This window comes from Mucilaginibacter sp. P4_E8 (genome assembly GCF_056401495.1).
On sequence record NZ_JBFUJG010000004.1, the window covers coordinates 115,344 to 161,350 of the forward strand.

34 protein-coding genes and 2 pseudogenes (1 of these 36 only partly in view) are annotated in these 46,007 nt (G+C 42.4%); 8 read left to right on the plus strand and 28 right to left on the minus strand.

From position 1 onward, the window contains the following. The 3 genes from AC1DRQ_RS03290 to AC1DRQ_RS03300 form a co-directional block, all read right to left on the minus strand. Window positions 1-354, minus strand: the 5' portion of a protein-coding gene (locus tag AC1DRQ_RS03290; protein ID WP_477422187.1) for a site-specific integrase. 144 nt of this gene lie to the left of the window's left edge; the window shows 354 of its 498 coding nt (coding positions 1-354); it begins with the start codon at window positions 352-354; its stop codon lies beyond the left edge, outside the window. Window positions 355-419: 65 nt separating this feature from the next. Further along, window positions 420-668 (minus strand): phage integrase SAM-like domain-containing protein, encoded by a 249-nt coding sequence (locus tag AC1DRQ_RS03295; RefSeq protein WP_477422188.1) that lies wholly within the window; start codon window positions 666-668, stop codon window positions 420-422. A gap of 329 nt (window positions 669-997) precedes the next feature. Beyond that, window positions 998-1,567 (minus strand): helix-turn-helix domain-containing protein, encoded by a 570-nt coding sequence (locus AC1DRQ_RS03300; protein ID WP_477422189.1) that lies wholly within the window; start codon window positions 1,565-1,567, stop codon window positions 998-1,000. A gap of 1,135 nt (window positions 1,568-2,702) precedes the next feature. Between AC1DRQ_RS03300 and AC1DRQ_RS03305 the strand changes: the two genes are divergently transcribed. Next, window positions 2,703-4,271, plus strand: a complete 1,569-nt coding sequence (locus AC1DRQ_RS03305) for a PAS domain-containing protein (RefSeq protein ID WP_477422190.1) — start codon at window positions 2,703-2,705, stop codon at window positions 4,269-4,271. 112 nt (window positions 4,272-4,383) lie between these two features. Here AC1DRQ_RS03305 and AC1DRQ_RS03310 read toward each other — a convergent pair whose 3' ends face one another. Beyond that, entirely contained in the window at window positions 4,384-7,590 is a 3,207-nt protein-coding gene (locus AC1DRQ_RS03310; RefSeq protein ID WP_477422191.1) for a chemotaxis protein CheB, read from the minus strand. A gap of 879 nt (window positions 7,591-8,469) precedes the next feature. Between AC1DRQ_RS03310 and AC1DRQ_RS03315 the strand changes: the two genes are divergently transcribed. Beyond that, window positions 8,470-8,739, plus strand: coding sequence for a hypothetical protein (locus AC1DRQ_RS03315; protein WP_429397925.1), 270 nt, complete (start codon window positions 8,470-8,472; stop codon window positions 8,737-8,739). Window positions 8,740-8,970: 231 nt separating this feature from the next. Here AC1DRQ_RS03315 and AC1DRQ_RS03320 read toward each other — a convergent pair whose 3' ends face one another. The 8 genes from AC1DRQ_RS03320 to AC1DRQ_RS03355 form a co-directional block, all read right to left on the minus strand. Next, window positions 8,971-9,237, minus strand: a complete 267-nt coding sequence (locus AC1DRQ_RS03320; protein ID WP_477422192.1) for a hypothetical protein — start codon at window positions 9,235-9,237, stop codon at window positions 8,971-8,973. Window positions 9,238-9,284: 47 nt separating this feature from the next. Next, window positions 9,285-13,043, minus strand: coding sequence for an ice-binding family protein (locus AC1DRQ_RS03325; protein WP_477422193.1), 3,759 nt, complete (start codon window positions 13,041-13,043; stop codon window positions 9,285-9,287). Between the two features lie 357 nt (window positions 13,044-13,400). Next, window positions 13,401-13,808, minus strand: a complete 408-nt coding sequence (locus AC1DRQ_RS03330) for a hypothetical protein (protein WP_477422194.1) — start codon at window positions 13,806-13,808, stop codon at window positions 13,401-13,403. A 46-nt stretch (window positions 13,809-13,854) separates the two neighbouring features. Further along, on the minus strand, window positions 13,855-14,682 hold the full coding sequence (locus AC1DRQ_RS03335) for a hypothetical protein (RefSeq protein WP_477422195.1): 828 nt from the start codon (window positions 14,680-14,682) through the stop codon (window positions 13,855-13,857). A 113-nt stretch (window positions 14,683-14,795) separates the two neighbouring features. Next, the gene (gene glgP, locus AC1DRQ_RS03340) at window positions 14,796-16,460 is read right to left on the minus strand and encodes an alpha-glucan family phosphorylase (protein WP_477422196.1); all 1,665 of its coding nucleotides are present in this window, start codon (window positions 16,458-16,460) and stop codon (window positions 14,796-14,798) included. Between the two features lie 2 nt (window positions 16,461-16,462). After that, window positions 16,463-16,882 (minus strand): hypothetical protein, encoded by a 420-nt coding sequence (locus AC1DRQ_RS03345; protein WP_429397937.1) that lies wholly within the window; start codon window positions 16,880-16,882, stop codon window positions 16,463-16,465. After that, window positions 16,870-19,254 (minus strand): phosphoketolase family protein, encoded by a 2,385-nt coding sequence (locus AC1DRQ_RS03350; protein ID WP_477422197.1) that lies wholly within the window; start codon window positions 19,252-19,254, stop codon window positions 16,870-16,872. The genes AC1DRQ_RS03345 and AC1DRQ_RS03350 overlap by 13 nt, the downstream gene beginning before the upstream one ends. Window positions 19,255-19,262: 8 nt before the next feature. Then, window positions 19,263-20,564 carry an acetate/propionate family kinase gene (locus AC1DRQ_RS03355; RefSeq protein WP_477422198.1) on the minus strand — a complete coding sequence of 434 codons (1,302 nt, stop codon included), beginning with the start codon at window positions 20,562-20,564 and terminating at the stop codon, window positions 19,263-19,265. A 212-nt stretch (window positions 20,565-20,776) separates the two neighbouring features. On the opposite strand from AC1DRQ_RS03355, the gene AC1DRQ_RS03360 reads away from it, so the two are divergent. The 4 genes from AC1DRQ_RS03360 to hemN all read left to right on the plus strand — a co-directional run bounded on the left by AC1DRQ_RS03360 (window position 20,777) and on the right by hemN (window position 25,497). Then, window positions 20,777-21,964 carry a PAS domain-containing sensor histidine kinase gene (locus AC1DRQ_RS03360; RefSeq protein ID WP_477422199.1) on the plus strand — a complete coding sequence of 396 codons (1,188 nt, stop codon included), beginning with the start codon at window positions 20,777-20,779 and terminating at the stop codon, window positions 21,962-21,964. Continuing rightward, window positions 21,961-23,013 carry a response regulator gene (locus tag AC1DRQ_RS03365; protein ID WP_477422200.1) on the plus strand — a complete coding sequence of 351 codons (1,053 nt, stop codon included), beginning with the start codon at window positions 21,961-21,963 and terminating at the stop codon, window positions 23,011-23,013. The genes AC1DRQ_RS03360 and AC1DRQ_RS03365 overlap by 4 nt, the downstream gene beginning before the upstream one ends. 81 nt (window positions 23,014-23,094) lie before the next feature. Next, complete coding sequence (locus AC1DRQ_RS03370; RefSeq protein ID WP_477422201.1) at window positions 23,095-24,117, plus strand: 2-hydroxyacid dehydrogenase; 1,023 nt, start codon at window positions 23,095-23,097, stop codon at window positions 24,115-24,117. A 6-nt stretch (window positions 24,118-24,123) separates the two neighbouring features. Continuing rightward, complete coding sequence (gene hemN / locus AC1DRQ_RS03375) at window positions 24,124-25,497, plus strand: oxygen-independent coproporphyrinogen III oxidase (protein WP_477422202.1); 1,374 nt, start codon at window positions 24,124-24,126, stop codon at window positions 25,495-25,497. Window positions 25,498-25,532: 35 nt separating this feature from the next. Here the strand turns inward: hemN and adhP are convergent, their stop codons facing one another. From adhP to AC1DRQ_RS03430, 11 genes and pseudogenes are all read right to left on the minus strand, one after another. Next, on the minus strand, window positions 25,533-26,594 hold the full coding sequence (adhP, locus tag AC1DRQ_RS03380; RefSeq protein ID WP_477422203.1) for an alcohol dehydrogenase AdhP: 1,062 nt from the start codon (window positions 26,592-26,594) through the stop codon (window positions 25,533-25,535). Between the two features lie 25 nt (window positions 26,595-26,619). After that, entirely contained in the window at window positions 26,620-26,967 is a 348-nt protein-coding gene (locus AC1DRQ_RS03385) for a hypothetical protein (protein ID WP_477422204.1), read from the minus strand. 83 nt (window positions 26,968-27,050) lie between these two features. Further along, window positions 27,051-27,791: pseudogene (locus AC1DRQ_RS03390) on the minus strand (YoaK family protein). A 15-nt stretch (window positions 27,792-27,806) separates the two neighbouring features. Next, window positions 27,807-28,496, minus strand: coding sequence for a sulfite exporter TauE/SafE family protein (locus AC1DRQ_RS03395; protein ID WP_477422205.1), 690 nt, complete (start codon window positions 28,494-28,496; stop codon window positions 27,807-27,809). Then, on the minus strand, window positions 28,493-28,918 hold the full coding sequence (locus AC1DRQ_RS03400) for a FixH family protein (RefSeq protein WP_477422206.1): 426 nt from the start codon (window positions 28,916-28,918) through the stop codon (window positions 28,493-28,495). Before AC1DRQ_RS03400 ends, AC1DRQ_RS03395 begins: the two co-directional genes overlap by 4 nt. A gap of 1 nt (window position 28,919) precedes the next feature. Next, window positions 28,920-30,293: a cytochrome c oxidase accessory protein CcoG gene (ccoG, locus tag AC1DRQ_RS03405; protein WP_477422207.1), complete on the minus strand. Its 1,374-nt coding sequence runs from the start codon at window positions 30,291-30,293 to the stop codon at window positions 28,920-28,922. Between the two features lie 2 nt (window positions 30,294-30,295). Beyond that, window positions 30,296-31,189, minus strand: a complete 894-nt coding sequence (locus AC1DRQ_RS03410; RefSeq protein WP_477422208.1) for a cbb3-type cytochrome c oxidase N-terminal domain-containing protein — start codon at window positions 31,187-31,189, stop codon at window positions 30,296-30,298. Further along, window positions 31,186-31,377, minus strand: a complete 192-nt coding sequence (locus AC1DRQ_RS03415; RefSeq protein WP_429397962.1) for a hypothetical protein — start codon at window positions 31,375-31,377, stop codon at window positions 31,186-31,188. Before AC1DRQ_RS03415 ends, AC1DRQ_RS03410 begins: the two co-directional genes overlap by 4 nt. A gap of 7 nt (window positions 31,378-31,384) precedes the next feature. After that, window positions 31,385-33,511, minus strand: coding sequence for a cytochrome-c oxidase, cbb3-type subunit I (gene ccoN, locus AC1DRQ_RS03420; protein ID WP_477422209.1), 2,127 nt, complete (start codon window positions 33,509-33,511; stop codon window positions 31,385-31,387). Window positions 33,512-33,592: 81 nt separating this feature from the next. Beyond that, a complete protein-coding gene (gene ccoS, locus AC1DRQ_RS03425; RefSeq protein ID WP_477422210.1) occupies window positions 33,593-33,754 on the minus strand; it encodes a cbb3-type cytochrome oxidase assembly protein CcoS in 162 nt (53 codons plus the stop codon). Further along, window positions 33,751-36,141 (minus strand): heavy metal translocating P-type ATPase, encoded by a 2,391-nt coding sequence (locus AC1DRQ_RS03430; protein WP_477422211.1) that lies wholly within the window; start codon window positions 36,139-36,141, stop codon window positions 33,751-33,753. The genes ccoS and AC1DRQ_RS03430 overlap by 4 nt, the downstream gene beginning before the upstream one ends. 164 nt (window positions 36,142-36,305) lie before the next feature. Here AC1DRQ_RS03430 and AC1DRQ_RS03435 point away from each other — a divergent pair, with 164 nt between their 5' ends. Next, window positions 36,306-38,087: a hypothetical protein gene (locus AC1DRQ_RS03435; RefSeq protein WP_477422212.1), complete on the plus strand. Its 1,782-nt coding sequence runs from the start codon at window positions 36,306-36,308 to the stop codon at window positions 38,085-38,087. Window positions 38,088-38,165: 78 nt separating this feature from the next. On the opposite strand, the gene AC1DRQ_RS03440 is transcribed toward AC1DRQ_RS03435, so the two are convergent. The 3 genes from AC1DRQ_RS03440 to mnmE all read right to left on the minus strand — a co-directional run bounded on the left by AC1DRQ_RS03440 (window position 38,166) and on the right by mnmE (window position 42,038). After that, the gene (locus AC1DRQ_RS03440) at window positions 38,166-39,026 is read right to left on the minus strand and encodes a universal stress protein (RefSeq protein WP_477422213.1); all 861 of its coding nucleotides are present in this window, start codon (window positions 39,024-39,026) and stop codon (window positions 38,166-38,168) included. Between the two features lie 263 nt (window positions 39,027-39,289). After that, window positions 39,290-40,693, minus strand: coding sequence for a sensor histidine kinase (locus tag AC1DRQ_RS03445; protein ID WP_477422214.1), 1,404 nt, complete (start codon window positions 40,691-40,693; stop codon window positions 39,290-39,292). Then, entirely contained in the window at window positions 40,647-42,038 is a 1,392-nt protein-coding gene (mnmE, locus tag AC1DRQ_RS03450) for a tRNA uridine-5-carboxymethylaminomethyl(34) synthesis GTPase MnmE (RefSeq protein ID WP_477422215.1), read from the minus strand. The genes AC1DRQ_RS03445 and mnmE overlap by 47 nt, the downstream gene beginning before the upstream one ends. A 212-nt stretch (window positions 42,039-42,250) precedes the next feature. On the opposite strand from mnmE, the gene AC1DRQ_RS03455 reads away from it, so the two are divergent. After that, the gene (locus AC1DRQ_RS03455; RefSeq protein ID WP_477422216.1) at window positions 42,251-43,309 is read left to right on the plus strand and encodes a nucleoid-associated protein; all 1,059 of its coding nucleotides are present in this window, start codon (window positions 42,251-42,253) and stop codon (window positions 43,307-43,309) included. A gap of 67 nt (window positions 43,310-43,376) precedes the next feature. Here the strand turns inward: AC1DRQ_RS03455 and AC1DRQ_RS03460 are convergent, their stop codons facing one another. Further along, window positions 43,377-45,377 (minus strand): KUP/HAK/KT family potassium transporter, encoded by a 2,001-nt coding sequence (locus AC1DRQ_RS03460; protein ID WP_477422217.1) that lies wholly within the window; start codon window positions 45,375-45,377, stop codon window positions 43,377-43,379. Between the two features lie 409 nt (window positions 45,378-45,786). Continuing rightward, window positions 45,787-46,007: pseudogene (locus AC1DRQ_RS03465) on the minus strand (hypothetical protein); the annotation flags it as partial.

Consider the following 46,007-nt stretch of genomic DNA (forward strand, 5'->3'; position numbering starts at 1 on the left):
GTCTGTTCCAAATTCAAGCTGTAAAGTTGCATAAGTGTGTCTGAAACAATGGAACGTTATATTCTTTTTAATACCAGCCTTTGCGAGCCACCTTATTAAGAAAACTCTGATCGAGGAATAAGTTAAATTTTTGAAAACTGACTCATGAAGCTTTCTTTTGTTTGCCATTAATTTAACAGCATCGTCAGAAATCGGCATGTATTCAGCAACCAACGTTTTTTGTTGGCGATACTGTAAGTAGTACTTGCCAGGCTGACCTCGTAGCTCAGACCATTTTAAAGCTTTAACATCTGAAAACCTAAGACCTGTTAAAGCAGAAAATATTGCTGCACGCTTAATTACATCAGGTTCCATTGGCGTCGATATTAACGTTTGGAGTTCTGTCAACTCCAAACGTTCGCGATGTGTTTCGTTTGCTTTTAGGGCTTGACCAACGAGTAGAGATCTTCTGCCAGCAACCCCTTACTAAACGCTTCTTTTAAAGCAGATCGAAATTTCGCAAAATAGCTAACAGCCGTATTTCTTGAAATTGGCTTTTCTCTAAGGCTGATTCCCAGACCACTCAAAAGATAAGATCTAAAACCCTCACATATTGACTCATTCAAGTCATAAGCTTTCAGGTTATTGCTGGTTATAAAATCTTCAAAATACCGAAAAGCCATCGCCATGTTATCAGAATCTGTTTTCTGGCGCTTTGCGGTGTATTTTTTAAAGTAATTGATAAAATCACCTCTCCTATTAGATTCAGATAAAAATCCAAACCTGTTACTCTGTACGTCAAGATGTCGATTGAGCCTAACCCACTCAGCTAACTTTGTTGTCTCCTTATTATGCTTCCGCTCAATATTACTATTAGGTTTATCATAAATAAACAGTTTTAAATATTCATATCGCTAAAGCTTATTTTTAGATGGGTTGAATAAGGCTGGTGAATAGTCTAGGTAAAGTGACTGGCGGCTTTTTGATAGCGATTTTCTTCTTATAGTTATGTTTGCCATCAGATTTGATTAAGTAAAATTGAATCAATATTTTTCTTGGAAACATACGTGAATCGGCCCACCTGAAACTTATCTATGTTATTTCTTTTGATTAAATTATATATCGCTGCGTCTGAGATTTTAAACTTCTCGTGTAGCTCACTCATATTATAACAGTCGCCCATTGGCGGCATTTTGGATACCTTCTTTTTGGGAAGAGGTGCCATAAGTGTCCTCAATTGAAATAACTGTTTGATGTCATTTTTTAGAATGATTGTCCGGCGAATAGAAAGATTGTAGGCGACGAGTTTACCCGTGTTTATTAAATGATAAATGAAACTGCGCGATACGCCAAGCAGTAGTGCAGCTTTTTGAGTATCTAAAAACTCTATGTTTTTAACGGATTGGATTGCTTGAGCGGAAAAAATAATAGGCTGTTGGTTTTCCGCTTCAATCTTTTCATTTCTCTGTTTTGCAGCGTTAAACCGTTTATTACACAGCTTGCCGCAAAATCGGGTGACAGTGGTTTTGGCATTGAATATTTGTTTACAATGCACACATTTTCTTTGGATCGTGAAATTTGAACTCATGGATTTTAAATTTCCACAATTTAGTTATCCAGATTAACACCCGCCCCAACAAATCATCGCAAAGATATTGGTCGTTGTATCTCCCTAAAATTGTAGTGTTTTGTAACATTTAGTGTCATTTAATGCTATTTAGTTATCGATAGTTACAACGATTTACATGACACTGAAAAATGAGGAACAAAAGATACTTTGGGAACCAAAAAAGCAACGAAATTACTTTCTAATAGTAACAAAAAGCAAAAATATACCGATTGGTTTTATTTATAACCTCTTGATAACATGGTATTTAAGAAATTAAAATGGCGATTTCTATTTTTTGTTTTTATTTTATAACTAATTGATTTTCAATTAGTTATATCAACTACTTGCGCGATACAGAAAGTACTTAAACTATGACTATCAGTAAGTTATAAGTTTTGAGTTACAAATCAGTTACAAGAAATTTGAGTGTTTTTTGCCCCATTTTTTAACGGGATTAATGTGGATAACTTAACGCTAAGTAAGAAAATTTTAAACAAATTCCAAAGTAAAAGAAAATAAATGGGCTTGGTGTTAATCTCTCTCTTATCGTCAATTTTTTAAGATTCCCAAATTCGTGATATGTATATTGGGAATCTGTTCTCAGAGGTTGTCAACTGCAATTCCCCAAAGACTGGCAGAATTCGAATCACTTACTTAAAGGAGCAACCTAAAACTTTAACCAAACCAAAAGTATCTTAATAGGGGTTCGATCCCCCTGCAAACCGTCAAGATATTGGCACTTACTCTTTTCATAATTGGAGTTCCAATAATTATCATCTCCCTTTCAAGAGCGGTATGGTTAGAGGCATTCGCCGGTGTTCTATTGGTAATTAAAACGCGGTCCGAATTCTTTAGCGCATCCTCAAAAGCGTATTGAATGATAAAGCAACTGGTAGTTTTAACAGTTATTATAGCGATATGCGTAGGTTTCAGCTTCCTTTATAACCTGAAAAAAGATTCAGCAGCTATGCCATTTAGCAGAGCAAATAAGTGCTGATAAATACGGTAAGGCCATTATTAATGTTTAATTTCGGATTCTACCTCCGTTCGTCCACTTTCCCATGGACTGATGCCTGTAGCTTTTTCTGCAAAGCCCACTCAAAGCAAAAGCGTTATGAAGAATCATCCGCCAACTTTACCCGTGCAATTGGCCCAAGACCTCCATTTTGGGGTGACCGAGCGTTCTAACAGGCTGATCAATTATTTTCTCGGCGGTTATTTTTTGCTTGGGCTTTTCCTGGCCCCCTTCTATGGCACCTGGCTGATCGCTGTTGGTGTCGGTGGACTTTCGCTTATTGCTTATTATTTGGTCAAGGTCGCTTTGCCCGACTCCTGTTGGTATCAATATGTGCTGAGTGTGGTACTGGGTATTTTTATGGCGCAGTTCATCTACCAGATGCATGGGATGTTTGAAATGCACTTCTTTGCCTTTATCGGCAGCGCCCTGCTGATCACTTATCAAAACTGGAAGCTACAACTTCCTTTACTGCTGTTTGTTTTACTGCATTACACACTGTTCAACTACCTGCAGGATATGGACATGCTCAGCCAGCCGAGTAATCTTCACTTGCAGACATTTACTGCACACATCCTGCTGACCGGTGTGATCTGTTTCATCTGTGGTTTATGTGCCTTTCAACTGAATAAATATCACCAGATCCAGCTCATTCAAACCGAGCAAATGACCCGGCTCCAAGATGCTGCCCGACTGACCATCGTCCGCGAAAAGAATGCCGAGGCGCTCGAAGAACGAAACATGATCCTGGAAAGTATCGGTGATGCCTTCTTTGCCCTGGACAAGGACTGGGCGGTATCTTATTGGAACAGGACGGCAGAAAAGATACTGCAAAAAACGAAACAGGAAATGCTGGGCCGGAATTTATGGGACGCGTTCCCGACTGCAGTGAACTCGGTATCTTACCGCCAATACCACCAGGCAACGGACACCGGCCGGGCGGTTCATTTTGAAGACTATTTTGCCCTGCTGGATTGCTGGTATGAGGTCAGCGCCTTTCCGTCGCCGGCCGGGCTATCGGTTTATTTTAAAGATATTTCGGAGCGAAAACAAAGCATCAGCGATCTGAAGGAATCCGAGCAACGCTACAGCGATGTATTCCATTTCAGCCCGCTGCCTATGTGGGTGGTGAACTTAGAATCCCTGGCATTCATGGATGTGAACGAGGCCACGATCGAACATTATGGCTACACGCGAGAAGAGTTTTTAACCATGAACCTAAGGGATATCCGTCCGGAGAGCGGACTTGCGAGTATGCAGCGCGCGCTGGACCAAGGTGACAGCGAGCCAGATGCTATCGCGCACCGGCAAATGGTCCACCGGAAAAAGAACGGTGAGCTGATGAACATGGAAATCCAGCTCGCGCCTTTCCGGTTCAAAGGCGTCAAGACCAGCATCGTGATTGCCACTGATATGACCGAGCGGCTACGCTATACTAAAGCCATCGAGCAACAGAATGAAAAGCTACTGGCCATTTCCTGGATGCAGTCGCACGTTATCCGTGCACCACTGGCCAGGATCATGGGGCTGATACCGATGTTTATTGATCCAAAGACCACCATTAAGGAAAAGCAGGACATCGGGGAATACCTGGTCTTATCCACTAACGAGATGAACAACGTGATCCAGCAGATCACCGATGCCACCGGATCGGTTCCTGAGTCCTGAACATATCAGTTTACTTTATTTAAAAAATCCTTTTAATTCTTGTTATGTTCTTTGCCGCCCCTATGCTCGCCCTGGAACCCGCTGCTTCGCTGGCCCCGTTGAAAACCGCGCTTTAATTTAAAATGGGTGTGACCGCTGAGTTCTCGGCTTCGAGCCTTAAATAGATACTGAAAGTAGTGCCAATACCCAGCTCACTCTCCACAACGATGTTGCCACCCGTTGCGTTTACTATTTTTTTAGCCAGGTACAAACCGATACCTTGTCCGTCCACCTCATGATTTAGCCGGCCATACATCTCAAATATTTTGTCAATCCCGCCTTTACGGATGCCCCTGCCATTGTCCCTTACGGATAAGACAATATGATCATTATCCGTTTGGGTGGAAATATGAATAACCGGGCTTTCTTCCCGTTTAAATTTGACAGCGTTCGAGATCAGGTTATAAACAATGCTCCGCAGGTTCTTTTTTGAAAAAAGGACCTGTTTAACTTCCAGGTTCCTGATAATAACCGCCCCGGATGTCTGGATGATATTTTCTAAACTCCACTCTATATTATCTATGGTTTCATCCAGATCAACCTTTTCCAAGGTAATCATCTCACCCTCTACCTTGGCGATCGTGGCGAGCTCGGTGATCAGTTCGCGAAACTTTTTAACGGAGACATCGATCACGTGTAAAAAATCATGCAGTTTGGCATCACTTAAGGCTATTTTATTCATGAAACCAATGCTTGATTCAATATTGCCCAGCGGTCCTAAGAGATCATGTGAGGCCGCATGAATAAAATGATCCAGGTCCGCATTGATCCGCAACAGGCTTTTGTTTTTCTGGGCCAATTCCTGTTGGGCCTTTTTAAGGACGGTAATCTCGTTGAAGGTAATAATAGCCCCGTTGTTCCTGTTATCCGTCTGTTGTACATAGGGCATAGTCATAATCTGGTACCAAAGGCCGTTGTCCGTTTCAACTTCCTTGGTAATGATAACGCCTTCGGTTAGCACCCGTTTAATATCCTGGATGATGGTTTCCAGCTTGATATTGGTAGAGATATTGCTGAGGGGACGGCCAATATCTGTTTCCAGCAGGTTAATCTGCTTAACGGCTCCAGGTGAAAACTTCATCAGCTCCAGTTCATTGTTAATAAACAGCTGCCCATTAATATTGCTTCGGAAATAATTATTCAGGTCGTCATTGATCTCCAACAGCTCTTTGTTTTTTAACTGGTAGTCCGCATTAATAGTATGCAGTTCTTCATTCACCGACTGCATTTCTTCGTTCGTACTCTGCATTTCCTCGTTGGCGGAGATCAGCTCCTCGTTAAATGATTGCATATTTTCGTTGGAAGCATCGAGCCTTTCGTAAGAAGAATGCAGCTTCTCCTTTGATTCCTTTAATTCCTCTTCCAGGTTCCTGATATATTGATCAAGGTATATTTTTTCGTCGAACACGATATGGTCAGCAGCGGGCGCAGCGCTTTCATTTTCCCTAAAAGTAACCATGAATAGTTTTTGTTCACCCCTGACCTCCAACGGACTGACGGACAGATTAACTTTAAAAACAGAGCTGCCCTGCTTGATAGTGATACCGCTGACATGCACTTTCTGATTTGTTTTGATAGCGCGCTTGCTCAGGGTATTAAAAACCACAGCCAGTGGTTTGGGTAATAACTCGGTCAGGTCAGAGGTGAAATACTTTTGAAGTAAAAACTTACTGGCATCCCCGTAGGATTTAATGACCTGGTTATTTTCATTAATGCAAATGTTCAGGCAATCCAGGTTAACAGCCAGGCCTTGATTCATGGCTTCGGTTATCGCGGGGTTCGTATTTTTAACCTCATCATGCGGCGACAAGCGGGATGGTGTACGTTTGATATCCGGCAGGTCAGGCATGGAGAATGCTTCAAAGCTTACGGCCCGTTTTGCTTCCAGGTTTTTATAGATCTTCCATTTTTTGTGAACCACTTCCAGGTTTTTCAAAATAGGCATCGGGTTTTCACTTGAACCCAAAAACAGATATCCATTCATCTTCAGGCCGAACAGCAGCATAGCAAATATTTTCTTTTGCAAAACCGGGGTCATATAGATCAGCAGATTACGACAACTGATTAGCTGCATGTTACAATAAGGCGGGTTCTTCACCAGGTCGTGCTGCGCAAAGATAACCATCTTGCGTATCGCCGGATTAACCCGGTAATGTTCTCCTTCTTTAATGAAATATTTTTCCAAACGTTCAGCGGATACATTCTTTGAAATAGAAGCTGGGTAGATGCCCTTCCCAGCATAAATTAAAGCGGAGCTATCGATATCCGTTGCAAATAGTTTAACGATAGTATCCTCAAAATCGCCGGTCAATTGTTCGGCCACCAAGATCGCCAGGGAATACACCTCCTCACCGGTAGCACAACCCGCAACCCACATTTTTAGTTCTTCACCGGGTATAATATTTTTTAGGATATCGGGTAACACCTGTGTTTGAATCAATTCAAAGGCAGGCGCATCCCTGAAAAATGAAGTTACACTGATCAGGAATTCTTTGGCCAGCGCTTCTACTTCAACGGGATTGGTCCTGAGGAAATTCAGGTAGCTGGTTAGTGTTGTAAAATTACCATGGGAGGCCCTTCTTTTGGTTCTTCTCAGGATCGTGTTTTTTTTATAATCTGAAAAATCAAGCGGTGAGTTTTCCCTGACCAAATCAATGATATTTTTTAGTTCTTTTTCATCATCCGGGTCGCCTATTAATAACTCTTCAGCGTTTCCAACATAGTATTCAATCACGTCGGGCATCGCTTCCGGCTCCAGCACAAAGTCCACCATGCCGGTCGCAATAGCACTCGTTGGCATACTACCGAACGCCGAGGTAGCCGGATTACGCGCGATGATCATACCGCCGGCTTTCTTAATGGCCCTAACGCCTTCGGTCCCATCAGAACCCTGGCCGGAAAGAATAACTCCGATTGCTTTTTTACTGCGGTCAGTCGCCAACGAATTAAAAAAAGTATTAATGGTCAAATGAGGCCCCTTGATATTTTCCTTATCCGTTAAATATAAGCTGCCGTCACGGATGGTCATGTACTTATCATTAGGAATCAGATACACCTCATTACAATTGACAACCGTGGCATTTTCCGCTTCCTTAACGACCAGTTTGCTATGCCTGGCCAGTAGCTCTACCATCCGGCTTTTAAAATCGGGAGACAAATGCTGTATAATAATATAGGAAACCCCATCTAAAGGGGTATGGTCAAAAAAAGAATTAATTTCTTCCATCCCGCCTGCGGAGGCACCAATGGCAATGATATGATGAGGCTCAGTTAATAACATAGTAACGGCTTTAAAGGCATTGCAGCATCCAACACGGATCCTGGCAGGAAAGTAAAAAGAAAGGAAATATAATAATTAAATTATTGATAATAAGTAGCTTATTATCAATATCCATGACTCCAAAGTCATTTTTTGCCCTTCAGGGCTACACATAAAATAAACATGTATAAAAAAAACCCCGATAAATAACCGAGGTTTTAAACTGAAACGGGTATAGGTGTGTAGTACTTTAATCCCACTGCATCGTCATTTCTTACATAACATAAAAAAACAAAATGGGCACTTGGGGTGTCAACACGGCTATAATTTGCTTCGGCATATTTTTCCTTGTTCTGTCATCAAAACCGAAACTTCCGGAATTTCACCGGGAGCGTCAGTTTCCATCAACCCATAACAATTACGACAATTTTGTATACGCTATGCAGGTTACGATTGTTGTACAATAAAAAAACCAGACATACAATAAGCCGCGGTTCACATAATCACCATAATGTGATGGGTCTAACTTGTAATAAAATAACAGTCCCCGATCGCAATCGAGGCTGTTAAGTGACAAATAAGCCCCCTTATTTATCACTGGTATAACTATCTGAATGGATATATGTTTTTAATATTAAGTATTAAAATTATTTGATTCATAATTCATCAATTATAACCAAACGAACGTTCCAATTGATAATAACCAATATTTAATCAATATTTATTTTTACAATCACTTGATAGTCAATATTATTTAACTTGTGATAATACCTATTCTAATAATATATATAGTCTACACGAGGATATTTAGCAATTTTTCTTTTTTCATTGCTATCTAACCCGAATGGTATTTACATTGTCCTAAAACTGTTCATTATTATTTTTTAGCCGATACTTAATATGGTCACCGTTCCAATAAATCTCAAGCTACTGAGTGGATTTGATTTTTTTAATGTAAGCCATCCTGCGGTAAAACAAAGTGATGAAAGCCTCTTTCTGATATTTACCACCAGTTCAACGTTCTTTGCCTATGAAAAATCTTTGATTGAGCTTTTGAATGAAATGAGGGTAGAAGAGCCTGTAATGGAAAATATTTATGATCTTAATAAAATAAAATTTATTGAGGATTTAGTGATTGAATTAATGCGATACAATTTTAAGGAGAAATAAAATATATTTCAATTTCTCATCACCGGCAGGAGCAATCTTYAGCCCTGCAATGCTGCCTAACGGTTTCCCTGGTCAACGCACAGGCGCCGTTTAGCACAGCCGAATATGAACGACCGCTTGCGGTAGCCCGCTGATAGGTCTGTTGACCATACCGGATGAACCCGAAATTATTCATTTTTGTTTAATATTTATAAGGATAGCATAGTTGGATGAGTAAATAAACTTTCGGATTTATATTGAAATTTTAACCGTATCAGGAATATATATCCCGCCAAATTTAATACCTGATGCAGTTTTAAGTTGGTTACCCTGCCTGTAAAGATGAATAGCCACTATAACAACTACAACAAAAGCAAGAATAAATACCCAATTATCCAGGGGACATGAATTATCTAAAGGGTCGCTGTAGTCACAGGGTGTACCCGGATCATCAGCTAACAGTAATAACGGACTACAAACACAAAAAAAGGTGACAAAAATTCTGGAGAGAACGTTCATAGTATTATTTAGATTAAGGTTAGTAATAAGGTATTATTAGTAATAAATTACTTTTTTATAAGCTTTTTAGTTCCAATCAGCTTTTTTGTTCCTGCATCTATAACCTCCACCAGGTAAACACCAGGCATAAGATCATTCACCTCTTGTTGAATATTATCCCCTTCGGTTTGCCGGTTAATTTGGGTTCTGCCCCCGGCATCGGTAATCCTGATAATAGCTTTTGAGGGAATATCATAACGGATGATTATGGTGAATTTGGATGTAGCTGGATTAGGATATAGCGTTAAAATTTCAGAACTGATGTTGATTTTATTTACGGCTATTATTTTGCTGTAGGATATCATATCAAATGCATCAATTTGCTTTAACCGGTAATAACTAACACCGGCTAGCGGGGCGCTGTCAATATATGTATAGATACCGCTGCCGTTACTTTGCATCTGGTTTAACGCTACAAATTGCGTTGAACCATCCTTGCGTTCAATACTAAATCCGGTTAAATTACTCTCATTCTGGGTTCTCCAGGTTAAAAGAACCCCTTTTGCAACAGGTGAGGCGGTGAAGCCTAACAGCTTATAATTAAGACTGCTCTTTTTGTGAAAAACTATTTCAAAGCGATTGGCCCCAAAGCTTGATGGATCAGCATCGATTATATTAAACAGGTATTGGGGATACCGGCTAATCATTAATGAGTCCTTTTTATAGTGATCAATAAGATATATATCAAAACGAGGATCAAGGGAATTTAACCCGGATGCTGATAAAGTATCCACACCTACTGATTTACTGATGTTCACGTAAAGTTTTACCCGCGTAGCTGCATCAATACTGCGCATGCGGTTTATAGCAAGTAAAACCTCGCTATCATAGCCATAGCTTGCCAGGGTGGTAATATTACCTATTCCACTTAACCTATCCGCATCATGGTATGGCTCGTATTCATTTTTAGAGTCAGGCTCAAAAAGTATCATGATATCATCTGTATTGACGGCATCTTTAGATAATTTGATCCTCATTAGCTGGTTGAGTGCTGTTGGAGCAGCCAGGCTCTTAAACAAGAGCAATGAATTAGTGGGTTGAACAACCGTTTTAGCCGTTTCATTAAAGGTGAGCGAAGCGCCGCTTGATGCGCTGGCCATGATAAAAAAACCCTGTGAGCTGGCTATGTATCTGCTGGCGTTATTGGTACCTGTTCCTCCTGGTGTACCTGCCAGGTAACTGCCATAGTTTTTGTTGGAATAATTGAACACATACATTGTTGGCGATACTAAGGGAGCGTAAATTCCGGCAGTATTGGTACCTGCCGAATACTGGTCCCAGTCAATAGTTGATGCATAAGGATTACCAATAAGGTTATACCCGGTTTTGGCATCACTTAAAACAGTACCGCCATTCCACCATAATTTTACAGCTATTGCCCCTTGATTAAGCACTCCGGTTGCTGTTGAAGTCGCAGCATCAGGCGCTATGTAAGAGCCGCCGAGCCTATATTGCTTGTTGAGGGCGGTTGCCGATGTAACATTATTAATATTATTACCAACGTAATAAAGTAAAAAACCATTACCTACAGGCAGGGTAGTATTGGCAGTAGCTGTGCCGCTGCTATTATAATAAGTTAATGTGTTCCCTGAAATATTGGTGAGACCCTTGAAATTTCCACCACTAAATGAAGATGTGCTTGTGGTTAAACTTTCATTGTGAAGGTAAATGGTGGGAGTGGCATTGGTAACCGTAAAACCACCAGCTGGCCCGGTTGGTCCTGATACAAATATGCCCGTTAAATTTCCGGAGTTGGTATTAAGATAGCTTAGCGAACAAGCCCCCGATCCACTATTTACTGGCGAGGAAAGTAACCTGTAATTGCGTGTATTATCGGCGGTGGCGCCACTGGCCTGTGCTTTAAAATATCGCTGAACATTTACATTACCAGTTATACCCGGGCCGGTTAGAATAGGGGCAATTGAGGCAGAACCCAGAGCATCTGAATTTAAAGTTAAAAATCCACCAGCATTTAAAATGGTGCTGGGGCTATTCCCACTCATGGTTAAAACGCCCAAACTACCCACATAAAAATTACCGCTTACCATGTTTTTAGTGCCGGCACCGCTAAATGCTACATTATTAAATATTGTGCCCAGGCCTGTACCCCCTGCCAGGCTTTGGGTTGTACCATTAAATTTTACGGTATTGTTAAGCAGGTTTAAATTATTACTGACATCATTGGTTAGTGCATTGGTAAAATTGCCGGCAACATTTAAATTTCCGACTGATAAAGTTTTTAAACCTGTACCAGAAAATTTTATATTTTGATAATTTACCCCCGTACTTAAACCGGTAATAGCCGCATCATTATAAACAATTTGGGCCGCTCCCGAATATTCGACAGTTGCCCCTGGATTTTTAAAGGTTATAACATTGATACCCAAGGCCGACAAGCCTGATAATGCTGCATTGTTTGCTATTTGTAAGGTGGCTATTGTTGTAGGTGTTACTGTAAAAGTTGAAGTATTGCCGGCAGCATTGCTGGTTAATATGATACCGTTAACTAATGTTGTGCCTCCGGTAACGTTAAAGGTTGAGTTAAGAACATATCCGCCTGTCACTGTTGAAGTAAGCGTAATATTGTCATCAACATTTAAATTGGTGACCGATGAAGCGAATATTTGGGTATAAGGACTTAAAAGTATGGGAGTGTTAGCAATAATAGCTATGCTGTTTGCTTTAACAGTACCCACGCCCGAAAGTGTACAGGTATAATTCAAAGCAGAACCTGCATCGCTTTGGTAGATGATTGCTCCCAATACATTTAAAGTACTGCCGGCATTTACAACCACTCCGGCCGCCTTAAGCCCCAGGGTACCAAATTTTATAGAACCAACATTAACCGTACCGGAGGATGCCGGGATATTTGGGAAATTAAAAAAAGCTTGATTTACACCAATAAAGGCTTGATCTGAGCTGGTTGGCACTACATTGCCAGCCCAGTTTGCTGCAGTATTCCAGTTATTGCTAAAGAAACCTATCCATCCAATACCACTACTGCCCGGTATGTATATATTATTCCCATAAACGGATACAGCCCCCGTTGTCGAAAACATTCTTCCTTCGAGGGATCCACCGGCACCCATGGAAATTGCATCGTTATTTGCAATTAATGTTCCTTTCATAGTAGTGGATGCGGCCATAGCTATAGCACCCTCAGCAACCCAAAACACATTTTTTGCCGAAGCTCCATTGGTTAGTATAACGGTTGTACTGGCACCCGTAGTAAACGCGCCACCTATCTTAAAAATAAACACTGCATTCGCGTCTCCCTGGGCATCCAATGTTAATACCCCCGCCGCCGATCCGGCGGCGCCAACGGTATAAACTCCTGTATAAAGTGTTTCGCCATTTCCAAAAACGGCAGCATGTGCAGCCGTTGAAGTAATAGCGCTTAATTGGTTATATGCTGATATTAAATCTGCAGCACATTGTGCCGTTACGCTATTAGCGTTATAGATAGCACCCGTGACAATGGAGGCTCCAAACCCGGTTATGGCGCCAACATTTGCACCTATATTACCAGTGATATTTGAAATTCCTGTATTACCTACCGCGCCGGCAACGGTAAATAGAGCAAAACTTGCTGCTGAACCAAGGTCGGGCACAACCGTAGTTGCGATTAGCCTGTTACCTTTTATACCAATATTTTTAGAAGAAGTAATGGGGCTTTTTGAAGTTGAAAATTTGTGATTATCTCCTGTATATGCGCTCAGTCGGAAAACAATAAAAACGAAGAGAACAGAGATAAATATCTTTTTCATAATTGAAATGGCAGAATATCTATTTCTGTATTTAAGGTTATTACAGATTTTAGATCAAAGGATAGGTTTTAAACTATTTAAGGCTATCCTTTTATAGTTTAAATAGCATTGTTATCTTAAATAGATTAGATACACTATTACGGAATAAAAACCTAAAAGTTTATTTATTTAAAAATAAATAAAATATTTTAATTATTATTTAAATAGATGCGTCGATAATTGGCTGTATCTAAGAGCGATGATGGATAAGGCATGTAATTTACAGAGGCTTGTGCAGCCTTTATTGAAATGGTATATATTAGCTATTTCCTGCATAGCTTTTAATCTGGCAGTTGCTGATGATATCAGTAAACTTAATTAAACCCTCTTTTTCATTTCTTCTTTTGAAAGCGCGAATAATATTTGCTTAAAGGCACGATATTCCAGGGTAAGACCTGCCATTAATTTCTCTAACTGTTTGTGTTTAGCAACAATATCTATATCAATCAAAGTATAGGTACCTTTAGCCTTTTCGGCAAGGTTTTTCATTTGCTGTTTCAGGATTCCATCTATATGCTGCTCGTGTGCTTCCAGCTGATACAGGTCTATCTTAATCTGTCTAATTTTTTTAATTTGGTCTATTTCGAGGCATCGGGCAATGAGATCATTCAGCAGGTGATGCAGAAAAACGGTTTCGATTCGAAAAAATGTATTATCAGCGGCCCATTGATTCACGATGGTGTAATCCTGCATAGCCGCATCTATATCTTGATCTATAGTTTCCATATTTGATTTTTTATAATTTATGTATTAACCCGTGAAATATATCTTCTTAATAAGGAAAAATCAATATCGGAAGCATAAGGTGTGATGGCAAGCGATCAGGAATAGACGTGCCGAAGATTTCTTCAAAATGAAACCGGTGGTTTTCTAACACCAACAGATCGGTATCCATTCCGTTGACTAAAACATCGACCGCTTTATTCATATCTCTTTCCCTGATATTTTGATAATTAAGTTGCGGATACCCAAGCAAGGGATAAATACTTTCTTTAAAAATCATTTCAGCATAATTATCATCCAGATGCGGCAAGCCACTGGCAGATAAATGTGCTATCAGAAGCGACGCCTGATATGGTTTGGCCAACGCTATCAAATAACGGAGTATCTCTATCCTGCAATAACGGAGGTCGGCAGTATAAACAATGTGGTCGAAGCTTTTCTGGTCGAAGTTTTCGGGAATCAGCATTAAAGGGCATTGGATATTGTTTAGAATAGCCTGAAGGTTCAATTTACCAAAAGCGCCATAGCCTTGAATGTCGCTAACCACCATCCATACACCACGTGTATTGATCAACGCCGTGATATCTGCCTCCGTGTATGTTGCCTCAGGCAATACCCGAATATCCGGTTTAAAAGGTTGATCAGGATAATTTATCCTATTCAATTCCTCCAACAAGCTGTCTACTGGTTCCGTTACAAGTACACCGGGGACATTCATGGGCACATGGGCATAGGTGTTAACAGGAAGCTTTTCACTAACCGGCTTTATATTTGCCAGCAGCAAATGAGCGCCTGTTTGCTGAGCTATGGAAAATGCCAGCAAAGCTGCCGGATGAGAGGCTGAGAAAAAATCATTAATAACAAGGATAGTTTTCATAAGTATTTGTATATAAGTTGAATACTTAGTAAACTTATCACATTAGCACCTCATTAAAAATGACTGGTATCAGTATGAAATATGACGTACATCAGTTTCTCACATATCCATCGCTAAACAACTATAGGAGCATGATAAACTTGCGTGTAATACTCATCAGCAAGCCGGGCTGATTCAAACTTTGGCAACACATCAGCCGCCGCGTTTTTCATAATCTTTAACCATTGCTTTTGGTTACCATAATACATTGGGAGTATGGTATTTTCCAAAGTAGCCATCAGGCTTTTGTTTTCCAGGCCATCCTTTTCTTCCACAGAAAGCTCGCTTGATGCAGGTTCAATCAAAAAACAGTTTTCTTTATCCCTGGCAAACTCCGGCACCCAGCCGTCGGGCAACGACAGATTAATACTCCCATTCATGGCAGCGGCCATCCCGCTGGTGCCCGAGGCCTCCCGGTACATCCTTGGCGTATTAAGCCACACATCTGATCCTTTTTTCAGTAGAGCCGATAAACCCAGTTCATATCCAGTAAGCACGGCACAATTGGCAAAAGGTTTAGCACGGGCTATGATCTGATTAAACAAGCTGATAGCACCTGTGTCTTCCGGATAGGGTTTACCCGCCCAGATGATCTGAACCGGATATTTCTTGTTATTTACAAGACTCATAAACTTATCCCAGTCCTGCATCATTAGGTCGGCCCGCTTGTATCCCGCAAAGCGCCTGGCCCATACAATGGTCAGCACATTTTCGTCAAACAATTTCCCGCATTGATCGGCAACTACCTTAAACAATGCTCGTTTCATCACTTTTTTCCTGACGGTGATTGCGTCGTTATCTTTGGCGCTAATCGCCTGCGCCAGCAATGTGTCCTGCCAGTAGGTTTTGTTCTGGGCATTAGTGATAGAAATGATATCGCACACACCCGGGTTACTGCCCCACATTTGCCGGGCCACTTCGCCATGAAGTTTCGAGACACCATTTGCTTTGCGTGAAAATTTGAGTGCTGCCAGCGTATAATTGAAGTAATCTCCTTCCATTCCCAACAATGATTTTACTTCATGCTCCTGCATGTGGTAAAAAAGCGACATCTCTTTCAGCAAGCCATAACCATGTGCTTCATTACCGGCTAATTCCGGCGTATGGGTAGTAAAAACTACCCTTTTCCGCACCTCATCCAAACTCTTATATTTGGCATACAGGTAAAAATTAAGCGAAACGGAATGCCCTTCGTTCATATGATAAACATCCGGTTCGATACCTAAGCTATCGAGCAGCATAGCGCCACCAATACCTAACACAATTGTTTGGGCTATACGGGTTGCCTCGTTGGAATCGTACAAACTGTGTGTGATTGACCTGGAGACCTCATCGTTTTCCGGAAGATCTGTACTTAGTAAGAATAAAGGTGCTGAACCAAATGTTTCAGGTCTTAGTAACCAGGCTTTAACATGTACCGGTGCATCGTGTACCGGCACTGTAAAGGTTATCCCGATATCGGTTAAAAAGGAGTACTGTTTTTCAATGAACTCCGGCTTCATAAACCCGTTCCCATCTCTCCCCTGGTCATAATAACCGTATTTCCACAGCATACCTATACCTATCAGGTTTTGCTTTAATTCATAAGCGCTCCTTAAATGCGAACCCGATAAAAACCCCAGCCCACCACTATAGATCTTAAGCGCCTGGTCAATCGCGAACTCCATAGAAAAATAAGCGACTGAAGTTTTATATTTCGCATTCGGCGCATAGCCAAAAATCTCTTTTTGTGTAAGCATGTCTAATTATTTATCCGGTAAGGTACCCATTTAAAATACTTATCGGCCTCTATTTCCTGTTCTACCAGTTGAATATTGGCATCTACCAAATTAATGTGCAGGTCCTCATAATGATCTTTCCGGTATTGCAATAATTCAGGAAGGCCTGTTTCTCCTTTCTTAATTAATTTTTCTATATGTACCAGCGCCCATGCTTTGGCCTTTTCCATAGCACCGACCAGGCTGACACATTGATAACATAGTTCATACTCCAGTCGTAAGGTATAAACAATATCTCCGTAACCAGTTAACAAGTGCCTTCCCGGCTTAAAGTCATTAGTAGAAACCCTGGTCACGGTTGTATCGTTCCTGTCAACACGATAATAGCAGTCATAATTGTGTCTTTCCAGTCTCACAGGCATATCCATATCTATTGTTTCCATTTCCAATTAAGTATTTCGGGCATATCCTTGCCATTGGCATTGATATAATGTTTGTGTTCAATCAATTTATCCATCAATAACTGCTTCAGGTAAACCCCTTTGCTGCCGGTTTGTGGCAAGCGGTCAAGCACGTCGATGACCAGGTGAAACCTGTCCATCTCGTTCAGCACCGTCATATCAAAAGACGTGGTGATGGTTCCCTCCTCTTTATAGCCGCGTACATGCATATTCACATTGTTTGCCCGGTTATAGGTAAGACGGTGTACCAGCCATGGGTAACCGTGAAAAGCGAATACGACCGGCTTATTGGTAGTAAATAAAGCGTCATAATCCTTATCTGTAAGGCCATGCGTATGTTCCGTACTTTTCTGCAGCTTAAAAAGATCTACCACGTTAACTACCCTGATCTTTAACTCGGGTAGATGTTCCCGTAGAATAGATACCGCAGCCAGTGTTTCTAAAGTAGGTACATCACCGCTGCAGGCCATGATTACATCCGGCTCTGCCTCTTGGTCGTTACTTGCAAAATCCCAGATGCCAATACCGCGGGTACAATGTTCTACCGCCTGCTCCATGTTGAGCCATTGCGGTGCAGGGTGTTTGCCCGCCACGATCACGTTCACGTAATGATAGCTGCGCAGGCAATGATCCATCACCGACAGCAGACAATTGGCATCGGGCGGTAAATAAACCCTAACAATGGTAGCTTTTTTGTTCACCACATGATCCAGGAAGCCGGGATCCTGGTGGGTAAAGCCATTATGGTCCTGACGCCATACGGTAGATGTCAGTAATATGTTAAGAGAAGCGATCCGCTTGCGCCAGGGTAGTTCCAGACTTGCTTTCAGCCATTTGGCATGCTGATTAAACATAGAATCTACGATATGTATAAAAGCTTCATAACAATTAAACAAACCGTGCCTGCCGGTAAGCAGGTAACCTTCCAGCCAGCCTTCGCACTGGTGTTCACTCAGCATCTCCATTACGCTGCCATCAGCTGCCAGGAACTCATCATGCTCGGTTATGGGCGCATCCCATTGGCGGTTGGTTGCTTCAAATACCACATCCAGCCGGTTAGATACCGTTTCATCCGGACCGAAGATCCTGAAATTGCGCTTCTCCTGGTTCTCTTTGATCACATCCCGCAGGAAACGACCACTCACATAAGTATCCCCTTCACCATCAGCACCGGGATTTTCCACAACGGTGGCGTAGTCCCTGAAATTGGGCAGGCGCAGATCGCGCAATAAGTTACCTCCGTTGGTATGCGGGTTGGCCCCCATCCTCCGGTCACCTTTCGGTGCCAGTTCGGTCAGTTCAGGGATCAGTTTGCCTTGTTCGTCAAATAATTCTTCGGGGTGATAGCTTTTCATCCATTCTTCCAGCATTTGCAAATGCTCAGGTGGGGCGGATGCCGAGACAGCCAGCGGGATCTGATGCGCCCTGAAATTACCTTCAATTTTATAACCGTCCACTTCCTTTGGCCCTGTCCAACCTTTGGGCGACCGCAGTACAATCATCGGCCAGCGTGGGCGATCGCTGTTCGGATGCTCCGAGTCATATTTTATTTGTTTGATCCGGCCAACCGCATAATCCAAAGCGGCTGCCATGTCCCGGTGCATCTTCTCCGGTTCGTCACCTTCCACAAAGATGGGGTTCCAGCCATAACCACAAAACAACTGTTCCAGTTCTTCTTCGGTAATGCGGGCCAGAACAGTGGGATTCGAAATCTTATAGCCATTCAGGTGTAAGATGGGTAATACCGTTCCGTCTGTACGCGGATTCAGGAACTTATTGGAATGCCAGGCCGTAGCTAAAGGCCCGGTTTCAGCTTCGCCATCACCAACTACACAGGCCACCACCAGATCCGGGTTATCCAGCACCGCACCAAAAGCATGGCTCAGTGAGTAACCCAGTTCTCCGCCTTCATGTATGGATCCAGGTGTTTGCGGTGAGGCATGACTGGGGATTCCTCCGGGATAAGAAAACTGGGTGAACAGTTTTTTAAGTCCATCCTCATCCTGGGTAATATTGGGATAAACTTCGGTGTATGTACCTTCCAGGTAAGTGCCGGCCACTACAGCAGGGCCACCATGGCCGGGACCGGAAACATAGATCATATTCAAATCGTATTTGTTAATGATCCGATTAAGATGCGTATAAATAAAATTTTGCCCGGGCGTAGTGCCCCAATGCCCCAGCAACATGTTTTTGACATGTTCCAGCTTCAGAGGCTCTTTAAGCAACGGGTTATGCCGTAGATATAATTGCCCTACTGACAGGTAATTTGCAGCGCGCCAATAGGCGTGTATCTTTTGTAGTAATTTAGGGGATAATTCCTCCACTTCTATATTTGATAATTCGGTTTCCATAATAATTATTATTTAATAGCTGTTTGTGTATGTTGTGCAATCATTGCTTCTTCATTGGTTTTCATCACCAGTACATTTACCCGGCTTCTTGCCAATGAAATATTTTTTTTGTTATCATAATTTGATTTTTTATCGAGATTGATTCCCAGGAATCCCAGGTCCAGGCAGATACGTTCGCGGATAATGGCAGAATTTTCGCCGATCCCCCCGGTAAAAACCAGCGTATCCAGCCCTCCCATGGCCGCTGCGAGTGAACCTATAAACTTTCGGGCCTGGTAACAAAACATGGTGATGGCAGCTAAAGCTTTGGGATCTTTAGCTTCCATTTTTAGTAAGACCTGAACATCACTTTTACCCGCAATAGCCTTTAGCCCAGAACCCTTACTCAGTAATTCATCCAATTGGGTAACGGTAAGTCCTCCTTGTTTCAACAGAAATAATATAACACCCGGATCGAGATCTCCGGAACGGGTGCCCATCACCAATCCACCTATCGGACTTAAGCCCATGGTTGTTTCAATACAGGTTCCGTATTTTACTGCAGCCATGCTGGCTCCGTTGCCCAAATGAGCAATAATGATTTTCTGTGCTTTTATCTTTACCATATCGGATTTCAGCTTCTGCATAATGTATTCATAAGAAAGTCCGTGAAAACCGTAATGTAATAGCCCTTGCTCCCTGTATTTGGCAGGGAGTGGGTAATATTTGGCTTCATCGGGCATATTCTTATGAAAGGCGGTATCGAAACAAGCAACCTGCGGCAATCCTGGGAAAGCGAATTGGAATGTTTTGATCGTTTTAAGCTCATCCGGCAAATGATTAGGCGCCAGGTAAATGAATTGGTGTAAGATTTCCAGCAGCCTATCGGTAATTAGTTCTGGTTCCCGGTGATCCGGCCCGCCCTGTACCAAACGATGACCTATAGCAAGCAGGCAATTTTTATACACACTGTTTTTAAACCAGCGGATAACTGCCTTTACAGCCGCATCCAGATCTTTAAAACCTGTTGCCTTATGTTCAATAGATTGTTCTCCTTTCCTGATATCGAAATTGCTTTCCGCGCTACCAATAGCATTCACACTACCTGTACATTCCGGCAGTAATGAGCCGGAATGGTACAAACTGAACTTTAGGCTGGACGAACCACAGTTGACGCTTAGAATATATGAGGATTGTTTTTCTTGCATGTAGATTGAGCGTAAATAGAAGACGTTAGTACCGGTAACAAAACTACAGGTCATGCTACCGGTTAAAAATGACCGCAATTGCGGTAACAAATGATAAGCGTCATTAATTATCCCGGCGTTCATTATGGCAGCAGGGTAATTTGGCGGCAGCGGCCGCTGATAGGAAAGGGGTTAAGAATATTACCTATTAAAGGAACCGCGATGGCTTTTGTTTCATAAAGATTCCCTGGTTTGTTAAAAAATGATCTTCGTCACTTTTCTGCTTGAAACTAATTACTTGTTGTATGATAGCTTATACTGATATTTGAACAATGGCCATTCGGTCAAATCTATATATGGAGAATGCTGCCCTTTTACGCGCGATAATTGACAATGCAATTGATGGTATTATTACTATCGATGCAAGAGGTAATATAGAATCGATCAATCCTGCTGCATGTAAACTATTCCAGTATTCACCGGAAGAAGTAATAGGTAAAAATGTATCTGTATTAATGCCACCTCCCGATAAGCAGCAACATGATGAATATTTAAACCGCTACCAGCGCACCGGGCATGCCCATATTATTGGTATTGGCCGCGAAGTAACCGGGTTAAGAAAAGATGGCATACGTTTCCCGTTTCGACTTGGAGTTAGCGAGGTAAAATATTCAGGACGACAGATCTATGCGGGGTTCATCCATGACCTGAGTCGTGAAAAAGAAGCTGAGCACCAACTCAAGGAATACGCAGCTCACCTGGAAGAGTTGGTGATGGAAAGAACACAATCTCTTCAGCACATGCTTGAAGCATTGAGCCAGGCAAAGGAAGAAGTTAGCCTTTCACTTGAAAAAGAAAAAGAACTTGGCCAGTTAAAAAGCCGTTTTGTATCTATGGCCTCGCACGAATTTCGTACGCCGCTAAGTGCGATGCAGCTTTCTGCATCCCTGATTGATAAATACGCACAGCCTTTTGACAACCCTAATATAACCAAGCACGTTGCCCGCATCAAACACGCGGTTGGCAACCTAACGGGTATCCTTAACGATTTTCTGTCCCTGGAAAAACTGGAAGCAGGACGGGTAGAACCAAGCTTCAGTCGATTTGACCTGGTTAAACTAGCCGAGGAGATCACCGAAGAAATGCAGATGCTGGCCAAACAAAACCAGAACATCATTTATCAGCATACCGGTATCAGCCATATAGCAAATCTGGATGCCAGCCTCCTTAAAAATTGCATCATCAACCTCATCGCCAACGCGATCAAGTATTCGGGGGAAAACACATTTATTGAGTTTAATACCGAGATCAACGAAGCCGGCTGCCACATCATCATTAAGGATAATGGCATCGGGATTCCCGAAGCAGACCAGAAACATCTTTTTGAAGCCTTTTTCAGGGCACATAACACGGGTAACATTCCAGGAACCGGCCTCGGTTTAAATATTGTGGCCCGTTATGCCAGCCTGATGAATGGCACCATTGATTTTAAAAGTAATGTGAACCATGGCACCTTATTTACCATTTCATTCCCCAACCTATGAGCAAAAAAGTATTGATCATCGAAGACAACCATGATATCCGTGAAAACATCGCGGAGATTTTACAGCTGGCCGGTTATACTGTATTTGAAGCTGATAACGGTAAAACGGGTGTCGACCTCGCCCTGAAAAACATCCCGGATATTATACTTTGCGATATCATGATGCCTGAACTGGATGGCTATGGCGTACTCTTTATGCTAAATAAGCATCCGGAGATGGCTACGGTACCATTTATCTTCTTAACCGCCAAAGCAGAACGGCTCGACCAGCGCAAAGGTATGGAAATGGGTGCCGATGATTACCTTACCAAGCCCTTTGATGATATGGAACTGCTGAACGCCATTGAAACAAGGCTTAAAAAACAAGATAGTATACAGCAGTTGTACAGTAAGAGCCTTGATCGCTTACATACACTGGTGGCCAAAAACGATGGTCTGGCCGAATTAAAAAAAATTATCCAGGAACGTAAAATACGACCATTTAAAAAAGGACAGGTAATTTATTACGAAGGAGATAAAGGTTATGGGCTTTACCTGGTGATGAGTGGCAAGATAAAAACCATAAAACAAGTTAGCGACGGCAGGGAACTCATGACCGGTATGTACGCTGCAGATGATTATCTGGGCATTCATGCCATTCTCAGTAATGAAACTTATGCGGATACAGCCACCGCTTTAGAAGACTGCCAGCTTTGCCTGATCCCCAAGGACCAACTGGATGAATTATTAAACCAGTATCCGGAAGTGGGCAGGGCATTCATCAAACTACTGGCAAATGATATTCGTGAAAAAGAAGAACAACTGTTGCAATTAGCTTATCATTCTGTACGTAAAAAAATGGCTGAAGCCATTCTACGCATTTACCGGCAACAGGACAGTGCAGAAATGAGCTTTAAGATATCCCGCGAAGACCTGGCTGCAATGGCCGGAATGGCTACCGAGACGGTAAGCCGTTCGCTGGCAGATTTTAAGGATGAAGGGCTGGTAGATAAAAAGGGCAGCACAATTACTATACTGAGCCTTGAACGTCTCATTAAAATGAAGAACTGACCAAGATCACTTTTTTGCCTGATGATAAGCATACCCTAAACGCCACCTTAACCATAGTTTTGTTTAATAAAACAGAATAGGATGAAAGCGGTAGCTTATAGTATCAAACCTTTTGAAAAAGAATACCTGGCCAAAGCCAACGAAAAAAAGCATGACATCACACTGATATCCAATGCACTAAGTTTGGATACCGCTATCTATGCTGATGGTAAGGATGCAGTTATCGTATTTACCAATGATGATGTGTCGGCAACAGTGATCGAAAAGCTGGCCAAATCAGGCGTAAAATATATTGTCACCCGCTCTACCGGTACCGATCATATAGATAAGGATGCGGCGGCCAAATTTGGTATTAAACTTGCCAACGTGCCCTCCTATTCGCCTCAGGCAATTGCCGAACACGCGGTTGCTATGGCATTCGCGCTAAACCGTCACCTGGTTACAGCAGACCAGCATAGCCATCACTTTGATTTCAGAAACGATGAACTGATCGGCTTTAATTTTGCCGGAAAAACCGTTGGTCTTGTTGGCCTGGGTAATACAGGCAAAGCAGTCGCGAAAATATTTAATGGATTGGGATGTAGCGTAATTGCCTGCGACCCAAACTTTCCCAAAAACCTGCATGACGTGGAATGTGTTAGTTTTGACGAGTTATTAACCACTGCCGATATTATTTCTTTGCATTTACCGCTTACAGCTGCCACGAAGCACTTGATTAAAAGGGAAACCGTCGACAAAATGAAGCGTGGTGTAATGCTGATCAATACCTCCAGAGGGGCGCTCATCAGAACAACAGATATCATAGTGGGATTAAAAAGTGGAAAAATAGGCTATCTCGGCCTTGATGTTTATGAATTTGAAAAAGGTTTGTTTTTTGAAGATCATGAAGACGACCTGGTCAAAGATCCTTTACTACACAGTTTGTTGAACTATCCCAATGTGCTGATTACACCACACCAGGCGTATTTAACCAAAGAAGCATTGCAGGAAATAGCCGATCAGACCATCAAAAACCTCGATCTATGGCAGCTCGATAAGTGCGTAGGAAAAGCCTGCGTATGCCAGAAAGACTGCCGGGCTATCAAAGACACCATTAAAGACTAAAATACCATGCCTGTTCCTGAAAACATTAACCTTGCGGCGAAATACAACGTGGCATTGCCCCGCTATACCAGTTACCCAACAATGCCTTACTGGGATACTGCCGCTTTTAATAGTAATGAATGGCAACATACCGTTAAGCGGTCATTCAAAGAAAGTAATGATTCAGAAGGGATCAGCATTTATATTCATTTACCCTTTTGCGAAAGTTTATGTACTTATTGCGGCTGCAATACCCGCATAACTAAAAACCACCGCGTTGAAGAGCCATACATTAAAGCACTGTTATTAGAGTGGTCTATGTATAAAAACATTTTTGGCAAAAAACCCCTCATCCGCGAGATTCACCTTGGGGGTGGCACCCCAACGTTTTTTAGTGCAGAAAACTTAAAAACACTGATCAGTGGTATTCTTCTTCATACAGATCTTCATCCCGATGCGGCATTTAGCTTTGAGGCGCATCCGGCCAATACCACTGTTGACCATTTACAGGTATTGTATGATCTTGGATTTAGGCGGTTAAGCCTGGGAATCCAGGATTTTGACCCGGGGGTCCAATTCATTATTAATCGCCAGCAAAGCTTCGCGCAGGTGCAGGTGGTTACCGGCCAGGCGCGCCGCATAGGTTATACATCTGTTAATTATGATCTCATCTACGGCCTTCCATTACAAACCTTGCAGGGTTTAGCCGCTACTATACAACAGGTAGCCGAACTGATGCCCGATAGGATAGCCTTTTACAGCTATGCACACGTACCCTGGATAAAACCGGGTCAACGCCGTTTTACAGAAAATGACCTGCCAAATGCTGGGGCCAAAAAAAAGTTACAGGAAACCGGTCGTGCTTTATTGAATAGTTACGGTTATTCGGAGATAGGCATGGATCATTTTGCATTACCCGGCGATGAGCTTTTCACAGCCCTGAAAAACGGTACGCTTTATCGTAATTTCATGGGTTATACCAATCAACACACGCAATTATTGATAGGGCTTGGGGTATCTGCCATAAGCGATTCAGGCTATGCCTTCGCTCAGAATGCAAAAAATGTGGAGGAATACCTACAGGTGTTAAAACAAGTAGGATTGCCCGTATTTAAAGGGCACTTACTTACTGCCGACGACCTGATGATACGTAAACATATCCAAAACATCATGTGCAAAGGTGAAACCTCGTGGAACCATCACCTGGAGCCCTGTGTTTCACTACTTGCCGGTATAGATCGTTTACAGCCTTTGGCCGATGACGGATTGATTGAACTTAATTCCTGGGGATTAAAAGTAACGGCCTTGGGTAAAGGTTTTTTAAGAAACATTAGCATGGCACTCGATGCCAGGTTATGGGCTGATAAGCCGGCCATGCAGTTGTTCAGCATGGCTATCTAAAAAAGAAAGGAGAACTTGTTTAAGTTCTCCTCTTCTCATCGTATATAATTGTTGCTTATWTAATTAGGCCTGGCTATTTCTAATACTACGCGTCCCTCGATATCCCCTTTCTTCATTTCATCAAAAACCGAATTGATATCTTCAAGTTTCGCAGTGCGAACGGTTGCTTTTACCTTCCCGTCCAGCGCGAAATCAATTGCTTCCTGCATGTCTTTACGCGTACCTACAATGGAACCGCGGACTGTGTAACGGTTGATCACGGTATCAAATATCGGCAGATCGAAACCGCCTTTTGGCAAGCCGTTTAAAGCGATAGTTCCCTTGCGCCTTAATGCCGATATACCTTGTTTAAAAGCAATAGGCGAAACCGCCGTTACCAATACCCCATGCATACCACCTGTTTCTTTCTTTAAAAATTCACCCGGATCCTGTTCCAGCGCGTTAACCGTTAAGTCGGCGCCCAAACTTTTAGCCAGGTTTAATTTGTCATCGGCTATATCAATAGCGGCCACATGCAAACCCATCGCCTTAGCATATTGAACAGCCAGATGTCCTAAACCACCAATACCCGATATGGCAATCCATTCGCCAGGTTTAGCTTCTGTCTCTTTTATCCCTTTATAAACTGTAACACCGGCGCAAATGATGGGCGCCATTTGGGTAAAGTTGATATTGGCCGGAAAATGCGCCACATACCGTGCATCTGCGGTAACATATTCTGCAAAGCCACCATCCACGCTATACCCGCCGTTTTGCTGCGTATCGCAAAGGGTTTCCCACCCGGTGATGCAAAACTCGCAACAACCACAGGCGCTGAAAAGCCAGGGCACACCCACAATATCTCCCTCTTTTACATTTTTAACACCCCGGCCTAAAGCAACTACATAGCCTAAAGCCTCGTGCCCCGGTATTAGCGGCAGCTTCGGCTTCGCGGGCCAGTCGCCCTGGCAGGCGTGCAGATCCGTATGGCATACGCCGCAGGCTATCACCTTCACCACTATTTGATTTTCGCCCGGTTCTTTCACCAGCATTTCTTCGATATGCAGCGCTTGTCCAAATTCATGGATCACCGCTGCTTTCATTGTTTTAGGTAGCATATGTTTTTGTTAGGCGTACGTTGAATTATAATATAAAAACAGCCAGCATAGCCAGGTGTATAATTACACTGGCTGCAAAGAAAGATAATACGGTTCTGATACCAGAACCGCCCATGCCGGCAATGATATTGGCAAAGAATAAAACCATGGTAATACCCAGCATAACGATGGATGCATCAAAATAATACATCAAAACAGCGGGGATTGGCAAAAAAAGTACACCCTGCATTATCAGGGAAACCAGGAACCACATGGTTTTATTAGGGGCCTGACTATCTGCTATGACCAGCCATTTGTTCCATAAAGTTGTATTGTTGTTTTGATCAGTTGTTGCTGCTGTCCAGGTTGGGGTGTTTAATTTTAAAGTTGCCATGATTGATATGTTTTAATAGATCAAAGATGCTTAGGAAAGCCATTTTAAACCATGATGGGCATCTATCTAAAAACTGATCTTCATCACTTTTCACCCTTAAACGGATGCTGTAATTGCTGGTAATAACGTTTAACAGCTATCCGGAAAACATCGTATATTAAAATATAGATCAATAAGGACACAGGTATAAAGAATGCGTAAAACCTCATCAAACGAAACAGATAAGCCCCGCCTAAGGCGCCGCACATAAAAAATAAAATGATGGCCGACCTCAGCTTGATCCGGGATACAAGGGCTGCCCGATCATCAGGCTTTTTTTGAAGGAACTGCGCCAGCTCTATCCCCAGATCTGTAAAAGTACCTGTCAGATGGGTTGTTCTGACAACCGACCCGGAAACCATAGATACCTGCGAGTTTTGCAGGCCCATAGCAAAAAGCAAACTACCTGCAAACACTTCTTTAGCTACCAGGCTATGATCTTAACGGTAACCCAGTAAGGCTACTGTTAATAATATGGCTATCTCGATAAAAATAGGAACAACATAGGAAAAACGTTGGTTACGGCCAATACGCGCTACTATTAAACCGCAGATAAAAGCGCCGGCTAAAAATAAAAACATCCACAAAGCTATTACCCGCGCGACTTTCCAATCCTGTAAGGCAATCCGTTCGGCAAAGAGCGCGGCATGTCCGGTAACATTGGTTGTTAAAATCGCAAAACCCAAAAAACCGGCAGCGTTAACAAACCCGACAGTTAAACCCAGCAACGAAGCCAGTTTAACATTATGTCCGTAAGTCCGTTTGGTGCCCAGGTGCCTTAACATACCAATTGGGGGTTATTAATGACAAACGCTGATACCCGATGATTGGATCTTCGGACTCAGGTATGGGACATTTAAATTCATCCCCCGGAGGACGAACCAAAAGCCCAGGCAAACCATCAGGTATGGCATAGTACGGTTGATGCGTCGGCGGATAACCGGACCGACAAAACCGGAGCTAATAGTAGCCAGCAGCATAAGCGGAAAGGTGCCCATTCCAAACCAAAACATATATTGTGCAGCCAATACAGGCGATCTTGTGTTAATTGCGCCAACCAATGCCAGATAAACAAAGCCGCATGGCAAAAACCCATTCAGTATGCCAACTATTAAATGACCGGCTTTATGATTAAGCGCATAATTTAACAATCGGGCAACCGGCGATAATAGTTTAGCTGCGCCCGGATTTTTTGAAAACCTTATCTTGAATAAACGCGACAGGCCAGCCATCATAATAAACAAGCCACTTAAAAAGCTTACGCCCTGCTGCAGGCCGGCAAGCCATAGTTGCTTTCCTAATAAACCAATCAATAACCCCAAAAAAGAATAAGTAATAACACGGCCCATATTATACAGCAGTTTATCGCTCACTATTAGCCACCATTTGGTTTGGAAGGACGGAATAGCCAGCGCAAGTGGCCCGCACATGCCTATACAATGCACACTGCCAAATAAGCCGATAAAAAAAGCGATGCTATTGTTGCTCATTTGATATAGATCTCCTGTTGATAGAGGTATGCTTTGTGGTTACTTTCCCAGTTCAGTACCAATTGCCACCTGCCAATAACCATATTCTGAACGGGGATGCTCATGCGCTTTCCCCTTATGCTATCCAGTTTAATAACATTGTCCAATGCTGCATTTGCCGGTCTTATAAATTTGATAGTGCCGGATGCCGGTTTACTAAATGCGATGTTTACTGTTTTCCCTGCAACTTCAATTAACGGCTGGGCATGATCCCGTTGAACCTGCTGCTCTTTATTATAATCCTTATTGAAATTGAGGCCCTTTTCATAATATTGGTGATCATATCCGTCATCGGGTGCCATAAACATACAAACACACATGCTGATTATATATATCATAAAAAGCACCATTCCTCCAATAATTCCTTTTCCCCAGTTCATCATATTAATCGTTTACTGGCCCTACAAACGCGGTAGTTAGCGTTTGCATAACTTTATGGTTTTGGATCAGTTGTAAGCTGATTGTTGTTTTTGCTGAATGTATTTTACCAGCCGGAACCAGTATAAAAAACACTGCTTTGGCAGCTGTACCCCCAATGATAGTGCCCGGTGCTTGTATATACTTCACTTTAACAGCAGGATCAACCGGCTGTATGGTTATGAGTTTATTCGCCTTGGTTTTATTAATAATTTCGGCGTTATATATATTACTGATATAGCCCCCAGGTTGTTCCTGATAAAGCATTCCCGCGCCGCGCATCACCGTCATATTTAAATCACTGYGGCTAAATATAAAATAGCAGAGCACCGTAATTAATAAGGTAATTATAACCGTGTATGCCTTCATCCTGCCGGTAAATGTGGGCCTCACCTGGTTTTGGATCATATTTTCTGAATAAAAGCCAACCAGGTTAACCGGCTTTTTTATTTTGACCATCACCTCATTACAAACATCAATACAGGCTGTGCAGTTGATGCATTCCATCTGTGTGCCATTTCGAATATCGATACCTGTTGGGCAAACGGATACGCACAAGCCACAATCCACACAATCGCCTTTGGAAGTGTTAAGTTCCGCATCCCTGGATAATTTTCCGCGGGGATCGCCACGTACACTATCATAAGCCACCACCAGTGTATTTTGGTCAAGCAACACACCCTGCAAGCGACCATATGGGCAAATGACGGTACATACCAATTCACGCATCTGGCTATACACCAAATAAAAGAGGATAGTAAACACCCAAATACTGATAAAACCCGACCAATGCAAGGTGAGTGGTTCTGTAATGATCTTTAACAGGCTTTCGCTCCCGATAAGGTAAGCCAAAAAGGTATTAGCGATGAGGAAAGAAAAAAAGAGGAACAACAAATGCTTGCCCGTTTTCTTACATATTTTCTCCTTATCCCAGGGTTTTGCATCTAATGCTCTGCGTTTCCCGGCATCCCCTCCTATCCAGAACTCTATCTTTCGAAAAACCATCTCCATAAAAATGGTTTGCGGGCATATCCACCCGCAAAAGATACGCCCGAAAACAATGGTGAACAGTACCACGCAAACCAGGAAAACCAATGTAGCCAGCACGAACAGAAAGATATCCTGCGGCCAGAAAACCTGCCCAAGTATTACAAACTGCCGGTCCATAAAATTGAGCAACAGCAAAGGCTGACCGTTGATCCGTATAAACGGACCGGCAAAAAAAATGACAAGGTAAAAATAGCTTACCCAACTGCGCCATTTATATAAAACACCTTTGCGCAGCAGCGGGTACATCCACTTCCGTTCTCCTGTTTCCTTTCCCGCCAGTAATCCGTCCATAATTATTTGATTGAGGCCAGCTGGTCATTTGCCGCTGTTTCTTTAGTGCCTTGTGGCTCTTTTGCTCCGGCAGGCTTAGTGCCATGTAATGATTTTACATAATTGGCTACATCAGCTATTTGTGTTGGCGATAATTGTTTTTCCCAGGTAGGCATCCCTTTGGCCAGTACACCATATTTGATGGTTTTAAACAGATCATTGATCTTGCTGCCATGCAGCCAGAAATCATCTGTAAGGTTTGGCCCCACACTACCTTGCGCGTGTTCGCCATGGCAGGCCTGGCAATTTTGCGCAAAGATCACCTGTCCGGCTTTTAATATCTCCGGATCATGAACAAGTTTTACCGTATTTTCATCTACCTGGTTGGCAGCCTTGCTCAGGTACAGTTTTTTAGCGATAGCTGCTTGCGCCATTTCTGTTTTGTATTCTTCGTATTGAAACTGGCCGGTGTGAAAAACCTGATAATTAAACATGTAACCCACTGCGAAAATAATTGAAGCATAAAACAGGTACATGAACCAGCCGGGAATAGGGTTATTCAATTCCTGAATACCGTCATAATCATGCGCTATCAACAATTCCTTTTCCTCTGCCATCGGCCTTAGCGAAAGCAGTTTATTCCACACCTCCCCTTTCGGCTTTTTCTCTTTTTTAGGTGGATGCATTTCGGCGCTGATCTGCGCGTTTGTATAACCTTCGGCCTTTAAAACAAGCCTGGTGAGTACATTGAACGTGCGTACGAGTACCAGCATGGCAATTATAATAAGCAACAGCATGGTTACGATAGCGCCATAGGCAAGGTAATTCTGTACATCACCTGCAATCAGGTTATCAGCCGATGCGGTGCCGGTTATCGTTATCAGGTAAAATATTAAAATTATACGGCAGTACTTCATAATTTCTTATGTTTTTGAGGTTCTTTGATCCCGTCATGCAGAGGCATATCACTCATGTGTTTAACGTGCTCCTTACGCAGTCTGATGAGCATAATGGTTACTACAACAAAAAATAAAAAGAATATACCTAAGGATATAAGCAGGTATCCCTGACTGGCGGTGATGTTTTCTGTGAATTGTTTAAACATGATAAGATTATTTATTAGCGGTTTTATTGGCTTTGATGTCAACACCTAACCGTTGCAGGTAAGCGATGATGGCGATGATCTCTTTATTGCTTTTTACCTTAATATGGTCTTTGGCCAGGTTATCAGAGATCCCTTTGGCCTGTTTATCCAGATCCTGGTTTGCATTGTTTTCATAGCCAGGTGCATAAGGCACACCCAGCGCACGCATAGCATTGATCTTTGACCGGGTAGTTGTGGTATCCAGCGTTTGTGAGATCAGCCAGTCGTAATTAGGCATGATACTGCCCGGCGACATCAGCCTTGGGTCCATCAGGTGATTATACTGCCAGGCGTTGCCGTACTTTTCACCCTCCCTGGCCAAATCCGGCCCGGTGCGCTTTGATCCCCATAAAAACGGGTGATCGTATACAAATTCACCGGCCTTGCTGTATTCGCCATACCGCTCGGTTTCTGACCGGAATGGCCTTACTGTTTGCGAATGGCAATTAACACATCCTTCTCTGATATAAAGATCACGTCCCTGTAATTCCAATGGCGTATAAGGTTTTACACTGGCAATGGTGGGGATGTTGGATTTGATGGTGAGTGTTGGCATCATCTCTATAAATGTGCCCACCAGGATCACCAGCAACGCGGCTATCATCATCTGGATAGGTTTACGTTCAAGCGTGCGGTGCCAGCTATTTTCTTTTACTACGGTGTTTGCCGGCGCCAATGGCATAGCCTGCGCAGCTTCATTAGCCATCAAACTACCTTGCATCATGGTGCGGGCCAAATTATAGGCCATCACAATAACCCCCAGCAGGTACATGGCACCGCCTGCAGAACGCATCATGTGCATAGGCAATATCTGCAGGGTGCTTTCCAAAAAGTTGGGGTACTTCAGCATGCCTTCTGCAGTAAATTCCTTCAGCATCAGGCTTTGGGTAAAACCCGCCCAATACAAAGGGATAGCATAAAATAATATCCCCAGCGTACCTATCCAGAAATGGAAGGCTGATAGTTTTTTGGAGAACAATTCTGTTTTATAGATGCGGGGAATAACCCAGTACAGGATAGCGAAGGTTAAAAAACCATTCCAGCCTAATGCACCTACGTGAACATGGGCGATGATCCAGTCGCTAAAGTGGGCAAAACCGTTTACCTGCTTTAATGATAACATAGGACCTTCAAAAGTGGCCATGCCGTAGGCTGTTAAGCCAACTACCATAAATTTCAATACCACGTCATCACGTACCTTATCCCAGGCGCCGCGCAGGGTTAATAGTCCATTGATCATACCTCCCCAGCTTGGCGCTATCAGCATAATGGAAAACGCTATACCCAACGATTGTGCCCAGCCCGGTAAAGTAGTATATAACAAATGGTGTGGGCCTGCCCATATATAAATAAATATAAGCGCCCAAAAATGCAGAATACTTAACTTGTACGAATATATCGGCCGGTTAGCCATTTTAGGCAGAAAGTAATACATCATACCCAAATAAGGTGTTGTCAGGAAAAAAGCTACGGCATTATGCCCATACCACCATTGAACCAGCGCGTCCTGTACTCCTGCGTAGATATAGTAACTTTTCCAGCCAGATACCGGTAGCTCCATAGAGTTAACGATGTGCAAAACTGCTATAGTAACAAACGTGGCGATATAGAACCAGATGGCTACATACAAATGCCGTTCGCGGCGTTTAAATATTGTACCGAACATATTTACACCGAATACCACCCAGATGAGGGTAATGGCGATATCAATAGGCCATTCCAACTCGGCATATTCATGAGAGGTGGTGAAGCCCAGGGGTAAGGTGATCACTGCGGATAGAATGATCAGCTGCCAGCCCCAGAAATGGATCTTGCTCAGCCAATCGCTGTACATACGCGCTTTTAAAAGGCGTTGCAGTGAATAATAAACACCCATAAAAATGGCATTACCCACAAAGGCAAAGATCACCGCGTTGGTATGCAATGGACGGATACGGCCATAGGTGGTATACTGGTTATTCATGTTCATGCCGGGGGCATACAACTGTATGGCGATGATAAGGCCTACCGTCATTCCTATTATCCCCCAGATAACGGTAGCAATACCAAAATCGCGGACTATCTTATTATCGTAGTAAAATTTTTCGGGCTGCATAGTTGTTTTTATGATATGGTAAAATTAGACGGCACAGGGCTGGTGAAGAATGATAAGTGTTGCCCTAATAAATGATAGGGGTCACTTTTCTGCAGGTGGTTCTTCTTCATCATCCAGCAGGATGCGCATAGATGGTGTATAGAGGTCATCATTTTGCCCGCTGCGCTGCGCCCAGAAAAAGGCGGCTAAAAAAAGTAGGGCCAGCAATACGCTGCAACCGATCAGGAAGTAAATAATGCTCATGCCAGTTTTCTTTTCCTGGCGGCAAAATGCGTAGCCAGGCTGGTGAAAGAGATGATGGTTACCGTGCTTAAAGGCATCAAAATAGCCGCTGTTAAGGGTGAAAGCCTGCCAGTAACAGCATAACTGAGCCCGATAAGGTTATACGTAAGCGATATCAAAAATGAAAAACGGATAATATTGATGGTATCTTTAGAAAACCGCAGAAATGCGGGCAGTTTATGAAAGGATCTGCCATCCATAATGGCATCACTGCCCGGCGAAAAGTTATTCACGTCATCCGTAATGGCAATGCCCAGATCGCTTTGTTTTAAAGCCCCGGCATCGTTAAGCCCGTCGCCCATCATCATTACCTGCCTGCCCTGCTGTTGCAGTGCCTGTACAAAGTCCAGCTTGCTTTGCGGCGACTGGTTGAAAAGCATGCTATCCCGCGCTTTAAAAAAACCGATAAGTTCTTCCCGCTCATGGTCCTGATCGCCCGATAGCAAAAACGTACGATAGGCTGGTTCGAGATTTTCTATATTATCCATGCCATCCCGGTACTGATGCGTAAATTCAAAAAAGCCAATCAGTTCCTCATCCAGCATCAGGTAAACTTTGCTTACCCTGTCTTCTATTTCTTTATAGCCCAAAACCAATTTTGAGCTACCTATGCGTAATCGGTGCCCGTCAATGGTTGCCAGGATACCCAGGTTAGGAATCTCGATATACCTGGTAATCGCCAGGCGTTGCTGGTTACCCAGGTACTGGCAAATCATCCGGCTTAAGGGATGCGTTGAATTGATACAGGCGCTATAAATAAGTAATTGCTCTTTTGCTGATAATAACCCATCTATTTTAATCTCTTTGCCACTTCCTGTCGTGATAGTGCCTGTCTTATCAAAAACAATGGTATCAATGGCTGCCATTTGTTCTACCACAGCTACGTTTTTGAGATAAAAAAGATTACGGTCAAATATGGAGAGCGCCGCCGACATGGTAAAAGGGGTACTTAAAGCCAGCGCGCACGGGCAGGCCACTATCAATACAGCTGTGAAAGCGGCAAAGCCACGCCTTACATCTGTTGGCAGCCAGAAAAGCAGAGAGCCAAAAGCGATAGCCAGCAGTACAATGGTAAAATATCGGCTTACCTTTTCGTTAAAAGTTTGCATCCGGTTATCCTTTTGCCGGGTGAATGCCTCATTGTTCCACAGTTGGGTTAGGTAGCTTTGATATACCGGTTTAACCACTTCCAGTTCAATCGCCTCACCGGTTTGCCGGCCTCCTGCGTAAATGACCTCGCCCAGCGTTTTCTTTATGGGTATACTCTCGCCGGTTACAAAGCTAAAATCAATCAGGGCCTCTCCTTTTAATAAAATGGCATCGGCCGGTATAATCTCGTTATGGCGAATGAGTATCCGGTGGCCTGTTTTTAATTGTGCAAGCGGAATGGGTTTGTTCAGGCTATCCTCGATAACATGAACCGCTACCGGGAAAAATGACCGGTAATCCCGCTCGAAAGAAATGTGGTGATATGTTTTCTTCTGCACCAGTTTGCCTACCAGTAAAAAGAAAACCAGCCCACAAAGCGTATCCGCGAAACCGGCACCGCTATGGGTGATAACTTCAAGACAGGTACGGATAAATAATACGGCTATACCCAATGCCAGAGGAAAATCAATGCCAAATACTTTTTTCTTCAGATTTTGCCAGGCAGCGATAAAATATCCACGGCCGCTATAAAAAACAACTGGCAGAATAAACAGGATGTTCAGCCAGCCAAAAAAATGTTTAAATGTAGTTTCATAATCAGATAACCCAAAATACTCCGGGAAGCTAAGCAACATCACATTACCAAAGCAAAAGCCGGCAACGGCAATCTTCTGTACAAGGTTATCCTTACTTAACCCGTTTTGTTTTTTGATGATATCCTGCAAACTGATGAGCGGTTCGTACCCTACATCATACAATAGCTCCACCACTTGCTGTAAGCTGATCTTTTGATGATCAAACCGGATATTCAACTGTTTTTTTAAAAAATCAACCCGGCTGTAATGAATAGCTGGGTTAATGCTGTTCAGCTGTTCCAGCAGCCAAAGACAGGAACTGCAATGTATGTGCGGGATATAAAAAGTTACTATAGTAATCTGGCTATCCGTATAATCTACCAGTTCATTGATAATATCTTCCGAACCTAAATAGTCAAAGCGTTTGTCTGTACGTGCCCTTGTAGCACCAGGATGGTCATTATAACTATAATAGTTAGCCATTTTACTGGCCGACAATATTTCGAAAACGGTTCTACAGCCATTACAACAGAAGTTTTTCTCCGACATAACATAAGCTGTTGTTAAACAATCATCGCCGCAATGGTAGCAGGCAATTTTCTCCATGATGGTATTTTGGGTCATCTTTTGAATTTTAATGCTCAAAGCTGCGGAGTTCCGTGTCTGCAAAGAGTGACCATTAATACCTCAAAATATGATCTTCATCAGTTTTACAAGCAGGAGAACCCCATAGTTTTGAAAATTGAAACGACTGATAAAAGCCGTTTCCTCATCTATTGTTATTTATCATGAGCCATACTTTTCATATTCCCGTTTTAGGTTTGGGTTATTCTATTGATACCCCGCTTAAAGTTGCCCGTTACGGCATAGCTTCCGTACTATCCATTGTAGACGATGAACTGATAGAACGCATGCGCGAATATCACTCGTTAGAAAATGAAAGGCCATTTATCCCTATCTCCAAAAAAGTAACAGATAGCCGGGCAAAGCGGATAACAGCCTACCTTAACCTGCTGCACAGCCTGGTTAGCGAACAATTCGATTACCTGCGCAGTCAACCGTTTGAAACCGGCAGTGATATCTGCCGTTATTTTGACCTATTGCCCGAGGGCTCACAGTTAAAGGCTGGTTACGACCTGATGATGGATTATCCGGAAGGCGAAAATAAAGCGCTGTTCCAACAGATTCTGCGCCGGATGATGATCAGGGGTGCTATTGATGTGAACATCATGTCGAAAGTTGACCGGATGAATTTTAGCGCAGCGGGAGAATATTTGGGGGACGAAAATACAGATGCGCAAGCCGCTTTGCGCGGGTTTGCCGATAGCAACCTGAGCTCCTCGGTTATTTTATCTGCCGGAATGAATCCTAAATTGTATAGTTACCTGGAAACCTTCGACGCTTTTTTTCCGGATAAAAACGGAGAGCTAAAGAAAAAGATCATTTTAAAGGTGAGCGATTTCCGGTCGGCATTGATCCAGGCTAAATTTCTGGCAAAAAAAGGCCTGTGGATATCTGAGTTCCGGGTAGAATCGGGATTAAATTGCGGTGGGCATGCTTTTGCAACCGAAGGTTACCTGTTGGGACCAATACTGGAAGAGTTTAAACAAAAACGAGCTGACATGATCACTGAATTATTTCAATTGTACCAAGCGGCTATACTTCAAAAAGGCATCACATCTCACACTCCTCCAAAACAAAAACTAAGCGTGCAGGGAGGTATTGGCACAGCCGAAGAAAACGATTTTTTAATAAAGCACTACCAGTTAGATGCTACCGGATGGGGCAGCCCATTCCTTTTAGTTCCTGAAGCAACAAATGTAGATGAAGAAACGCTGATGCAGCTATCAGGCGCACAGGAATCAGATTATTACCTGAGTGCCTCATCACCGTTAGGTATTCTGTTCAATAACTTTAAACAAGCCAGCAGCGAAAACCAAAGATTAGCGCGAATTGAAGCCGGCAGGCCGGGCAGTCCCTGCACCAAAAAATACCTTTGTACCAATACCGAATTTACCGTTCAACCCATTTGCACCGCTTCCAGGGAATACCAACGTTTAAAGATCAATCAGTTACAAGCATCAAACCTCGCCCCAGAAGGATACCAGCAACAATATGACGCCGTAACTGAAAAAATATGCCTTTGCGAAGGTCTGTGTTCATCAGCCTATATTAAATATAATATCAGCAAACCTAAAGAAAACAAAGCGGTGGCCATTTGCCCGGGCCCTAACCTCGCTTATTTTAACAGGACCTACTCTTTAGATGAAATGGTGAAACACATTTACGGCAAACTCGATTTGCTGGACCAGGTTAAACGGCCGCACATGTTTGTTAAAGAATTAAACCTATATATTGATTATTTACAAACCGACCTGCAAAAACACCTAAAAGAGCTGACAGATAAGAAAATAAAACAGTTCAGCAAATTTAAAGATCAGCTTGTAAGCGGTATAGCCTACTACAAACAACTTTTCAGCGAATTACCCGACCAGACATCAGCGCTGATGCAAGCGCTATATGCAGATCTGGGTATCGCTGAGCATAAGCTTGACGACACACTCATTTAACCCCGCTCCATCAACTATCTCACAACAAAAAATGACACCCGATAAAGGTGTCATTTTTTTTGTGGCTGATAACTTATACTATTTAGTAGCGGGAAATACCAATAAAGGCACAGCAATATGCCCGGCCATTTTTTCGCAATGACCACTCTTCAGCAGTTTATAAAAGAAGCTGTGTGGACGATGTACCATCACCAGCATATCTACCTGTCCATGCTCACATAACCAGCTCAGGCCAGTTTCCATGTGGCTATTTTTTACACTACGGTAATAGATATGCGAATAATTTGCTTTGTTAGAAACGTCGGTCATAAAGTGCTTAATTGTTTTTTCCAGGTCCTGTAATTGTGTTTGTTCATTATAAATATGTGTCAGCAGAATCTCCGCACCCAGTAATTTGGCCAGCGGTATGAGATGGTATAAACATTCCAAATCGCTTTCGGGATGTGTAAAATCTGTAGCGAAAGCGATTTTCTTTATAGGTAAAACCTGTGTTTCCGGCGAGATGAGCATTAATGGTTTGGTGGTATTATTGATCATATTGCTACTGTGATTACCTAATAAAAACTGACTCAGCCCACTGCTGCCATATGTTCCCATCACCACGAGATCAATTAATCCATTGCTGATCTGACTTTGAACTACATCGGTTACCGTGCCAGATTCATTTTTGCAACTAATCACTGGTTTAAACCCTTTTTCCTGATCCGCGCTTTCGAGATGTTTTTTTAAGTATTGCAATTCTTTTGTACTATCCATCAATAATTCATCAGATTCCTCCATCGGCCAGACAACCAAACCCGATTGGGGCATTTCTGCAGGTACAATTACTGCGTTACACAAAATGATATTAGCTTTGATTTGTTTAGCAATACTATATCCGTATTCAGCAGCATGCCTGGCATTCGCCGAAAAATCAGTAGCAACAAGAAATGTTTTCATGGTTTTAAGTGATATTTATTACCGTAAAATTGGGTAAAACACCGCGGTATAATTATGACCTTGGTCATTACCTGGTGTGATGTTAAGCTTAATAGCTATGCCGGCGAAAAATAAGTCTAATCTCATTTTTTGTTAAAATGCATAACGTTGATGATGAAGACGATCTGCATGAAATACAGGCAGATGACGATCTGGGAGAACTTGATGCAGAAGGTAAATATCCGGCAACACCTGATTCGGACAACGATTAGGTATTATTTAGTCTATGAAAACTGCTCAACTAATGGCAGTGTAAACCAAAAGGTACTTCCTTTACCTATTTCGCTGTTTACCCCTATTTGTCCATTATGTCTTTTGATGATCTCCGCGCTGATATACAGTCCTAATCCCAAGCCAGAATATTGGAGTCCGCTACTATCTACCCGGTAATAGCGGTCAAACAAATAAGGCAGTTTTTCAGCAGGAATCCCTGGACCTTTGTCGCTAACAGATACTTTAACCATATCCTTTATTTTTTCGATGCTGATGTGAATTTCTTTAGCACCAGGAGCATATTTGATGGCATTATTCACAAAATTAACAACCGCCTGCTCAATACGATCAGCATCGGCATATGCCATCAATTCTTTATCTCCTTTTGTAATAATGGTATATTCACCGGCAACACGAATATGCTGGCAGCAATCGGCAATAACATCTGCTATAATAAAGGAGGTTTTATTTAAATGAAGCTGTCCTTCGTTCAGCTTATTGGTATTTAACAAATTTTCAATAAGCGTAGTTACTCTTTCCATGCTTTTATTGGCCTGTTCAATTAGCGTAGGCAGCATTTTATCTGGGTTATCCTTCATCCGTTTAAGTAACTGCAACGAGGCTTTCAGCGTAGTGATCGGGGTTTTAAGCTCATGGCTGGCAATGCTCATAAAATCATCCTTCTTTTTCAATAACTCTTTGGTTGCCTGATCCAGTATTTTCTGCACGGTTATATCAAGCGAGGTACCCACTAAACGATAGGCAATACCCTCTACATTAAAATAGGCTTTACCCCTGAATTTTATCCATCTAACATTTCCATCAATAGTTTCAGCTGTCCGGAATTCCTCTTCATAACCACCATGATTGATACCCTTTAAAGCAAGCTGGAGTACCTTCTCAATATGATTACGCTCTTCTTCATGAATCATCGCTATAAAACGGGCATAATCAATCTTTTCACGCGGTAAAAGGCCAAACATTTTATTACACCGGGAGTCAGCTATCAGCTCACCGGTCAGAGGATTATAGTCCCAGGTACTTAACCCGGCGGCATCAACCGCCAGCTTTAACCGGTCTTTGCTTTCATGAAATAAGAGTTCTATTTCGGCCAAACCTTCTTCTATTTTCCGTTGATCGGTAATATCTTCAATATCCAGTAAGATCAATTGTCCGCCATTTGTTTTATCAAGCTGGCGTGCGTTTAAACTCATTACCCTGCGCCCTATAGATGGAAATACGTGTATAACTTCAAAATCAATAACCACTTTTTTTTCTGGAAGGATGCTTTCCAGCAAGTAGCGCAGTTCAGGAATGTTCCACTGTCTATTACCAAGGTCAAAGAAATACTTTCCTTCTGTTTCCTTCTCATTTGCCGATACAAAACTTACTAAATATATTTTCCAGCAGATCATCTGTAGTAACGGCTCCCGTTATTTCGCCGAGGTAATGCAGGGCTTGTTTGATGTCCATCGATAAAAAATCTGAGGTTATACTGCCATCAATTCCGCCAAGCACCCTAATCAGGGCCTCTTCGGTTTTTTGCAGGGCCTCCAGGTGCCGGATATTGGTTACCAGAGTTTCGTCGCCACTTAATTGATCTTTAATGGCGGCGCTGTAAATTTTATTTTTCAGATCATCAATATGCAGCTTTTCTTTTGCCGAAATGAAGAGGGTTTGAGCGCCCGGAAGCCCGGAGGTTTGGAAGAACGTTTTAATGCTTTCTGTTTTGGCCACTTGATTTAAAAGATCCATCTTATTGGCAACCATCAGCATGGCAATACCGGGGCCCTGCAAGCTTTCCAGATCACTTTGGAGTTCTTCGGTAGTTATCTGCTCGGCATCAAAAACATAGATCAACAGGGCCGACTGGCTGATCTTTTCCATGGTACGCTGTACCCCTATTTGCTCAATGGCATCCGTAGCTTCACGGATCCCGGCGGTGTCTATCAATCTAAAATTAATGCCTTGTATGTTCAATACCTCCTCAATAGTGTCACGGGTGGTACCGGGTATATGACTCACAATGGCTCGTTCCTCGTTCAAAAGAGCGTTTAACAGGGTTGATTTACCGGCATTTGGTCGGCCGGCAATTACCGTATTAACCCCTTGTTTAATAGCGTTGCCCAATTCAAATGATTGTATTAAACGACCAATTACGCGGGTAATATCAATGATCAATTGTTTTAATTGATCGCGGTTGGCAAACTCCACATCTTCCTCGGCAAAATCAAGTTCCAGTTCAATAAGCGATGCAAAATTCACCAATTGCTCGCGCAGGGTTTGCAGTTGATTGCTGAACCCGCCCCGTAGCTGCTGCAAGGCCACCTGTTGGGATGCTTTAGAATTAGAAGCGATCAGATCGGCCACAGCTTCGGCTTGCGACAGATCGAGCTGGCCGTTTAAAAATGCTCTTAACGTGAACTCCCCGGGTTTGGCCGAACGTGCCCCTTTTTTGATGAACAGTTTAATGATCGACTCAATAATATAACCCGATGCATGGCAGGAAACCTCTACCACATTTTCGCGCGTGTATGATTTGGGTGCTACAAACAGTGAAACCAGTACCTCATCCAAAATCAGGTCGCCATCAACAATATGCCCGAAGTGTATGGTATGAGATGCCTGCTCTGTCAGATCCTTACCCTTCCATACGCTGTTTGCTATCGTGATAGCATCCAGTCCCGAAAGACGGATCACGGCTATAGCGCCGATTCCGTTTGGTGTGGCAAGGGCTACTATGGTTTCATTATTTGTCATTGAATCATTTATTATTAAGTCATTTCAATAGTTTGCTAACTACCAAAGTGCAAAAGTAAAACAAATTAACATGAACTATTAACCGCCGGCCATGAACTACTTTTCAATGACTTAATTGTTTGAACCTGAATTTTCAGAATTTACAAATTAACAGAATACCCCAATGAACCATTGAACCAATAAACAAAACTCTTACCTTGCGCTCACAAATTATGGTAACTTTTTTTGAAGCTTCGCTCGATACAATTTCGGTACATCATGTTGGCAATCAGTCGCAAAGCGAGATGTATTCCCTATCAGATCACCCTCTTGAACTGAAGGATGATATTATCCCTAATCTGCTGATGCAGTATTTTTTAAAGCCTTTTGAAAAAACCAACGAGGTTTATCACCTCATGCACAGCAGCGGCGAACTTAATCTTAACGAAATTCATCACTTTGCCACACAGGTATTTGAGGATAAGGAGAAGTTTCACGAGGCATCTGAGCAGATTGCCAAACACTTATATAAAATAACTACCCACCCTAACATTAAAGGCGGCGAACTGTATGTGGTTTATTTTAACAAGGTACAAATAGAAGGTAACCCGCTGGATGCCATTGGTATATTTAAGTCGGAAAACAAGGAAACTTACCTGAAAGTTTACCCTGACAAAGGTGGTTTCCAGGTTGATTATGAAGAAAATGCCATCAATATTAACAAACTTGACAAAGGTGTACTAATATTCAACATTGAAAAAGAAAATGGCTATAAAGTGGTGGTTATCGATAAAACAAATGGAGGCCAGGATGCAGCCGTTTACTGGAAGGATGAATTTTTGCAGCTCAAAATTCGTAACGACAGCTTTAACCAAACCAACAATACACTGGGCATTTACAAAAACTTTGTAACCCAAAAGCTCGACGACGAGTTTGAAATGAGCAAAGCCGACAAGATAGATCTGCTTAACCGTTCCATGAAATATTTTAAGGAAAAGGAAACCTTTGATATGGATGAGTTTACCGGCGAAGTGATTGGCAATCCGCAAGCCATTGAATCATTCAAAAACTTTAAGAACCAGTACGAGCAGGAGTTCGACAGTCCTATTGCCGATACTTTTGAGATATCTGATAATGCCGTTAAAAAACAGGCCAGGGTTTATAAAAGCGTATTGAAGCTTGATAAAAACTTCCACATCTATATCCACGGCGACAAGGAACTCATTGAAAAAGGCTTTGATGATGGTAGGGCAATGAACTATTATAAGGTTTATTTTAAGGAAGAGGCGTAGGTTAATTATTTAGTAAAGACTTACGAAGTTTTAAAAACTTCGTAAGTCTGATATATTGAGAACACTCTCAATCCACCTCAACCAAACTCCCCACTCCATAAGTAACCGGCTCAACCCTTTTCAAATGGATATTGCTTACTGGTTTTACCACCAGTGGTATTTTCTCTATCCGGGTTTCGCTGGTATCCAAACCAAAAGCTTTAGCCTCCGACTGGGCCAATTTCTTGATGGCGAAATAACTGTTCAAAATAAATGCCTCGCTCACGCTGAACAGGTTATTATACGACAGGAATTTCTCCATGATCACAAACCTGAAATCGGCAGCAATTTTATATTTGTTTAAGGATTCGTACTGACTGGTGATATCGATCTCCTTACGCTTCACCATATCCTCCACCACATTGCGGAACAGCACATTCACCCTCGGCTGTATCCTGAAACCCAAACGGTATTCAACACGGATCACCTTGCCGGGTTCAATCTGGTCAACACTGTACTCCATGGTATAAGGTTCATCGGTACGTTCAATATGCACAAACCAATAGGTATCGGCACGTTTGGGACGACGGCTCATAATGGAGTAAATGATCTTCTCTTCTATCTGCTTGCCGTTGTTGGCCTTGGTAAGGTAAATTAGGTGAGTCGCATATTTATTAACGGTGGTATCGGCACTCAAGGCATTCAACAGCGGCAGTTGTTCTTTTATATCTATAAAATTCAGGAAACGGTTATTGATCTTACGGGCTTTAAACCAAATGTACATGGTGAATATCAACCCAACTTCAAACCCAACAAAGAATAATCTTTTCAATATTTTAACCGCGTTGGCTACAAAAAACGAGAACTCAACCGTTAAAAACACGCACAATATAATGGTAACCAACCAAACCGGCCAGTGCTTTACATAGCGCATAAAGTAATACATTAAAATGGTAGTGCTCAGCATAGCAATGGTGATACTGAAACCATAAGCAGCCGTCATGGCGCTGGAAGTTTTAAAGTACAACGACACCAGGATGCAACCTGCACACAAGATCCAGTTAATGCTGGGGATATAAATTTGTCCGCGTATGTTTGATGGGTATTTTATGGTGATACGCGGCCAAAAGTTCATGCTCACGGCCTCGCTGATAAGGGTAAATGATCCACTGATCAAAGCCTGACTGGCAATTATCGTTGCAAGAGTAGCCAATGCAATACTCGGGATCAGGAACTGATGCGGAACTATCTCAAAGAAAGGATTTACACCGGTAAAGTTTTTAGCGGGCCCTTGCGAAAGTACCCAGGCTCCCTGTCCAAGATAATTTAATATAAGTGTGGTTTTTACAAAGATCCAGCTTACCTGTATGTTTTTACGCCCGCAATGGCCCAGGTCTGAGTACAGGGCTTCTGCACCCGTGGTACACAAAAATACGGCACCTAACAACCAGAAGCCTTGAGGATGGTCCATCAGCAACTGAGCACCATAGTATGGATTAAGTGCCTTAAAAATAGTAGGGTAATGAGCTACCTGTATGGTTCCTAAAACGCCCAGCATTACAAACCACATGAGCATAACCGGCCCAAATGCCGAGCCTACCACTTTGGTACCAAACTGCTGAAAAAAGAAAAGGAGTATAATAATGCTGATCACAATAATTAAAATGAGGTTATTACCGGGAATAATAACGCTCGAAAAAGCAGGCACCAGGTTTAACCCCTCAATAGCCGACGTTACCGATATAGGTGGGGTAATAATACCATCGGCCAGTAAAGTACCTGCACCTATAATGGCCGGAATGGCCAGCCATTTGCCGTACCGCCTAACCAGGGCATACAACGAAAATATCCCCCCTTCACCTTTGTTATCAGCCTGCAGGGTTATTACAATATATTTAAAAGTAGTTTGCAGGGTAAGCGTCCAGAATATACAGGATATTGAGCCTAATACCAGGGCCGGGTTCACCTTGCCGCCCTCAACCAGTAAAGTTTGAAAAACATACAAAGGGGATGTACCAATATCGCCAAAAATAATACCGAGGGTAACGATCATACCCGCGAAAGTGAGCTGCTTAACGTGCGAATTCATTTAATGAGATAAACTAATAGGGGATTTAAAAAAGAGGTATTGTTGCTGCTTTGAAGCTTTTGCCATCCAAATTAAATCGGGGACTACAGCAATAGGGGACAATACCATCATACATTGATTTTTGTTAATAAAATCCTCTTAGCAATACATGCACCTCATGGCTTGATTATTTATTAAAATACTCTATTACAATAGATTAATTAAAAATATACGTAAAATTAAAGACTTAAAAACCTATCATTTTGATAGGTTTTATCATAATGATAGCCTTAGGAGGGATGGAGTTTTCAGTGAGTTTTTAATTAAAACCCCGTCATTGCGAGGTACGAAGCAATTCCAAACTGCACAGATCAGATTTACAAAGTCACTCTGTAAGCCGGGGATTGCTTCGTTCCTCGATTTCTATGATCTAAGCAACTAATTTGAGATAATTTTTTTCATATTTTCTATTTTGTCTTACACAGGAGAAAATACGTTGTACAAGTTTATTTCTTACAGCGTTTATGACACTCATTTTATTCTTCTTCTCGACGTTGACTTTCCTTTCGTAATAAAGCCTTAACTCATCATTATACTGAATGGCTACTAATGCAGCCATGTGCAAAAGTGTTTTTACTTTTTTATTGGCCA

What these genes read in the sequence shown, in the direction of transcription:
- AC1DRQ_RS03435 (WP_477422212.1), top strand. Translation starts at nt 36,306, where the DNA reads ATGAGCCATACTTTTCATATTCCCGTTTTAGGTTTGGGTTATTCTATT.
- AC1DRQ_RS03350 (WP_477422197.1), bottom strand. Translation starts at nt 19,254, where the DNA reads ATGGAAACCGAATTATCAAATATAGAAGTGGAGGAATTATCCCCTAAA.
- ccoS (WP_477422210.1), bottom strand. Translation starts at nt 33,754, where the DNA reads ATGAGCATTATTTACTTCCTGATCGGTTGCAGCGTATTGCTGGCCCTA.
- AC1DRQ_RS03395 (WP_477422205.1), bottom strand. Translation starts at nt 28,496, where the DNA reads ATGAGCAACAATAGCATCGCTTTTTTTATCGGCTTATTTGGCAGTGTG.
- AC1DRQ_RS03370 (WP_477422201.1), top strand. Translation starts at nt 23,095, where the DNA reads ATGAAAGCGGTAGCTTATAGTATCAAACCTTTTGAAAAAGAATACCTG.
- AC1DRQ_RS03305 (WP_477422190.1), top strand. Translation starts at nt 2,703, where the DNA reads ATGAAGAATCATCCGCCAACTTTACCCGTGCAATTGGCCCAAGACCTC.
- AC1DRQ_RS03320 (WP_477422192.1), bottom strand. Translation starts at nt 9,237, where the DNA reads ATGAACGTTCTCTCCAGAATTTTTGTCACCTTTTTTTGTGTTTGTAGT.
- AC1DRQ_RS03330 (WP_477422194.1), bottom strand. Translation starts at nt 13,808, where the DNA reads ATGGAAACTATAGATCAAGATATAGATGCGGCTATGCAGGATTACACC.
- AC1DRQ_RS03300 (WP_477422189.1), bottom strand. Translation starts at nt 1,567, where the DNA reads ATGAGTTCAAATTTCACGATCCAAAGAAAATGTGTGCATTGTAAACAA.
- AC1DRQ_RS03460 (WP_477422217.1), bottom strand. Translation starts at nt 45,377, where the DNA reads ATGAATTCGCACGTTAAGCAGCTCACTTTCGCGGGTATGATCGTTACC.
- AC1DRQ_RS03440 (WP_477422213.1), bottom strand. Translation starts at nt 39,026, where the DNA reads ATGAAAACATTTCTTGTTGCTACTGATTTTTCGGCGAATGCCAGGCAT.
- AC1DRQ_RS03355 (WP_477422198.1), bottom strand. Translation starts at nt 20,564, where the DNA reads ATGAACGCCGGGATAATTAATGACGCTTATCATTTGTTACCGCAATTG.
- AC1DRQ_RS03365 (WP_477422200.1), top strand. Translation starts at nt 21,961, where the DNA reads ATGAGCAAAAAAGTATTGATCATCGAAGACAACCATGATATCCGTGAA.
- AC1DRQ_RS03400 (WP_477422206.1), bottom strand. Translation starts at nt 28,918, where the DNA reads ATGATGAACTGGGGAAAAGGAATTATTGGAGGAATGGTGCTTTTTATG.
- AC1DRQ_RS03415 (WP_429397962.1), bottom strand. Translation starts at nt 31,377, where the DNA reads ATGTTTAAACAATTCACAGAAAACATCACCGCCAGTCAGGGATACCTG.
- AC1DRQ_RS03385 (WP_477422204.1), bottom strand. Translation starts at nt 26,967, where the DNA reads ATGGCAACTTTAAAATTAAACACCCCAACCTGGACAGCAGCAACAACT.
- AC1DRQ_RS03295 (WP_477422188.1), bottom strand. Translation starts at nt 668, where the DNA reads ATGGCGATGGCTTTTCGGTATTTTGAAGATTTTATAACCAGCAATAAC.
- AC1DRQ_RS03430 (WP_477422211.1), bottom strand. Translation starts at nt 36,141, where the DNA reads ATGACCCAAAATACCATCATGGAGAAAATTGCCTGCTACCATTGCGGC.
- AC1DRQ_RS03325 (WP_477422193.1), bottom strand. Translation starts at nt 13,043, where the DNA reads ATGAAAAAGATATTTATCTCTGTTCTCTTCGTTTTTATTGTTTTCCGA.
- glgP (WP_477422196.1), bottom strand. Translation starts at nt 16,460, where the DNA reads ATGCTTACACAAAAAGAGATTTTTGGCTATGCGCCGAATGCGAAATAT.
- AC1DRQ_RS03445 (WP_477422214.1), bottom strand. Translation starts at nt 40,693, where the DNA reads ATGATCTGCTGGAAAATATATTTAGTAAGTTTTGTATCGGCAAATGAG.
- AC1DRQ_RS03335 (WP_477422195.1), bottom strand. Translation starts at nt 14,682, where the DNA reads ATGAAAACTATCCTTGTTATTAATGATTTTTTCTCAGCCTCTCATCCG.
- AC1DRQ_RS03310 (WP_477422191.1), bottom strand. Translation starts at nt 7,590, where the DNA reads ATGTTATTAACTGAGCCTCATCATATCATTGCCATTGGTGCCTCCGCA.
- ccoN (WP_477422209.1), bottom strand. Translation starts at nt 33,511, where the DNA reads ATGCAGCCCGAAAAATTTTACTACGATAATAAGATAGTCCGCGATTTT.
- AC1DRQ_RS03360 (WP_477422199.1), top strand. Translation starts at nt 20,777, where the DNA reads ATGGAGAATGCTGCCCTTTTACGCGCGATAATTGACAATGCAATTGAT.
- hemN (WP_477422202.1), top strand. Translation starts at nt 24,124, where the DNA reads ATGCCTGTTCCTGAAAACATTAACCTTGCGGCGAAATACAACGTGGCA.
- AC1DRQ_RS03455 (WP_477422216.1), top strand. Translation starts at nt 42,251, where the DNA reads ATGGTAACTTTTTTTGAAGCTTCGCTCGATACAATTTCGGTACATCAT.
- AC1DRQ_RS03410 (WP_477422208.1), bottom strand. Translation starts at nt 31,189, where the DNA reads ATGAAGTACTGCCGTATAATTTTAATATTTTACCTGATAACGATAACC.
- mnmE (WP_477422215.1), bottom strand. Translation starts at nt 42,038, where the DNA reads ATGACAAATAATGAAACCATAGTAGCCCTTGCCACACCAAACGGAATC.
- AC1DRQ_RS03315 (WP_429397925.1), top strand. Translation starts at nt 8,470, where the DNA reads ATGGTCACCGTTCCAATAAATCTCAAGCTACTGAGTGGATTTGATTTT.
- AC1DRQ_RS03345 (WP_429397937.1), bottom strand. Translation starts at nt 16,882, where the DNA reads ATGGAAACAATAGATATGGATATGCCTGTGAGACTGGAAAGACACAAT.